The organism is Vagococcus sp. WN89Y (assembly GCF_052220145.1).
In the GTDB taxonomy this organism is placed as follows: Bacteria; Pseudomonadota; Gammaproteobacteria; order Enterobacterales; family Enterobacteriaceae; genus Kosakonia.
Genome location: NZ_JBQPOM010000022.1, coordinates 57,672 through 115,342 on the forward strand (window position 1 = coordinate 57,672; position 57,671 = coordinate 115,342).

54 protein-coding genes and 1 tRNA gene (2 of these 55 cut by a window edge) are annotated in these 57,671 nt (G+C 52.8%); 27 read left to right on the forward strand and 28 right to left on the reverse strand.

Features of this window, described 5'->3' with window-relative positions; all coding sequences use genetic code 11:
- Positions 1–88 carry the start of an erythrose-4-phosphate dehydrogenase gene (gene epd, locus ACTU3N_RS07460; RefSeq protein ID WP_443085502.1) on the reverse strand. Its footprint begins 932 nt before the window's first position, so only the first 88 of its 1,020 coding nucleotides appear in the window; its start codon is at positions 86–88; its stop codon lies beyond the left edge, outside the window.
- A 310-nt stretch (positions 89–398) separates the two neighbouring features.
- A complete protein-coding gene (gene tkt, locus ACTU3N_RS07465; RefSeq protein ID WP_443085503.1) occupies positions 399–2,390 on the reverse strand; it encodes a transketolase in 1,992 nt (663 codons plus the stop codon).
- 271 nt (positions 2,391–2,661) lie between these two features.
- Here tkt and ACTU3N_RS07470 point away from each other — a divergent pair, with 271 nt between their 5' ends.
- Complete coding sequence (locus ACTU3N_RS07470) at positions 2,662–3,420, forward strand: M48 family metallopeptidase (protein ID WP_443085504.1); 759 nt, start codon at positions 2,662–2,664, stop codon at positions 3,418–3,420.
- A 380-nt stretch (positions 3,421–3,800) separates the two neighbouring features.
- Positions 3,801–5,069, forward strand: coding sequence for an OprD family outer membrane porin (locus ACTU3N_RS07475; RefSeq protein ID WP_443085505.1), 1,269 nt, complete (start codon positions 3,801–3,803; stop codon positions 5,067–5,069).
- Positions 5,070–5,115: 46 nt separating this feature from the next.
- Here ACTU3N_RS07475 and speB read toward each other — a convergent pair whose 3' ends face one another.
- The 4 genes from speB to ACTU3N_RS07495 all read right to left on the reverse strand — a co-directional run bounded on the left by speB (position 5,116) and on the right by ACTU3N_RS07495 (position 8,631).
- Complete coding sequence (speB, locus tag ACTU3N_RS07480) at positions 5,116–6,036, reverse strand: agmatinase (protein ID WP_443085506.1); 921 nt, start codon at positions 6,034–6,036, stop codon at positions 5,116–5,118.
- A 190-nt stretch (positions 6,037–6,226) separates the two neighbouring features.
- Positions 6,227–8,125: a biosynthetic arginine decarboxylase gene (gene speA / locus ACTU3N_RS07485; protein ID WP_443085507.1), complete on the reverse strand. Its 1,899-nt coding sequence runs from the start codon at positions 8,123–8,125 to the stop codon at positions 6,227–6,229.
- A gap of 86 nt (positions 8,126–8,211) precedes the next feature.
- Positions 8,212–8,394: an acid stress response protein YqgB gene (gene yqgB, locus ACTU3N_RS07490; protein ID WP_443085508.1), complete on the reverse strand. Its 183-nt coding sequence runs from the start codon at positions 8,392–8,394 to the stop codon at positions 8,212–8,214.
- 90 nt (positions 8,395–8,484) lie between these two features.
- Complete coding sequence (locus ACTU3N_RS07495) at positions 8,485–8,631, reverse strand: hypothetical protein (protein WP_443085509.1); 147 nt, start codon at positions 8,629–8,631, stop codon at positions 8,485–8,487.
- On the opposite strand from ACTU3N_RS07495, the gene ACTU3N_RS07500 reads away from it, so the two are divergent.
- From ACTU3N_RS07500 to ruvX, 9 genes are all read left to right on the forward strand, one after another.
- Entirely contained in the window at positions 8,609–8,899 is a 291-nt protein-coding gene (locus ACTU3N_RS07500; RefSeq protein WP_443085623.1) for a hypothetical protein, read from the forward strand. The genes ACTU3N_RS07495 and ACTU3N_RS07500 overlap by 23 nt on opposite strands.
- Before the next feature lie 189 nt (positions 8,900–9,088).
- Positions 9,089–10,243: a methionine adenosyltransferase gene (gene metK / locus ACTU3N_RS07505; RefSeq protein ID WP_443085510.1), complete on the forward strand. Its 1,155-nt coding sequence runs from the start codon at positions 9,089–9,091 to the stop codon at positions 10,241–10,243.
- Between the two features lie 400 nt (positions 10,244–10,643).
- Positions 10,644–12,038: a sugar porter family MFS transporter gene (locus tag ACTU3N_RS07510; RefSeq protein WP_443085511.1), complete on the forward strand. Its 1,395-nt coding sequence runs from the start codon at positions 10,644–10,646 to the stop codon at positions 12,036–12,038.
- A 73-nt stretch (positions 12,039–12,111) separates the two neighbouring features.
- Positions 12,112–12,618, forward strand: a complete 507-nt coding sequence (locus ACTU3N_RS07515; RefSeq protein ID WP_443085512.1) for a SprT family zinc-dependent metalloprotease — start codon at positions 12,112–12,114, stop codon at positions 12,616–12,618.
- Between the two features lie 87 nt (positions 12,619–12,705).
- Complete coding sequence (endA, locus tag ACTU3N_RS07520) at positions 12,706–13,404, forward strand: deoxyribonuclease I (RefSeq protein ID WP_443085513.1); 699 nt, start codon at positions 12,706–12,708, stop codon at positions 13,402–13,404.
- A gap of 102 nt (positions 13,405–13,506) precedes the next feature.
- On the forward strand, positions 13,507–14,238 hold the full coding sequence (rsmE, locus tag ACTU3N_RS07525) for a 16S rRNA (uracil(1498)-N(3))-methyltransferase (protein WP_443085514.1): 732 nt from the start codon (positions 13,507–13,509) through the stop codon (positions 14,236–14,238).
- A 13-nt stretch (positions 14,239–14,251) separates the two neighbouring features.
- On the forward strand, positions 14,252–15,199 hold the full coding sequence (gene gshB, locus ACTU3N_RS07530; RefSeq protein WP_443085515.1) for a glutathione synthase: 948 nt from the start codon (positions 14,252–14,254) through the stop codon (positions 15,197–15,199).
- 119 nt (positions 15,200–15,318) lie between these two features.
- A complete protein-coding gene (locus tag ACTU3N_RS07535; protein WP_443085516.1) occupies positions 15,319–15,882 on the forward strand; it encodes a YqgE/AlgH family protein in 564 nt (187 codons plus the stop codon).
- The gene (gene ruvX / locus ACTU3N_RS07540; RefSeq protein WP_443085517.1) at positions 15,879–16,298 is read left to right on the forward strand and encodes a Holliday junction resolvase RuvX; all 420 of its coding nucleotides are present in this window, start codon (positions 15,879–15,881) and stop codon (positions 16,296–16,298) included. Before ACTU3N_RS07535 ends, ruvX begins: the two co-directional genes overlap by 4 nt.
- Positions 16,299–16,426: 128 nt before the next feature.
- Here ruvX and ACTU3N_RS07545 read toward each other — a convergent pair whose 3' ends face one another.
- A complete protein-coding gene (locus ACTU3N_RS07545; RefSeq protein WP_443085518.1) occupies positions 16,427–17,119 on the reverse strand; it encodes an IclR family transcriptional regulator domain-containing protein in 693 nt (230 codons plus the stop codon).
- Positions 17,120–17,186: 67 nt separating this feature from the next.
- Here ACTU3N_RS07545 and ACTU3N_RS07550 point away from each other — a divergent pair, with 67 nt between their 5' ends.
- Together ACTU3N_RS07550 and ACTU3N_RS07555 are read left to right on the forward strand one after the other, a co-directional pair.
- Positions 17,187–18,611, forward strand: a complete 1,425-nt coding sequence (locus ACTU3N_RS07550) for an FAD-dependent oxidoreductase (protein WP_443085519.1) — start codon at positions 17,187–17,189, stop codon at positions 18,609–18,611.
- 7 nt (positions 18,612–18,618) lie between these two features.
- A complete protein-coding gene (locus tag ACTU3N_RS07555; RefSeq protein ID WP_443085520.1) occupies positions 18,619–19,449 on the forward strand; it encodes a hypothetical protein in 831 nt (276 codons plus the stop codon).
- Here ACTU3N_RS07555 and ACTU3N_RS07560 read toward each other — a convergent pair.
- Positions 19,446–20,426, reverse strand: coding sequence for a type IV pilus twitching motility protein PilT (locus ACTU3N_RS07560; protein ID WP_443085521.1), 981 nt, complete (start codon positions 20,424–20,426; stop codon positions 19,446–19,448). The two genes, ACTU3N_RS07555 and ACTU3N_RS07560, sit on opposite strands and share 4 nt — an antisense overlap.
- A gap of 17 nt (positions 20,427–20,443) precedes the next feature.
- Here ACTU3N_RS07560 and ACTU3N_RS07565 point away from each other — a divergent pair, with 17 nt between their 5' ends.
- From ACTU3N_RS07565 to hemW, 5 genes are read left to right on the forward strand one after another with little or no spacing between them, the layout of a single operon-like run.
- On the forward strand, positions 20,444–21,148 hold the full coding sequence (locus ACTU3N_RS07565) for a YggS family pyridoxal phosphate-dependent enzyme (RefSeq protein ID WP_443085522.1): 705 nt from the start codon (positions 20,444–20,446) through the stop codon (positions 21,146–21,148).
- An 18-nt stretch (positions 21,149–21,166) separates the two neighbouring features.
- Positions 21,167–21,733, forward strand: coding sequence for a YggT family protein (locus tag ACTU3N_RS07570; protein ID WP_443085523.1), 567 nt, complete (start codon positions 21,167–21,169; stop codon positions 21,731–21,733).
- Positions 21,730–22,020 (forward strand): DUF167 family protein YggU, encoded by a 291-nt coding sequence (yggU, locus tag ACTU3N_RS07575; protein ID WP_443085524.1) that lies wholly within the window; start codon positions 21,730–21,732, stop codon positions 22,018–22,020. The genes ACTU3N_RS07570 and yggU overlap by 4 nt, the downstream gene beginning before the upstream one ends.
- A 7-nt stretch (positions 22,021–22,027) precedes the next feature.
- Positions 22,028–22,621, forward strand: coding sequence for an XTP/dITP diphosphatase (locus ACTU3N_RS07580; RefSeq protein ID WP_443085525.1), 594 nt, complete (start codon positions 22,028–22,030; stop codon positions 22,619–22,621).
- The gene (gene hemW / locus ACTU3N_RS07585) at positions 22,614–23,750 is read left to right on the forward strand and encodes a radical SAM family heme chaperone HemW (RefSeq protein ID WP_443085526.1); all 1,137 of its coding nucleotides are present in this window, start codon (positions 22,614–22,616) and stop codon (positions 23,748–23,750) included. The genes ACTU3N_RS07580 and hemW overlap by 8 nt, the downstream gene beginning before the upstream one ends.
- 43 nt (positions 23,751–23,793) lie before the next feature.
- Here the strand turns inward: hemW and wzz(fepE) are convergent, their stop codons facing one another.
- The 4 genes from wzz(fepE) to trmB form a co-directional block, all read right to left on the reverse strand.
- The gene (gene wzz(fepE) / locus ACTU3N_RS07590) at positions 23,794–24,894 is read right to left on the reverse strand and encodes an LPS O-antigen length regulator Wzz(fepE) (protein WP_443085527.1); all 1,101 of its coding nucleotides are present in this window, start codon (positions 24,892–24,894) and stop codon (positions 23,794–23,796) included.
- Between the two features lie 263 nt (positions 24,895–25,157).
- A complete protein-coding gene (locus tag ACTU3N_RS07595) occupies positions 25,158–25,877 on the reverse strand; it encodes a DUF2884 domain-containing protein (RefSeq protein ID WP_443085528.1) in 720 nt (239 codons plus the stop codon).
- 54 nt (positions 25,878–25,931) lie between these two features.
- Positions 25,932–26,258 carry a YggL family protein gene (locus ACTU3N_RS07600; RefSeq protein WP_443085529.1) on the reverse strand — a complete coding sequence of 109 codons (327 nt, stop codon included), beginning with the start codon at positions 26,256–26,258 and terminating at the stop codon, positions 25,932–25,934.
- A complete protein-coding gene (gene trmB, locus ACTU3N_RS07605) occupies positions 26,258–26,977 on the reverse strand; it encodes a tRNA (guanosine(46)-N7)-methyltransferase TrmB (protein ID WP_443085530.1) in 720 nt (239 codons plus the stop codon). The genes ACTU3N_RS07600 and trmB overlap by 1 nt, the downstream gene beginning before the upstream one ends.
- Before the next feature lie 142 nt (positions 26,978–27,119).
- Between trmB and mutY the strand changes: the two genes are divergently transcribed.
- The 4 genes from mutY to ACTU3N_RS07625 all read left to right on the forward strand — a co-directional run bounded on the left by mutY (position 27,120) and on the right by ACTU3N_RS07625 (position 31,216).
- Complete coding sequence (gene mutY / locus ACTU3N_RS07610; RefSeq protein WP_443085531.1) at positions 27,120–28,184, forward strand: A/G-specific adenine glycosylase; 1,065 nt, start codon at positions 27,120–27,122, stop codon at positions 28,182–28,184.
- A gap of 12 nt (positions 28,185–28,196) precedes the next feature.
- Positions 28,197–28,472: an oxidative damage protection protein gene (locus ACTU3N_RS07615; protein WP_443085532.1), complete on the forward strand. Its 276-nt coding sequence runs from the start codon at positions 28,197–28,199 to the stop codon at positions 28,470–28,472.
- Between the two features lie 123 nt (positions 28,473–28,595).
- On the forward strand, positions 28,596–29,681 hold the full coding sequence (mltC, locus tag ACTU3N_RS07620; protein WP_443085533.1) for a membrane-bound lytic murein transglycosylase MltC: 1,086 nt from the start codon (positions 28,596–28,598) through the stop codon (positions 29,679–29,681).
- A gap of 281 nt (positions 29,682–29,962) precedes the next feature.
- Complete coding sequence (locus ACTU3N_RS07625) at positions 29,963–31,216, forward strand: nucleoside permease (RefSeq protein WP_443085534.1); 1,254 nt, start codon at positions 29,963–29,965, stop codon at positions 31,214–31,216.
- Positions 31,217–31,247: 31 nt separating this feature from the next.
- Here the strand turns inward: ACTU3N_RS07625 and citG are convergent, their stop codons facing one another.
- The 8 genes from citG to ACTU3N_RS07665 are packed head-to-tail and all read right to left on the reverse strand — an operon-like array spanning position 31,248 to position 38,503.
- Positions 31,248–32,081, reverse strand: coding sequence for a triphosphoribosyl-dephospho-CoA synthase CitG (gene citG / locus ACTU3N_RS07630; protein WP_443085535.1), 834 nt, complete (start codon positions 32,079–32,081; stop codon positions 31,248–31,250).
- Complete coding sequence (gene citX, locus ACTU3N_RS07635; protein ID WP_443085536.1) at positions 32,059–32,598, reverse strand: citrate lyase holo-[acyl-carrier protein] synthase; 540 nt, start codon at positions 32,596–32,598, stop codon at positions 32,059–32,061. The genes citG and citX overlap by 23 nt, the downstream gene beginning before the upstream one ends.
- Position 32,599: 1 nt before the next feature.
- The gene (gene citF, locus ACTU3N_RS07640) at positions 32,600–34,117 is read right to left on the reverse strand and encodes a citrate lyase subunit alpha (protein WP_443085537.1); all 1,518 of its coding nucleotides are present in this window, start codon (positions 34,115–34,117) and stop codon (positions 32,600–32,602) included.
- Positions 34,118–34,127: 10 nt separating this feature from the next.
- A complete protein-coding gene (gene citE, locus ACTU3N_RS07645) occupies positions 34,128–35,003 on the reverse strand; it encodes a citrate (pro-3S)-lyase subunit beta (RefSeq protein ID WP_443085538.1) in 876 nt (291 codons plus the stop codon).
- Entirely contained in the window at positions 35,000–35,293 is a 294-nt protein-coding gene (gene citD, locus ACTU3N_RS07650; protein WP_443085539.1) for a citrate lyase acyl carrier protein, read from the reverse strand. Before citD ends, citE begins: the two co-directional genes overlap by 4 nt.
- 17 nt (positions 35,294–35,310) lie before the next feature.
- Positions 35,311–36,333, reverse strand: a complete 1,023-nt coding sequence (gene citC, locus ACTU3N_RS07655; protein WP_443085540.1) for a [citrate (pro-3S)-lyase] ligase — start codon at positions 36,331–36,333, stop codon at positions 35,311–35,313.
- A 6-nt stretch (positions 36,334–36,339) separates the two neighbouring features.
- Positions 36,340–37,203: a fumarylacetoacetate hydrolase family protein gene (locus tag ACTU3N_RS07660; RefSeq protein ID WP_443085541.1), complete on the reverse strand. Its 864-nt coding sequence runs from the start codon at positions 37,201–37,203 to the stop codon at positions 36,340–36,342.
- A gap of 22 nt (positions 37,204–37,225) precedes the next feature.
- Complete coding sequence (locus ACTU3N_RS07665; RefSeq protein WP_443085542.1) at positions 37,226–38,503, reverse strand: 2-hydroxycarboxylate transporter family protein; 1,278 nt, start codon at positions 38,501–38,503, stop codon at positions 37,226–37,228.
- Positions 38,504–38,926: 423 nt separating this feature from the next.
- Between ACTU3N_RS07665 and ACTU3N_RS07670 the strand changes: the two genes are divergently transcribed.
- Positions 38,927–40,564, forward strand: a complete 1,638-nt coding sequence (locus ACTU3N_RS07670; RefSeq protein WP_443085622.1) for an ATP-binding protein — start codon at positions 38,927–38,929, stop codon at positions 40,562–40,564.
- Positions 40,554–41,246: a response regulator gene (locus tag ACTU3N_RS07675; RefSeq protein ID WP_443085543.1), complete on the forward strand. Its 693-nt coding sequence runs from the start codon at positions 40,554–40,556 to the stop codon at positions 41,244–41,246. Before ACTU3N_RS07670 ends, ACTU3N_RS07675 begins: the two co-directional genes overlap by 11 nt.
- A 16-nt stretch (positions 41,247–41,262) precedes the next feature.
- On the opposite strand, the gene ACTU3N_RS07680 is transcribed toward ACTU3N_RS07675, so the two are convergent.
- The gene (locus tag ACTU3N_RS07680; RefSeq protein ID WP_443085544.1) at positions 41,263–43,398 is read right to left on the reverse strand and encodes an ornithine decarboxylase; all 2,136 of its coding nucleotides are present in this window, start codon (positions 43,396–43,398) and stop codon (positions 41,263–41,265) included.
- Positions 43,399–43,789: 391 nt separating this feature from the next.
- On the opposite strand from ACTU3N_RS07680, the gene ACTU3N_RS07685 reads away from it, so the two are divergent.
- Together ACTU3N_RS07685 and ACTU3N_RS07690 are read left to right on the forward strand one after the other, a co-directional pair.
- Positions 43,790–44,506: a DUF554 domain-containing protein gene (locus ACTU3N_RS07685; protein ID WP_443085545.1), complete on the forward strand. Its 717-nt coding sequence runs from the start codon at positions 43,790–43,792 to the stop codon at positions 44,504–44,506.
- A gap of 266 nt (positions 44,507–44,772) precedes the next feature.
- Positions 44,773–44,848 (forward strand) — tRNA-Phe (locus tag ACTU3N_RS07690).
- 205 nt (positions 44,849–45,053) lie between these two features.
- Here ACTU3N_RS07690 and ACTU3N_RS07695 read toward each other — a convergent pair.
- The 4 genes from ACTU3N_RS07695 to ACTU3N_RS07710 all read right to left on the reverse strand — a co-directional run bounded on the left by ACTU3N_RS07695 (position 45,054) and on the right by ACTU3N_RS07710 (position 52,693).
- Positions 45,054–46,133, reverse strand: coding sequence for a tyrosine-type recombinase/integrase (locus ACTU3N_RS07695; RefSeq protein WP_443085546.1), 1,080 nt, complete (start codon positions 46,131–46,133; stop codon positions 45,054–45,056).
- 20 nt (positions 46,134–46,153) lie between these two features.
- Entirely contained in the window at positions 46,154–47,809 is a 1,656-nt protein-coding gene (locus tag ACTU3N_RS07700; RefSeq protein WP_443085547.1) for a TraI domain-containing protein, read from the reverse strand.
- Positions 47,802–49,316 (reverse strand): UvrD-helicase domain-containing protein, encoded by a 1,515-nt coding sequence (locus ACTU3N_RS07705; protein ID WP_443085548.1) that lies wholly within the window; start codon positions 49,314–49,316, stop codon positions 47,802–47,804. Before ACTU3N_RS07705 ends, ACTU3N_RS07700 begins: the two co-directional genes overlap by 8 nt.
- A 125-nt stretch (positions 49,317–49,441) precedes the next feature.
- Complete coding sequence (locus ACTU3N_RS07710; protein ID WP_443085549.1) at positions 49,442–52,693, reverse strand: inverse autotransporter beta domain-containing protein; 3,252 nt, start codon at positions 52,691–52,693, stop codon at positions 49,442–49,444.
- Between the two features lie 179 nt (positions 52,694–52,872).
- On the opposite strand from ACTU3N_RS07710, the gene ACTU3N_RS07715 reads away from it, so the two are divergent.
- Positions 52,873–53,265, forward strand: a complete 393-nt coding sequence (locus ACTU3N_RS07715) for a hypothetical protein (RefSeq protein ID WP_000423942.1) — start codon at positions 52,873–52,875, stop codon at positions 53,263–53,265.
- A 6-nt stretch (positions 53,266–53,271) separates the two neighbouring features.
- On the opposite strand, the gene ACTU3N_RS07720 is transcribed toward ACTU3N_RS07715, so the two are convergent.
- From ACTU3N_RS07720 to ACTU3N_RS07730, 3 genes are all read right to left on the reverse strand, one after another.
- The gene (locus ACTU3N_RS07720) at positions 53,272–53,928 is read right to left on the reverse strand and encodes a hypothetical protein (RefSeq protein WP_443085550.1); all 657 of its coding nucleotides are present in this window, start codon (positions 53,926–53,928) and stop codon (positions 53,272–53,274) included.
- Between the two features lie 449 nt (positions 53,929–54,377).
- Positions 54,378–56,003, reverse strand: coding sequence for a UvrD-helicase domain-containing protein (locus tag ACTU3N_RS07725; RefSeq protein ID WP_443085551.1), 1,626 nt, complete (start codon positions 56,001–56,003; stop codon positions 54,378–54,380).
- Position 56,004: 1 nt separating this feature from the next.
- Positions 56,005–57,671: the 3' portion of an ATP-dependent nuclease gene (locus ACTU3N_RS07730; protein WP_443085552.1), read on the reverse strand. It continues 28 nt past the right edge of the window; 1,667 of the gene's 1,695 nt are visible here — the last part of the coding sequence; the start codon falls outside the window, past its right edge — the gene reads right to left on this strand; it ends in the stop codon at positions 56,005–56,007.

The following is a 57,671-nucleotide window of genomic DNA, read 5'->3' on the forward strand; positions in this document are numbered from 1 at the left end:
TTTCCGCACGACGCCCGGATTCATACAAAGCACGAACCACGTTGCGCCCGATGCGACCGAAACCATTAATCGCTATGCGTACGGTCATAACTCTCCTGCAAAGCTTCTCATCCCTCAGAGGGTGACAGAGTAATCCAGCTACCACCGAAGGGGAATCTTCGCCTGCCTTAACGGCGTCTGATTGGTTAATTGTCGAACATTTAATCGACTGAAACGCTTCAGCCAGAATAAGCGAAACCAGGAATAAAAGGAATGTTTGTCCAGACAGATTCGCCAGTTATCTGACTTGCATCACGTTTTCGCTGGAATAATTTCAGATAGGGATAGATTACCAAGGAATAAACGAAAGGAAAAAGCCGGGCGTGATACCCGGCTTCAATACTGACAAATACTTGCGATCAGAGCACTGATTTTGCCTTCGCCACCACGTTGTCGACGGTGAAACCGAACTCGACAAACAGTTGCTCAGCCGGAGCAGACTCACCAAACGTGGTCATGCCAACCACTGCGCCGTTCAGACCTACGTATTTGTACCAGAAATCCGCGATACCAGCTTCGATAGCCACACGCGCCGTTACCGCTTTCGGCAGAACAGACTCACGGTACGCGGCATCCTGCTTGTCGAACGTGTCGGTAGACGGCATGGAAACCACGCGCGCTTTCACGCCTTCGCCAGAGAGTTTCTCCCACGCAGCGACGGCCAGCTCAACTTCAGAACCGGTCGCAATCAGGATCAGCTGCGGCTGACCATCGCAACCTTTCAGCACGTAAGCGCCACGGGCGATATCCGCCAGCTGCTGCGCGCTGCGCTCCTGCTGCGCCAGGTTCTGGCGAGAGAGGATCAGCGCCGTCGGGCCGTCATGACGCTCAACACCGAACTTCCACGCCACCGCAGACTCAACCTGGTCACAAGGGCGCCAGGTGCTGACGTTTGGCGTCATACGCAGCGAAGCGACCTGCTCAACCGGCTGGTGGGTCGGGCCATCTTCACCCAGACCGATAGAGTCGTGGGTGTAAACCAGCACCTGACGTTGTTTCATCAGCGCCGCCATACGCACCGCGTTACGGGCGTATTCCACAAACATCAGGAAGGTGGAGGTGTAAGGCAGGAAGCCGCCGTGCAGAGAGATACCGTTGGCGATTGCGGTCATACCGAACTCGCGCACGCCGTAGTGGATGTAGTTCCCCGCCGCGTCTTCGTTGATCGGTTTAGACCCCGACCACAGCGTCAGGTTAGACGGCGCAAGGTCGGCGGAGCCGCCGAGGAATTCCGGCAACAGCGGGCCAAAGGCTTCGATAGCATTCTGTGAAGCTTTGCGGCTGGCGATTTTCGCCGGATTAGCCTGAAGCTTAGCGATAAACTCCTGCGCTTTCGCGGAAAAATCTGCCGGCATTTCACCTTTCATACGACGGGTGAATTCAGCGGCCTCCTGCGGATACGCTTTGGCGTAAGTGGCAAACTTCTCATTCCACGCGGACTCTTTTGCCTGCCCGGCTTCTTTTGCGTCCCACTGAGCATAAATTTCAGACGGGATCTCGAACGGCGCATAGTGCCAGCCCAGTTTTTCGCGGGTCAGGGCAATTTCGGCATCACCCAGCGGCGCACCGTGGGAGTCGTGCGTGCCTGCTTTGTTCGGCGAACCGTAGCCAATCACTGTTTTGCACATCAGCAGCGACGGTTTATCAGTAACGCTACGCGCTTCTTCTACCGCACGCTTGATAGCGTCAGCGTCGTGACCATCCACGTCGCGCACCACGTGCCAGCCGTAGGCTTCAAAGCGTTTTGCGCTGTCATCGGTGAACCAGCCGTCAACGTGACCGTCGATGGAGATACCGTTGTCGTCATAGAACGCAACCAGTTTGCCCAGCTTCAGGGTACCGGCAAGGGAGCAGACTTCATGAGAGATGCCTTCCATCATGCAGCCGTCGCCCATAAAGGCATAGGTAAAGTGATCAACGATGTCGTGACCAGGGCGGTTAAACTGCGCCGCCAGCGTTTTCTCGGCAATCGCCATACCTACGGCGTTAGCAATGCCCTGCCCCAGCGGTCCGGTGGTGGTTTCCACGCCCGCGGTGTAGCCAACTTCAGGGTGGCCCGGCGTTTTTGAATGCAGCTGACGGAAGTTTTGCAGTTCGGACATCGGCAGATCGTAGCCGGTGAGGTGCAGCAGGCTGTAAATCAGCATTGAACCGTGGCCGTTAGACAGCACAAAGCGGTCGCGGTTAGCCCAGGCCGGATTTGTCGGGTTGTGGTTCAGAAAGTCACGCCACAGGACTTCGGCGATGTCAGCCATACCCATCGGGGCTCCCGGGTGACCGGATTTGGCTTTCTGTACCGCGTCCATGCTCAGCGCACGAATAGCATTAGCAAGCTCTTTACGTGAGGACATTTTAACTCCAGAAGGACTGTTAGGGCTGTTCCCGTAACGACTTGACGACAGCGCGTTTTGGGCTACGCCAGAAAAAAGTGCCAACAATGTAACCCAAGCGACAAAGCATGTACATGGAGCATCCTTTTGCCGATTCAGAAATCTCTGGAAGCAGCTCGCAAGTTGCGCAATCTTCTCGCCCGCCGTCAGTACTCTTCTTTATAATTAAGCAGTTCGCCGACTCAACTGAGCTGGCACGTAAAATTGACTCAACCATTGCGGAAGATAATTAATGAAGATTCGCCCGGTCTTACTTGCTCTGGGAATGGCGACGCTAATGACAGGTTGCCAGAACATGAACTCCAGCGGTTTTTTGACCTCAGGAGCTGAAGCCTTCCAGGCTTATACGCTAAGCGATGCTCAGGTGAAAACGCTGAGCGATGGCGCCTGTAAAGAGATGGACAGCAAAGCGACCATCGCGCCAGCCAGCAGCGAGTACAGCCAGCGGCTGAGCAAAATCGCCGCCGCGCTTGGCGATAATATCAACGGCCAGCCGGTGAATTACAAAGTTTATGTCGCAAAAGATGTGAACGCTTTCGCTATGGCGAATGGCTGTATCCGTGTCTATAGCGCGCTGATGGATATGATGACCGACAACGAAGTGGAAGCGGTAATAGGCCATGAGATGGGTCACGTGGCGCTTGGTCATGTGAAAAAAGGGATGCAGGTGGCGCTGGGCACCAACGCGCTGCGCGCTGCGGCTGCCTCGGCGGGCGGTATTGTCGGTAGCCTGTCGCAATCGCAGCTTGGCGCGCTGGGTGAACAGCTAGTGAACTCCCAGTTCTCCCAACGCCAGGAGTCCGAGGCGGATGACTACTCCTATGATTTGCTGCGTAAACGCAACATCAACCCTTCCGGGCTTGCCACCAGCTTTGAAAAACTGGCGAAGATGGAAGAAGGCCGCCAGAGCTCGATGTTTGACGATCATCCGGCGTCCGCTGCGCGCGCGCAGCACATTCGCGCACGTATGGCCGAAGACGGTATTCAGTAAAAATAAGGGAGGCAAAATCGCCTCCCTTCGTTTTTCTGGCAAAATAATTTACGCCTGTTAAGCGCATTAATTGCCAAAATAAACGCACGCATTGCTAAGGCTTATTTACACTGCCGACAGTGGAATATATTTCTGAACATTTAACAGCAGTGATTTATTTCAGTGCTTTAAAGTTCCACATATTATCTCGCTTATATATGGAGTCATGTCGGGATAATAAATAGTCCACCCTTTTAGCAGTAAATTGTTTATCCCTATATTTTTAAGGGGTTACTGTCGGGCTTCGTTTATTACACAAGGATTGCTTTCGCTGGCATTTCAGGTAACTATCGCGAACGCAACAAACACATTTGATACCAGACAGACAGAGAAGTTCCCCAGTGAAAAAACAATTAACTTTAATCGCCTTCGGCATTATTGCCGCGACACCTGCTTTTGCCAGCCAGCAATCTACCAGCCAGGGATTTATTGACGACAGCCATTTAGATCTCTTTTTGCGCAACGCGTATATCAATCGTGATTATCGCTCCGGCGCCGATGATAAAGCTGAATGGGGCCAGGGTATCGTCGCTACCTTTACCTCCGGTTATACGCAGGGGCCGGTCGGCTTTGGCGTGGATGGCATCGCCCAATATGGCGTGCGACTGGACGGCGGGCGTGGTCGCAGCGGCGCGGGCGGTATTGATTTCTTTGCCCAGGATAACGATGGCCGGGCCAAATCCGATCTGGCGAAATTCGGCGCGACCGCCAAAATGCGTATCTCTGACACCGTGCTGAGCTACGGTACGCAACGCCCGGCGCTGCCCATCGTGACGGCAGATAGCTCCCGCCTGCTGTATGAGAGCTATACCGGCGCGATGCTGACCTCAAAAGAGATCGCAGGTCTTGAAATTAACGCCGGTTATTTTACCGACGAGCAGCGTAAAAGTAATGACCACCACGACAGCGGCCTGAAAAGCCTGAGCTTCGGCGGTGCGAGCTACCAGTTTAACGATCAATTCAGCGGCGCGCTTTACGCCTCACGCGTGGAAGATGTGTTGAATAAGCAATATCTCGGGCTGAATTTCAAACAGCCGTTCAGCACCGGGCAGCAGCTGGTGCTGGATTTTAATGGCTACAATTCTCGCCTGGATAAAGACTACGCCCGCACGCAGAATACCGGTCGCAGCAACACCATCTGGAGCCTGGCGGCGAGCTATATCTGGGATATTCATACCTTTAAACTGGCCTACCAGCAGAGCAGCGGCAGCACCGGTTACCATTATGGCAGCTACCGCGATCAAGGCCAGGTCGGCGATGGTGGCAACACGATCTGGCTTGCGAACTCCTACTGGTCTGATTTTAACGGTGAAGACGAGCGCTCCTGGCAGGCGTCTTACGGCCTGGATTTCGCCGGTCTCGGTTTACCGGGCCTGAGCTGGATCACCGCTTACGTGCGTGGCGACAATATCAAAACCGCCGCCACCCGTAACGGTAAAGAGCATGAATGGTTTAACCAGCTGCAGTACCAGGTGCAGGATGGCCCGGCAAAAGACCTGCAACTGCGGGTGCGTTACTCGGTACTGCGCGTTTCCGACGATGCCCGCGACTACAATATCGGCGGCAACGAAGTCCGTCTCTACGCCGAATACCCGTTCAACGTGTTCTGAGCCTGTGGCCCTCTCACAAGAGAGGGCTATTTCTTTGCTTGCCTTTTTATTCGCCTTTTTTGGCCGCCTGAATATAGAGCATCTCAAGTGCGAGCGTTGCGCCAGCAAGCGCCGTTATCTGCGCGTGATCGTACGGCGGGGAAACTTCCACCAGATCCATCCCCACAATGTTCAAGTCTTTTAATCCACGCAACAATTTCAGCGCTTTATCGGTACTCAGGCCGCCCGGTACCGGCGTTCCTGTGCCGGGCGCATAGGCCGGATCAAGGCAGTCAATATCAAACGTCAGGTAAACGGGCAGATCGCCGGTGACGGATTTCACCTGCGCGAGGATCTCCGCCACGCTGCGATCGTTGACCTGGCAGGCATCCAGCACGGTAAAACCGTTGTCTTTATCAAACTCGGTACGAATGCCAATTTGCACCGAGTGATGCGGGTCAATCAGCCCTTCTTGCGGCGCGGTATAGAACATCGTCCCGTGGTCAACCTCACAACCGTTGGAATAGGTATCGGTGTGCGCGTCGAAATGCACCAGCGCCATCTTGCCGAAGTGTTTAGCGTGCGCACGCAGCAGGGGTAGCGTCACAAAGTGGTCGCCGCCAAAAGAGAGCATGCGCTTGCCCGCCGCCAGTAACTGCTCGGCGTGCGTTTGTAGCCTTTCGCTCATCTCGCGGGCATCGCCAAAGGCATACACCAGATCGCCACAATCCACGACATTCAACCGCTCGCGCATATCAAACTGCCACGGAAAGCGATGGTGCTCCCACGCAAGGTTGGTTGAAATCTGGCGGATAGCCCCCGGACCGTGGCGCGCTCCCGCCCGCCCGGAGGTAGCCATATCGAAGGGGATACCGGTTATCACCCACTCAGCATCGCTGTCGTAGGGCTGGAAATTAACAGGCAAACGCAGAAAGCCAAAAGCGTTAGATACCAGCGAGTTATCGTATTGATGCCCTAAGGTGCTCATGTTCTGACCTCTCATACGGTTGAGATAAAAAAAATCCCTTCCGCGCCGTTTGACCCGACGAGGAAGGGATTATTTATCTGCTGCTAAGTTCGGCGAATTGTCGCCGTTAATTCTACCGGGTTAGTTAAAGTATAGAGCATCCTGCGGCAAGTGCCGGTTTCGACGCCACTTTTATAGCCCGGCAGTCACCTTATTCATCTTCCAGATAGGTGTAACCATACAGCCCGGCTTCGAACTCTTCGAGGAACTGCTGTTGCAGCGCATCTTCCAGACCGGTCTGTTTGACCTGATCGCGGAACTGCGTCAACAGTTTGTTCGGATCAAGCTGCACGTATTGCAGCATATCCGCCACCGTGTCCCCTTCGTCAGACAGCTCCACTTCAACGCTACCATCAGGGAAAACAAAAACATCCACCGCTTCGGTATCACCGAACAGGTTATGCATGTTGCCGAGGATCTCCTGGTACGCGCCAACCATAAAGAAGCCCAGCATCGGCGGGTTTTCCGGATCGTATTGCGGCATCGGCATGGTGGTCGCAATGCCGTCGCCATCGATATAGTGATCGATAGCGCCGTCCGAGTCACAGGTGATATCCAGCAGCACCGCGCGGCGTTCCGGCACATGGTTTAACCCTTCGAGCGGCAGCACCGGGAACAACTGATCGATACCCCACGCATCCGGCATGGACTGGAACAGCGAGAAGTTAACGTAAAGTTTATCCGCCATCCGCTCCTGCAACTCATCAATGATCGGTCGATGCGCGCGGTTTTGCGGATCGAGCTGCTTTTGCACTTCATGGCACATATTCAGATAGAGCTGCTCGGCCCAGGCGCGCTGTTGCAGATCAAAGGTGCCGGAAGCATAGCCGATGTGAATATCATGCAGATCCATCTGGCTGTCATGCAGCCATTCGCGCAGCGAGCGGCGAGTGCCCGGCTCGTGCATCTCTTGCCAGGTTTCCCACATGCTTTGCAGCGCACGTGGAGCGTCTTCTGCCGGTGCCGTGGCTTTGGTGTATTCGTTACGCTCAACACCGATAATATTCGACACCAGCACCGTATGGTGAGCGGTGACCGCGCGGCCAGACTCGGTTATCACGGTCGGATGCGGCAGACCGTTCTCTTCACAGGCATCGCCAATCGCCCAGATGATATTATTCGCGTACTCATTCAGACCATAGTTTACCGAGCAGTCTGACTGTGAGCGCGTGCCTTCATAGTCAACGCCCAGCCCACCGCCAACGTCGAAGCACTGGATATTCACGCCAAGCTTGTGCAGTTCCACGTAGAAGCGCGCCGATTCGCGCACGCCCGTGGCGATATCGCGGATGTTAGCCATCTGCGAGCCGAGGTGGAAATGCAGCAGTTGCAGGCTCTCCAGGCGGTCAGCATCGCGCAGGATCTCAACCAGTTGTAGCACCTGCGTTGCCGCCAGGCCAAATTTGGATTTTTCGCCGCCGGAGGATTGCCACTTACCGGAGCCCTGGGATGCCAGGCGCGCACGCACACCAAGACGCGGCACCACGTTCAGGCGTTCAGCTTCTTCCAGCACGACGGCGATTTCGGTCATTTTTTCAATCACCAGATAGACCTTATGGCCCATCTTTTCGCCAATCAGCGCCAGACGAATGTATTCACGGTCTTTATAGCCGTTACACACGATCACGGAACGGGTCATGCCTGCATGCGCCAGCACGGCCATCAGCTCTGCTTTGGAGCCTGCTTCCAGGCCCAGCGGTTCGCCGGAGTGGATCAAAGATTCAATCACGCGGCGATGCTGATTGACCTTAATCGGGTAAACCAGAAAGTAGTCGCCGTTGTAACCATAGGACTCCCGCGCACGTTTAAACGCAGCGTTTATCGAACGCAGGCGATGTTGCAGGATCTGCGGAAAGCAGAACAGCGCGGGCAGCCGTTGCCCTTGTGCTTCACGCGCTTTAACCAGCTGCGCCAGATCGACGCGAGCTTCCGGGACGTCCGGGTCCGGACAAACGCTGATATGGCCCAGCTCGTTAACGTCGTAGTAGTTATTACCCCACCAGGTAATATTATAAGTACGAAGCATTTTGCTGGCTTCCTGGGAGCTCATCGCAACCTCCTGCATGGAACGTAGTACACCTTGTTCGCCTGCTGACGAAGGCGAAAATGAAGACATGTCGTCAGACATAGCGAACCTCAACGTATAAAAGTGTATACCCTGTTCCTTTCGTTATGCCCATTAGCGGCAAAGAGAAAGCAAACAGAGACAAAATAGTTGACTACTATCGCAGTGAAACATAGCGATAACAACCCATAAACAGCGTGATTACCTGGCATAGTATGCTGGCCCATCGGCTGCGTGACCGGTTTCTTGTTCATATCATTGTAAAACACGTGCCCGAACCAGAGTATGACAGTTCGGCGAAACCACGAGAAAACCCCTGAATAATCAGGAGAGCCCTTGTTCAGTTATCGCAAGGCCTTACCGGCTCTGGAGTCCTGAGAAGCACCGAAATGGGTAAAACATCGGCAGGTTTGCAGAGTAGATTTGCAGGATGCGGGGAAAAAATACGCGCCAGAACAACGCGATAGTATGCTGACAAAACGACGATTCATTATTTCTTATCACCTCCACGCAAGCCGGTGCGACCTGCGACAAGCCAAAGCCATCAATTCACTGCTTAACCCGGCTGGAAGTGGCGACACAGCCTGTAAGCCGTGCGCTTTTTTTAATGAGCCGCGTGCGGCGTTTTATACCGATAACCAGGTGAAAATGCAAAACAAAAAAGCTCTGTTTGCCGCTTTACCAGGAAAATTTTCCGTCATTATTTGTGACAGAATGTGGCATGTATCAAAAAACGCTGGCTTTGGGGTTAAGAAGTAACCTAAAATAGCCGTCCAGATGTTAATCCGTCTATATGCTACAATTTTGCGCAACAGGCTATGCGGCGCAAAGAAAAGAGCGTCAAAGATTAACACTCAGACTTCTTGTGCTGTCCGCGCGGCGCCAACCGCGAAGGCAACCGGGCACAGAATTCGAGCTAACCGTATTATTCCAGGGTGAAAATTACATATGGCAAAACACCTTTTTACGTCCGAGTCCGTTTCCGAAGGGCATCCTGACAAAATCGCTGACCAGATTTCCGACGCCGTGCTCGATGCAATTCTCGAGCAGGACCCGAAAGCGCGCGTCGCGTGTGAAACCTACGTGAAAACCGGTATGGTGCTGGTCGGTGGTGAAATCACTACCAGCGCGTGGGTGGATATCGAAGAGATAACCCGTAATACCGTGCGCGAAATTGGCTATGTGCATTCCGACATGGGCTTTGACGCCAACTCTTGCGCCGTGCTGAGCGCGATTGGCAAACAATCTCCGGACATCAACCAGGGCGTTGACCGCGCCGATCCGCTTGAACAAGGCGCTGGCGACCAGGGGCTGATGTTTGGCTACGCGACGAACGAAACCGACGTGCTGATGCCTGCGCCGATTACCTACGCGCACCGTCTGGTTGAGCGTCAGGCTGAAGTGCGTAAAAACGGCACGCTGCCGTGGCTGCGCCCGGATGCGAAAAGCCAGGTGACCTTCCAGTATGATGACGGCAAAATCGTCGGCATCGATGCCGTCGTGTTGTCCACTCAGCACGCAGAAGACATTGAGCAGAAAGCGTTGCAGGAAGCGGTGATGGAAGAGATCATCAAGCCAATCCTGCCGGGCGAGTGGCTGAACGCATCGACTAAATTCTTTATCAACCCGACCGGTCGCTTTGTTATCGGCGGCCCGATGGGCGATTGCGGTCTGACCGGCCGTAAAATCATCGTTGATACTTACGGTGGTATGGCGCGTCACGGCGGTGGTGCGTTCTCCGGTAAAGATCCGTCAAAAGTTGACCGTTCTGCTGCCTACGCCGCACGCTACGTGGCGAAAAACATCGTCGCTGCAGGCCTGGCCGACCGTTGTGAGATCCAGGTTTCCTACGCTATCGGCGTGGCAGAGCCGACCTCCATCATGGTCGAAACCTTCGGTACCGGCAAACTGCCGACCGAGCAGCTGACTCTACTGGTGCGCGAGTTCTTCGACCTGCGCCCGTACGGCCTGATCCAGATGCTGGATCTACTGCACCCGTTCTACAAACAAACCGCTGCATACGGTCACTTTGGTCGTGACACTTTCCCGTGGGAAAAAACCGACAAAGCAGACGTGCTGCGCGATGCTGCCGGCCTGAAATAATTCGCTGTCAGATTTTACTTAAGGCCAGCCTTGTGCTGGCCTTTTTACATTTTGCCCACGTTCACGCCGCCTGTTTTTTTCACACCGTCTATACTCATTACACCACATCCGCGCCTCCCTGAAAGCGATTACATCGCTCTGCGCCTTAATTCCCCAGGATTTTTCCGTAAAAAATCTGAACGCAGCATAATTGTTACATACCGTTTCGGTTTAGTCTGAAACTATCACACTCCTCTCTCGTTTCTCTGTCAGTAATTCTATAATATTTATGACTTTTATTTACATTTGCGCGTTACTGTTAGTGTAACCGATTACACTCATGTGATTTCAGTCACATACTTTTACGCACGACTAACCTACTTTTACATTGAAAAAACCAATGACATGAATGGAGGGCATAATGCCTGACAATAAAAAACAAGGGCATTCAAACAAGGCAATGACCTTTTTTGTCTGTTTCCTCGCTGCACTGGCTGGTTTACTTTTTGGTCTGGATATTGGGGTGATTGCCGGGGCGCTGCCCTTTATCACGGAAGATTTCCAGATTAGCTCCCACACCCAGGAGTGGGTCGTTAGCTCCATGATGTTTGGTGCGGCCGTCGGTGCCGTTGGCAGCGGCTGGCTATCCTGGCGTCTTGGGCGTAAAAAGAGCCTGATGATCGGTGCCATTCTGTTTGTTGCAGGGTCGCTGTGTTCAGCCGCTGCGCCGAATGTTGAAGTGCTGATCCTCTCCCGCGTGTTGCTCGGCCTGGCGGTAGGTATCGCCTCTTACACGGCACCGCTGTATTTGTCGGAAATTGCGCCGGAAAAAATTCGCGGCAGCATGATCTCCATGTATCAGCTAATGATAACCATCGGTATCCTCGGCGCTTATCTTTCCGATACTGCGTTTAGCTATAGCGGCGCATGGCGCTGGATGCTGGGTATCATTATTATCCCTGCCATTCTGCTGTTGATTGGTGTGTTCTTTTTGCCGGACAGCCCGCGCTGGTTCGCGGCAAAACGTCGCTTCCACGATGCTGAACGGGTACTTTTGCGCCTGCGCGATACCAGCGCGGAAGCGAAAAACGAGCTGGAAGAGATCCGTGAAAGCCTGAAAGTCAAACAGACCGGCTGGGCGCTGTTTAAAGAGAACAGCAACTTTCGTCGCGCGGTTTTCCTCGGCATATTGTTGCAGGTGATGCAGCAGTTTACCGGGATGAACGTCATCATGTATTACGCGCCGAAAATCTTCGAACTGGCGGGTTACACCAACACCACAGAGCAAATGTGGGGCACCGTGATTGTCGGTCTGACCAACGTGCTGGCAACCTTTATTGCGATAGGGCTGGTTGACCGTTGGGGCCGTAAACCGACGCTGGTGCTGGGCTTTATGGTGATGGCTGCCGGTATGGGCGTTCTGGGTACCATGATGCACCTGGGTATTCACTCTGCCAGCGCGCAGTACTTCGCCGTCGCTATGCTGCTGATGTTTATCATTGGCTTCGCCATGAGCGCCGGTCCGCTGATTTGGGTACTGTGCTCTGAAATCCAGCCGCTGAAAGGGCGTGATTTCGGCATCACCTGTTCCACGGCAACCAACTGGATTGCGAACATGGTGGTCGGTGCTACCTTCCTGACGATGCTCAATACGCTCGGTAACGCCAACACCTTCTGGGTCTATGGCGGTCTGAACGTGCTGTTTATCGTCCTGACGCTGTGGCTGGTGCCGGAAACTAAACACGTTTCGCTGGAGCATATTGAGCGTAATCTGATGCGTGGCCGTCCGCTGCGTGAAATTGGTTCCCATAACTAATCACTCAGGCTTCCTCTGCGGAGGAAGCCTTCCCTCTTGCACTCCCGCCTCGTCCCACCTATTCTCTGCCATTATGAAAACGCCCCGTCTTCCTATCGCTCTTCAGCAAGCGGTGATGCGCTGCCTGCGGGAAAAACTCGCTCTTGCAAACCAAAAGCTGAACCGGAATTACCCGGAACCTAAACTCGTTTATCAACAGCGCGGTACGGCGGCAGGCACGGCATGGCTTGCCGATTACGAAATTCGCCTCAATCCTGTCTTGTTAATGGAAAATCAGCAGGCGTTTATTGCAGAAGTCGTGCCGCATGAGTTAGCGCATCTGCTGGTGTGGAAGCACTTTGGCCGCGTGGCTCCGCACGGCAAAGAGTGGAAATGGATGATGGAAAGCGTGCTTGGTGTACCGGCCCGGCGCACCCATCAGTTCGAACTGGAATCCGTACGGCGCAATACTTTCCCATACCGCTGTAAATGCCAGCAGCATCAGTTAACCGTGCGCAGACACAACCGTGTCGTACGTGGCGAGGCAGTCTATCGCTGTGTTCACTGCGGTGAACCGCTTATTGCTGAGACGCCTAATTGAATCCATTAAGAAATTTTACAATCTAACTGATTGCATCAGGCAATTCCTTCCGCTACGTTGCGGGCTCGTTTTGACAGGGAGCTCGCCATGTTTCGTCTTTTCTCATTACTTTTTACGCTTTTCGCTCTACCTGCCGTGGCGGCAGACGGTATCAACAGCTTCGCGCAGGCGAAAACCGCCGCCGTTAAGGTGCATGCCGACGCGCCGGGGGATTTCTACTGCGGGTGTAAAATCACCTGGCAGGGCAAAAAAGGGATCACTGACCTCGCCTCCTGCGGCTATCAGGTGCGCAAAAACGCCAACCGCGCCGAACGTATTGAGTGGGAGCATGTTGTTCCCGCCTGGCAATTTGGCCACCTGCGCCAGTGCTGGCAGGATGGCGGGCGAAAAAACTGCGCCAAAGATCCGGTCTATCGCAAAATCGAAAGCGATATGCACAACCTGCAACCGGCGGTCGGTGAGGTCAACGGCGATCGCGGCAACTTTATGTATAGCCAGTGGAACGGTGGCGAAGGCCAGTATGGTCAGTGCGGCATGAAAGTGGATTTTAAAGCGAAACTCGCCGAGCCGCCTGCCCGTGCGCGCGGCGCGATTGCCCGCATCTATTTTTATATGCGCGACAAATACCAGCTCAATCTCTCGCGCCAGCAAACACAACTCTTTACCGCGTGGGACAAGCTTTACCCGGTCAGTGACTGGGAGTGCACCCGCGATGCGCGGATAGCTAAAATTCAGGGCAACCATAACCCTTATGTGCAGCGCGCTTGCATGGCGCGAAAGAGCTAACCTACACTAGCGACAACTGTTTATTGACGGGTGCTTCCTCTGTGCTTATCTCTTTATACGAAGAGCCGGGGAAGCGCCGCTCCACGCACGGAATAAAAAACTATGCGCGTTCCTCGCATTTACCACCCTGAACCTATTCAGCCAGGCCATGAAATCGCCCTTAGTGATGAGGCGGCAAACCATGTTGGCCGCGTATTGCGTATGAGTCCGGGCCAGGCTATTCAACTGTTTGATGGTTCCAACCAGGTTTTTGACGCTGAAATTGTGCGTGCGGATAAGAAAAACGTACAGGTTTTCGTCAGCCGTGGCGAAACAGACGATCGTGAATCGCCGCTGCATATTCACTTAGGCCAGGTGATGTCGCGGGGCGAAAAAATGGAATTTACTATCCAGAAATCGATAGAACTGGGGGTAAGCCTCATTACGCCACTTTTTTCTGAGCGTTGCGGCGTTAAACTGGACGCAGAACGCCTGAACAAAAAGCTTCAGCAGTGGCAGAAAATTGCTATCGCTGCCTGCGAACAGTGTGGCCGTAACCGTATCCCGGAAATACGCCCGGCGATGGATTTAGAAGCCTGGTGTGCCGAAGAAGAGGCAGGGATTAAGCTTAATTTACACCCGCGAGCCAGCCAAAGCATCAATACGCTGGCGCTGCCGGTTGAGCGCATACGCTTGCTGATCGGCCCGGAAGGCGGTTTATCCGCCGATGAGATAGCCATGACCGCACGCTATCAGTTCACGGACATTTTGTTAGGGCCACGAGTTTTACGCACTGAAACAACGGCGCTTACCGCCATCACCGCGCTTCAGGTTCGCTTTGGCGACCTGGGTTGAAAGGAGAAGCAGAATGATTAAGCTCGGCATCGTGATGGACCCCATCGCGGACATTAACATCAAAAAAGACACCAGCTTCGCCATGCTGCTGGAGGCACAGCGCCGCGGCTACGAGCTGCACTATATGGAAATGGCGGATCTCTATTTAATTAACGGTGAAGCCCGTGCCCACACCCGTAAACTCTCCGTCGAGCAAAATTACGACCACTGGTACACCTTCGGTAGCGAGCAGGATATCGCGCTAAGCGAACTGGATACGGTGCTGATGCGTAAAGATCCGCCGTTTGATACCGAGTATATCTACGCTACCTATATCCTTGAGCGCGCAGAAGAAAAAGGCACGCTTATCGTCAACAAACCGCAGAGCCTGCGTGACTGTAATGAAAAGCTGTTCACCGCCTGGTTCCCGGACCTGACGCCGGAGACGCTGGTGACGCGTAATAAAGCGCAGCTCAAGGCGTTTCGCGAAAAACACGGCGACATTATCCTTAAGCCGCTGGATGGCATGGGCGGCGCGTCCATTTTCCGTGTTAAAGAGGGCGATCCAAACATGGGGGTGATTACTGAAACCCTGACCATGCTGGGTACGCGTTACTGTATGGCGCAAAACTACCTGCCAGCAATTAAAGATGGCGACAAGCGCGTACTGGTGGTGGATGGCGAGCCGGTTCCGTATTGTCTGGCGCGTATCCCACAGGGCGGCGAAACGCGCGGCAACCTGGCCGCCGGAGGGCGCGGCGAAGCGCGCCCGCTGAGCGAAAGCGACTGGGAAATCGCCCGTAAAGTTGCGCCGGTGCTGAAAGCCAAAGGATTGATTTTTGTCGGCCTTGATATCATTGGCGACCGTTTGACTGAAATTAACGTCACCAGCCCAACCTGCGTGCGCGAGATCGAAGCAGCATTCCCGGTCTCGATTACCGGCATGCTGATGGATGCTATCGAAAAACGCCTGGAAAAATAACCCAGGCCGCGTAAATGCGGGAAGGACCCCGCATTCTGTCAGGATTGGCTAGTGACAGTATTCTGCTTTGACCCCATACTAGACTGTCGCTTTTGAACCAGGAAACAGAACCTCTGACAATGAATTTACAGCATCACTTTCTTATTGCCATGCCTGCTCTTCAGGATCCCCTCTTTCGGCGCTCCGTGGTTTATATTTGCGAGTATAACGATGAGGGCGCGATGGGCCTGATCATCAACAAGCCTCTGGAAAACCTGAAAGTTGACAGCGTGCTGGAAAAGCTAAAAATCGAGCCTGAGGAACGGGACCCGGCGATTCGTCTGGATAAACCCGTGCTGCTCGGCGGCCCGCTGGCGGAGGATCGTGGTTTTATCCTGCATACGCCTCCTGCGGCATTCTCCTCCAGCATTCGCGTTTCTGACAACACGGTTATCACCACCTCGCGTGATGTGCTGGAAACCCTCGGCACCGCCTCTCAACCCGGCGAAGTGCTGGTCGCGCTGGGTTATGCATCCTGGGAGAAGGGGCAGCTGGAGCAGGAGATCCTGGATAACGCCTGGCTGACCGCTCCGGCGGATCTCAATATTCTGTTCAAAACCCCTATCGCCGATCGCTGGCGTGAAGCGGCAAAGCTTATCGGTATTGATATTTTGACAATGCCCGGCGTGGCGGGGCATGCATGATGAGCGGAACATTGCTGGCTTTTGATTTCGGCACGAAAAGCATTGGCGTGGCTATCGGGCAGCGCGTGACCGCGACCGCCCGCCCTCTTGCCGCGCTAAAAGCGCAGGACGGCACACCGGACTGGAACGCAATCGCGAAGCTTTTAAAAGAGTGGCAGCCGGAAGCGGTGATTGTTGGCTTACCGCTCAATATGGACGGGACAGAGCAGCCATTAACCGCCCGCGCCCGTAACTTTGCCAACAAAATACATGGCCGGTTCGGCGTGCAGGTGAAGCTGCACGATGAGCGCCTGAGTACCGTGGAAGCCCGCGCCGGGCTATTTGAGCGCGGCGGTTTCCGTGCGCTTAATAAAGGCAGCGTAGATTCTGCCTCGGCGGTCATTATCCTCGAAAGCTTCTTCGAACAATCCTTCTGAATCCTGCCTGATGATTATTCTGGCCTTGCCGCGCCGGTGCGCGGCTTTCCATCGATCGCCTTCACAGTTTCCCGCTGTGCATTTTGCATTTCCTTGAGTGTTTCTATAAAAGAAACATAATTAAAGCATCACGGTTTTTCCGTCAGGCGTTTGACCAGGCAGTGAAGCTCTTCGAGTCGCGTTTTAATCACCGCGTCGCTCACCTGCCACATTCCGGCAAAGGCCAGAGCGGCAGAGTGAGCGCCAAGCGGCTGCGCCATCGACACTTCACCATCGTCATGGTGCCAGACCACGTGGCCGAGCTCGCGCTGCTGGGCAACATGTGGCCCAAGCTGTTGCCACTGCTCATCGGTAAAACGTTTTTGCAGCGCCTCATCGGTTTCAGCCGCCAACAGCGACATACCGATAACGGACTGCCAGGCGGGAAGCATATGAAAGCCAGCCAGCGCCTGGCTGACCTGGCTGCCGGGTTTGGAGTGATAGATATAGATAACCTGATCCTCCCACAGCACGGCCATGGCTACCACGATATCTTTTGGCGCGTAGCGCTCAAGCAGCGGTAATGCCTGGGAGAAGAGCGCGGAGCCTCGAATCGCCTGGGCCGCCAGCGCGTGAATGCCAGGCCCCGGCAGGTAACGACGCTGAGCATCCTGCTGGGTCAGCCCGATAGAGGCCATGGTCATCAGTAATCGGTTGACGCGCGTGGTGTTGATACCCATAAGGCGTGACAGTTCGCGACAGCCAATCGCGCGACCACTGGAGACCAGATATTGCAGGCAACGAATGCCATCAATCAGGCTTTGGTTTGGTTGTGAAGACATTGCAAGTTCGCTTCTCAGGTTACGCGAAAAATTCAATTTTACCGCCAGTAAAGAAGGAAACAAGGTTATGAAAATCTTTCCGCAAACCGATGCCAGAACTTTCCCGACACAGCATTTGCATGCCGACCTTGCCGTAGCGGGCGGCGGACTGGCGGGGCTGTGTGCATCGCTGGCGGCAGCGCGTGAAGGTTTGCAGGTCGTACTGATTCAGGACCGCCCGGTGCTCGGCGGCAACGCCTCCAGCGAAGTACGCTTGTGGGCCAACGGCGCGACCTCACATATGGGCAATAACAACCGCTGGGCACGCGAGGGCGGCATCATGGGTGAAATCATGGAAGAGAACCTCTGGCGTAATAAAGAGGGCAACCCGGTGATGTTCGACCTGGTTTTGTTAGATCTTGCCAAAAGCCAGCCGGGGCTGACGCTACTGCTCAATACCGCCGTCTATGAGGTGGAAAAAGAGCAGCAATCTATTACCCGGCTACAGGCGTTTAACCCTATCAACGAAACCTTCTACAGCGTGACGGCAGAACAATTTTGCGATGCCACCGGCGATGGCGTGCTCGGTTATCTTGCCGGGGCAGAATACCGCGAAGGCGCGGAGGACGCCGAAGAGCTGGGTGAGAAGATGGCTCCTGGCGATAATTTTGGCCACAAGCTTGGCCATTCAATTTATTTTTATACCCGGCAAACCAACGGGCCGGTGAATTTTGTTCCCCCCTCTTTCGCCCTGAAAGATATCACCGCTATTCCTCGCTATAAACGCCTGACTTCGACCTTAAACGGCTGCGATTTATGGTGGCTGGAATGGGGCGGACGCCTTGATACGGTGCATGAAAGCGAGGAGATAAAGTGGGAGCTGTGGAAAATCGTCTGGGGCGTCTGGGATCATATTAAAAACTCAGGTGAATTCCCCGAAGCGGCAAATATGACGATTGAATGGGTCGGCGCGATCCCCGGCAAGCGGGAGAGCCGACGTTTTATTGGCGACCACTTGCTGTGCCAGCAGGATATCATCGAGCAGCGCGATCACTACGATGCGGTGGCTTATGGCGGCTGGTCGATTGATTTACACCCGGCGGACGGCGTTTACAGCACGCATGACGGCTGCCGCCAGTTTCACAGCAAAGGCACTTACACCATCCCTTTTCGCAGCCTTTATAGCCGCTCGCTGGATAATTTATTTCTGACCGGGCGCTTGATCTCCGCTTCGCATGTTGCTTTCGGCAGCGCCCGCGTTATGTGTACCTGCGGCCTGCTCGGCGAAGTCGTGGGCCGCGCCGCGTCCCTGAGTAAAGCGCAAAACCTTACCCCGCGCCAGCTGGCGCAACGCGAACATGTCGATGCGCTGCAACAAGGGCTACAGGCCAACGGCTGTTATATCCCGCGCCANCCAGTGGCTGCGCGACCCGGCGGCCGGGGCGCAGGTCAGTGCCAGCAGCGAGTTTCAGCTAACGGAGCTTGCGCCAAACGGTCAGTGGCAAGCGCTTAACGAAAGAATGGCGCTGTTGTTGCCAGTGCAGGCGGGCGCCCAACTGCCGCCCATCACCGTGCGCCTGCGCGCTCACACCGCGACGCTTCTGACCGTTTCACTCCAGGGCAGCGCCCGCTCCGGTAACTTCACACCCGATTACCAGTACGACGAGTGCCATCTGGCGCTTTCGGGCGAAGCGGAGCACACCTTCTCTTTCCGCTGGCAGAGCGAGCGCGATCAGTATGTTTTTGTGGTGTTCGATGCGCAGGACGGCGTAGATATTGCGCTAACGGACACCCATCTGCCGGGCATTATGACCGTCTTTAATAGCCTTAACGCGCGAGTTGCCAAACATACGCGCCAGATAGCCGATGCTGACTACGGCGTAGATGAGTTTGATTTCTGGCTGCCCCGCCGCCGCCCTCACCAGGTGATGCCCGCCCTGCGTTTTAGCGAACCGTTAAGCTGCTTCAGCGCGCAAAATGTCCTCAATGGCCGCCTGCGCCCGGAGCAACTCACCAATGCCTGGGTGCCAGCGGCTGACGACCGCGCCGCTGAAATCACCTGGCGCTGGGCCGCGCCTCAGACGCTGAATCAGCTTACGCTGGTGCAGGATAACGACTTTGATAATGCCATGGAGTCGGTGCAAATGGGCCATTACCATGCCGTCACCCCGCACTGCATTACCCACTATCGCCTGTGGGCTGACGACAGGCTGCTGGCAGAGGTACGCGATAACCACCACTCCGTGTGCCAGCACCGCTTCGACCAGCCTGTCGTCGCGCTCAGCATCAGGCTGGAGATCCTCGCAACGGCAGGCGCGTTACCGGCGGTCTACTCGCTGAATGTCAGCTAAAGCCAGCCCTGAAGCACGCGCTGCTGGCGGCTTTGCGTAAAGGTCTGCATCCCCGCCTGCTGCCCGGTCTGTATCACGCCGGGCAACTGGTGCGTTTTCCCTTCGCGGATAAGGTTTGCCGCCGCTGGCGTATTGATTAAAAGCTCAAACAGCGCCACGCGCCCGCCGTGCCTGTCTACCTGCAGTTTTTGCGCCAGCACCGCTTGCAGGCTCCCGGCCAGCTGGCTGCGAACCGGGTCTTTCTCCTGGGCGGGGAAGCTATCTACCAGACGCTCAATTGCCTGCGCCGCGCCACGTGTGTGCAGCGTAGCCAGCACCAGATGCCCGGTCTCTGCCGCCGTCAGCGCCAGACGAATGGTTTCGCTATCGCGCAGCTCTCCCAGTAAAATAACATCCGGGTCTTCGCGCAGCGCCGCACGCAGCCCGGCAGCAAAGGAGGCGCAGTGCAGGCCAATCTCCCGCTGCTGTATCAGGCAGCGCTCGCTGGTGTGAACGAACTCGACGGGATCTTCCAGCGTCAGAATATGCCCGTCGAGCTGCTGGTTAAGCCAGGCAACCATCGCGGCAAGCGTGGTTGACTTACCGCTGCCGGTCGCGCCGGTCACCAGTATCAAGCCATGCTCTTTTTCCAGCAGCCCGCTAATGGCTGAAGGCGCGTCCAGCTCATTGAGCAGCGGGCAGCTTTGCGGTAGTAAACGCAGCGCCAGCGAAACGCCTCCGTGACGGGTAAATGCAGCGGCGCGTACCCGCCGCCCATGCTGTGTGGCGAGCGCAAAATCGACCTGCCCCTGTTCTCGCCACTGGCTTCGCTGCGCCTCGCTAAGCGAGGTATTAATCAGCGCAGAAATGTCAGGCTGTGTAAAAGGTGCGACTTCAAGCCGCCCCCGCTGCCGCCAGCGCGGTAAGCCATTGCTGCACAGGTGTAGATCAGAGACATTATGCTTTACACTAAGCTCCACTATTTCTTCTATATCCATATAGTCATCCTGGAATCATGAACGATATCGCACATAACCTGGCACAGGTCCGGGACAAAATCTCAGCCGCTGCAACACGCTGCGGCCGTGCTCCAGAAGAAGTTACCTTACTTGCAGTGAGCAAAACCAAACCTGCGAGCGACGTCGCAGAAGCTATTGCTGCCGGGCAACGTGCATTCGGTGAAAACTATGTTCAGGAAGGGGTGGATAAAATCCGCTATTTTCAGGAACAAGGGATCGAGGGTATACAATGGCACTTTATTGGGCCGTTGCAGTCCAACAAAAGCCGTCTGGTTGCGGAGCATTTTGACTGGTGCCACACCGTCGATCGTTTACGTATTGCCAGCCGGTTAAGCGAGCAGCGTCCTGCTACGCTTCCTGCGCTGAATGTGCTGATTCAAATCAATATCAGTGATGAGCAGAGCAAATCGGGCATTGCGCTAAGCGAGCTGGACACGCTGGCGCAGCAGGTGGTTGAGTTGCCAGGCATTTGTCTGCGCGGCTTGATGGCTATTCCGGCGCCGGAAGCCGACTACGACAGGCAGTTTGCCGTCGCACGGCAAATGGCTGTAGCATTTGAGGCATTAAAAGCGCGCTATCCGGGTGTGGATACGCTGTCGTTAGGTATGACGGATGATATGGCCGCGGCTATTGCAGCTGGCAGCACGATGGTGCGCATTGGGACGGCCATTTTTGGTGCGCGTAATTATATAAAAAATTAAGGAAAACTGAGGAACGCCATGAAGACGTTGACTTTCCTGCTCTCTACAGTCATTGAACTTTATACAATGGTTTTACTGTTGCGCGTCTGGATGCAGTGGGCACGCTGTGATTTTTACAATCCTTTTTCGCAATTTGTGGTAAAAGCAACGCAGCCTGTTGTTGGCCCACTGCGTCGTGTGCTGCCGTCGCTTGGGCCGATTGATAGCTCATCGTTACTGGTCGCGTTTATTCTTTGCATTATCAAAGCGATAGTGCTGTTTATGGTGGTTACGTTCCAGCCGATTATCTGGGTCTCTGCCCTGCTTATCTTGCTGAAAACTATCGGCCTGATGATTTTCTGGGTCCTGTTGGTGATGGCGGTGATGAGCTGGGTCAGCCAGGGCCGCAGTCCGGTGGAATATGTTTTGATGCAGCTGACTGAGCCGCTGCTGCGCCCGATTCGCAATCTGCTGCCGTCGATGGGCGGTATCGATTTTTCGCCGATGATTCTGGTGCTGCTGCTGTATGTCATCAATATGGGGATTGCTGAACTGCTGCAATCGACCGGTAATATGCTACTGCCGGGGCTGTGGATGGCACTATGAGTGCCATTGCTCTGTGTGAGGACGGGCTGGTGCTGCGGCTCTATATCCAGCCCAAAGCCAGCCGGGATAGCATTATCGGGCTGCATGGCGACGAGCTAAAAGTCGCCATCACCGCCCCGCCAGTGGATGGCCAGGCCAATGCGCACCTGGTTAAATTTCTCGCAAAACAGTTCCGCGTGGCAAAAAGCCAGGTCACAATTGAAAAAGGCGAGCTGGGCCGCCATAAACAAGTAAAAATCTCTCATCCGCAACAGATCCCGACAGAAGTCGCGGCGTTGATAAAATAGGTCTGCTATGCAAAAAGTTGTCCTCGCCACCGGTAATGCCGGTAAAGTGCGCGAGCTTGCCTCGCTATTAAATGATTTTGGCCTCGATGTGATCGCGCAAACCGAGCTGGGTGTCGACTCTGTGGAAGAAACAGGGCTGACGTTTATTGAAAACGCTATTCTTAAAGCGCGCCATGCGGCGAAGATAACCGGCCTGCCAGCGATTGCCGACGACTCCGGCCTGGCTGTCGATGCGCTTGGCGGCGCGCCGGGGATTTACTCTGCGCGTTATGCAGGTGTTGATGCCAGCGACAGGCAGAATCTCGACAAGCTGCTTGAGGCACTAAAAGATGTTCCGGATAGCGAGCGCCAGGCCCAGTTCCATTGTGTACTGGTTTACCTGCGCCATGCAGAAGACCCCACGCCGCTGGTCTGCCACGGTAGCTGGCCGGGCGTGATTGCACGTGAACCTGCAGGGGATGGCGGCTTTGGTTACGACCCTGTTTTTTTCGTCCCATCAGAGGGGAAAACAGCAGCCGAACTCACCCGCGATGAGAAGAGTGCTATCTCCCACCGTGGGCAAGCGTTGAAACTGTTACTGGAAGCGTTGCGTAATGGCTAACTTGCCGCCGTTGAGCCTCTATATTCACATCCCGTGGTGTGTGCAAAAGTGCCCCTATTGCGATTTCAATTCCCATGCGTTGAAAGGGGAAGTGCCGCATGACGACTATGTGCAGCATCTGCTAAGCGATCTGGATGCCGATGTGGCTTTGGCGCAAGGGCGTGAAGTAAAAACTATTTTTATTGGCGGCGGTACGCCGAGCCTGCTTTCTGGCCCGGCGATGCAAACGCTGCTGGATGGCGTGCGCGCACGGCTCCCGCTGGCAAGCGATGCTGAAATCACCATGGAAGCGAATCCCGGCACCGTTGAAGCCGATCGTTTCGTCGACTATCAGCGCGCCGGAGTGAACCGCATCTCCATCGGCGTACAGAGCTTTAGTGAAAGCAAACTTCAGCGGCTTGGGCGCATTCATGGCCCGGAGGAAGCAAAACGCGCCGCACGGCTGGCAAGTGGCCTTGGGCTGCGCAGTTTTAACCTGGATTTAATGCATGGCCTGCCGAATCAATCACTGGAAGAGGCGCTGGACGACCTGCGCCAGGCTATCGCGCTGAACCCGCCGCATTTGTCTTGGTACCAGCTGACTATCGAACCCAATACGCTGTTTGGCTCGCGCCCGCCGGTGCTGCCGGATGATGATGCGTTGTGGGATATTTTCGAGCAGGGGCACCAACTCCTGACGGCGGCGGGTTATGAGCAATATGAAACCTCGGCATACGCCAAACCCGGTTATCAGTGCCAGCATAACCTCAACTACTGGCGCTTTGGCGACTACCTGGGCATTGGTTGCGGCGCACATGGCAAGGTGACGTTCGCGGATGGACGTATTATGCGGACGGCGAAAACCCGCCACCCGCGTGGATATATGCAGGGTCATTATCTTGATAAGCAGCATGATGTTGAAGCGCAGGATAAGCCGTTCGAATTCTTTATGAATCGCTTTCGCTTGCTGGAACCGGCACCACGGGCTGAATTTACCCGTTATACCGGGCTGGATGAACGTATAATTCGCCCGCAGATTGAGCAGGCGCTGGCGCTGAATTATCTCACGGAATGTGATGAGTTCTGGCAGATAACCGGGCACGGTAAACTTTTTCTCAACTCGCTGCTTGAACTGTTTTTGACGGAGTAAAATTCGCCCCTCTTCCAACCGGGAAGAGGGAGCAAAAGAGCGATTACATCATTTTCCGCTGCTGTATGGCATGGCGTATTAATACCGCAGCACAAGCGAAAAGCCCCCCTAACAGCGCAGCCAGAAAGAGGATCAGTACCTTGCCCGGGCCATCGCTTTGTGTTGGTAATGACGGAGAGAGCTGGTATTTAAAAGGCGTAAATTTAACGTCGGCGATATTCCATTTTTCCAGCTCGGCTAATTGATGTTCACGGCTAAGGAAATCCGCATTCAGGCGCGTCACATCCGCAATGGATTTTTCAATCTTCAGTTTTTCAGCAATCCCGTCCGCCCCTAAGGTAATTGAGTAATCCGGATCGTCCTGCAGCGCCTGGCCATTACTATAAATCGGACGTTTGATACCTGCGGCATTCGCCACTTCCAGAGAATAATTCAACCGCTGAATTGTTGCTTCATGCCGGGTTTTCATTCGCTCTCGCTCAATGGCCAAAAAGCCTTTTTCGTAGGCTTTTTTAAGTTCGACCTCGTTACGCAAGGTATCCAGAGTTTCATTCACCACTAACATAGAAACATAGTTGATATAACTGTTTAATATCTCCTGTGCTTCTTCGCCGGTAGGCGCAGTAAAGCTCAGCGTCCATGATTTATAAGGCGATTCCGCCGCATTTTTCGCACTGGAATTATTTACGGCTTTCATCTGCATAGAAAGCAAAACAATGCCGCGACGCAACGCTTCAGGCTCAACATTTGTCGCCAGAAGTTTGCCTGTAACCAACGGGGAATTTTGCAAAAATGCTTCCTGTAGCGACCGGGAATTGAACTTTTTCAGGAACAGATTGAAAACATCATCCCGGGTAAAGGCGGTTTTTACATCCAGAACATTGAGAAGAGTAATGGTCTTTTGCAGATCGACCCACTGAATTTTCTCAGCAGGAGTTATTTCTGCCCGGCTGGTCCATTTTGGGGGTAACAAAACTGCAATAAAATAACCGACGACTGCGAATATCAATACTGTTGATATAATTATTTTTTTACCGAGCCATAAGACGCTAATTAAGTTAAAAATATCAATTTCGTCTGACTGCCGGTTGTATATATCATATAAATTGGAATCATTCTTTGGCTGTATGTGTAGAGTTGACATAAAGGTATTCAGCTAAGTATCACGTCCATTATGAGTCCCCAGATAGTAGCAATAAGTGTAATTTTAACGCAAATTCAGGTTATAACTTCCATGTGCAATAAATGCTTTTTATATAAATCGACCATTTGTTACAACACAAAAATACAACATATGTAAATTATAACTTAAAATAAATTACCGGAAGAAAATAAACAGCGCAGAGAAATTTCTGACGTGATTCAGAAGCCTTCTTGTTAATAAATAAAAGAAGGCTTTTTATATAATTATTTAAGGTTGCCGGTTAGCGCTTTACGGCTCTCTTCCAGAGAAATGACCCGCGTGCAGACATCTTTCCCAAACTGTTTGAAATCCGCTTCCTGGTTTTTCCATTCGTTCTGAATAGCAGTTTGTAAACCACCGAGACCACCCAGCACGCCCTGGAGCGTATTGCTGCCGCCTTTCAGCATGGCTTTGGCCCCCATCTCATTAATACTGTCCTGCAAAATGCCGCCCATCGCCTGGTTGACCAGCTGCTGACCATCGGCACGTACCTGATCGATAGCTTTATAGTGAAAGGTCAGTCCATCGCTGCGATGCTCGATGATACGATTCATCTGCTCTTTCAGCTGCGCATCAAGCTTGGTCAGACGGCTGCGCATTTTGCTGCTCTCGCCCATCTCCTGAACGATGATTTTATCCAGCGCGATACGCCCTTTTTCCACGCGATTACGCGCGCCTTCATCAATCCACGGCAGGGTACTGCGTAACTCAGCCTGGTAGTCTTTAGCTTGCTCACGCTGAGCCGCGCTCAGTGCGGGTTGTTTACCGTTGTACATCACGTTGCCATCGGTGGTGATAACCAGATTGCCGTTCTCACCTTTAACCTGCACAGTCTGTGGGTTAATGACGACATCATCGCGCGGCGTGACGCTACATTGGTAGTCGGCCTGCGCCGCAAATGCCGTAAGCGTAAGGGCTGCCGCCAGCAGCGTTTTGCGCATCATATAAGCTCCTGTAGAGACAAAACGGGCCAGCAAATGCTGACCCGGTATGCTTTATTAGTCCCACCAAACATCGAAAAGTTCGCTGACGCGTACATCTTCCAGTTTGCGCGCTTCAAGCCATTTGCGCACAAGGGCCTGATGTTCTTCAGTGCATTTGCCGATTTCTTGCAGGCAAATCAGCCCGTCCCAGGCCAGATAGCCACCGCCATCAAAGGCCAGTTTGTTCGGCTCAACGACTTCCTGGATAAAATCATCCACGGTTTTATCAATCTGCTCTTCGCTGGTACCTTCAGGAAAACGCCAGGCGACGGAGAAACCCAGCTCCTGGAATTCGTCGATATGCATTTTCTTACGCAAGCGACGGCTGCGGTTTGTTGCCATTATTTCACCCTCTCGAACATTAAGTCCCATACGCCGTGGCCAAGACGATGGCCACGCTGTTCAAATTTCGTAACCGGGCGCGAATCCGGGCGCGGCACGTAGTCATTGCTCTGCGACAGATTTTTATACCCGTCGATAGAAGACATCACTTCCAGCATATGTTGCGCATAGGCTTCCCAGTCGGTCGCCATATGAAACACTCCGCCGAGTTTCAGCTTACTTTTTACCAGCTCAGCAAAAGGTACCTGAACAATACGACGCTTATTATGACGCGCTTTATGCCACGGGTCAGGGAAAAAGAGCTGTACCATGTTTAGCGAGCTTTCCGGGATCATGGTGTGCAGCACTTCGACCGCGTCATGGCACATCACCCGCAAGTTCTCTACCCCTTCTTCATGGGCAGAGGAGAGGCACGCGCCTACGCCTGGTGAGTGCACTTCGATACCGAGAAAGTTCTGCTCCGGACGGGTTTTCGCCATCTCCACCAGCGACGCGCCCATGCCAAAACCAATCTCCAGCGTCACCGGCCCGTCATTGCCAAACAGCGCGTTAAAATCCAGCGGCTGCTCGGTAAATTCAACGCCCATCACCGGCCAGTAATGTTCCAGTGCATGCTGTTGCCCTTTCGTCAGGCGGCCCTGGCGACGGACAAAGCTACGAATTCGGCGCAGTGGGCGACCGTTTTCATCAAATTCCGGTGAAATGACGTCGTTATTCATAAAGTGGTCTGCTCGTGAGAGTGTTCAGGAAACGGGCATTATCCAAAGTTCATCGCATGATGCAAGCACCGGAAAGTTCCGGTTTACAGCGTCGCACCGGTATGCTGCAATCTTGGCCCCTGATTACGTGATTCTGGTGACCATGCAAGCGTCTCAATTTTCAGCCCAGGTTCTGGACTGGTACGACAAATACGGGCGAAAAACACTGCCCTGGCAAATTGAAAAAACGCCTTACAAAGTATGGCTGTCAGAAGTGATGCTGCAACAAACGCAGGTCGCAACGGTTATTCCTTATTTTCAGCGCTTTATGGCGCGTTTTCCGACGGTCACAGATCTTGCCCAGGCGCCACTGGATGAAGTGCTGCACTTATGGACGGGCCTGGGTTACTACGCGCGCGCGCGTAATTTACACAAAGCCGCGCAGCAGGTTGCCACGCTGCACGGCGGGCGCTTTCCCGAAACGTTCGAGGAAGTCGCCGCGCTGCCCGGCGTTGGGCGCTCCACCGCCGGAGCTATCCTCTCGTTATCATTAGATAAACATTTTCCCATTCTTGATGGCAACGTAAAACGCGTGCTCGCGCGCTGTTACGCCGTCGGCGGCTGGCCGGGGAAAAAAGAGGTGGAAAAAAGGTTGTGGGATCTCAGTAGCATGGTGACGCCTGCGCACGGCGTGGCGCGTTTTAACCAGGCAATGATGGATCTGGGCGCAATCATCTGTACCCGCTCAAAGCCTAAGTGTGAGCTGTGCCCGTTGCAAAAGGGTTGCGAAGCGTATGCAACGAACAGCTGGGCGCTTTACCCTGGCAAAAAACCGAAGCAGACTTTGCCCGAGCGCACCGGTTATTTCCTGCTGATACAGCATGGCGGTGAGGTCTGGCTTGAGCAGCGCCCGCCGAGCGGTTTGTGGGGCGGTCTGTACTGTTTCCCGCAGTTTAGCGATGAGGCGGCTTTACGCGCCTGGCTGGCAGAGCGCAACATTAGCAGCGATAATCTCAGCCAACTTGTGGCGTTTCGTCATACCTTTAGCCATTTCCATCTGGATATTGTGCCTATGTGGCTTGGCGTGTCATCGTTCTCGTCTTGCATGGATGAAGGCTCAGGTCTTTGGTATAACTTAGCGCAGCCGCCGTCGGTCGGTCTGGCGGCTCCGGTGGAACGCCTGATACAGCAATTACGCGCCGAAGCGTTAGCGCTTCACGCGCAATAAAGAGGACTATTTATGAGCAGAACCATTTTTTGTACCTTCCTGCAACGTGACGCAGAAGGTCAGGACTTCCAGCTCTATCCGGGCGAACTGGGAAAACGTATTTATAACGAGATTTCCAAAGAGGCGTGGAAGCAGTGGCAGCAGAAGCAAACCATGCTGATTAATGAGAAAAAACTCAATATGATGAATGCAGAGCATCGCCAGTTGCTGGAGCAGGAAATGGTGAATTTCCTGTTTGAAGGCAAAGATGTGCATATCGAAGGCTATACGCCGCAAAATAAAGAGTGATCCGCGCACCCGGCGGCTCGCGCAGGCCGGGTGACAGCGAGACGAAAATCTAAGCCGGAGCAGTCAACCGGCGCATAGCGCGGCATCAACAACGCGCTGAAATAAACATAACTGCATCCCGGAATGATGAAAAAATTTTTAGCGCTAGCGATGATCGCGCCGTTGTTGATTTCTTGTTCCAGTTCGAAAAAATCAGGTGAAACGTTTAACGAAGCCTGGGTCAAGGACACCAACGGTTTTGATATTTTGATGGGCCAGTTCGCTCATAATATTGAGAATTTATGGGGGTTTAACGAAGTTCTGATCGCAGGGCCGAAGGACTACGTTAAATACACCGACCAGTACCAGACGCGAAGCCATATCAACTTCGATGAGGGTACTATCACTATTGAAACCATTTCCGGCACCGACCCGGCCGCACACCTGCGCCAGGCGATTATCAAAACCCTGCTGATGGGCGACGATCCTGGCTCTATCGACCTCTATTCCGACGTCGATGACATTCAAATTTCTAAAGAACCTTTCCTGTATGGTCAGGTGCTGGATAACACCGGCGAACCTATCCGCTGGGAGTGGCGCGCCGTGCGCTTCGCGGATTACCTGCTGCAAACGCGCCTTAAAAGCCGCAGCAACGGCCTGCACCGCATCTATAGCGTGACCATCAACCTGGTGCCGAACCACCTGGATAAACGTGCTCACAAATACTTCGGTATGGTGCGCCAGGCCTCGCGCAAATATGGCGTCGATGAGTCATTGATTCTGGCGATTATGCAGACCGAGTCCTCTTTTAACCCCTACGCGGTCAGCCGTTCCGATGCGCTGGGCCTGATGCAGGTGGTGCAGCACAGCGCCGGTAAAGATGTTTTCCGCGCCCAGGGCAAATCCGGCACGCCGGGGCGCAGTTATCTGTTTGATCCGCAAAGCAACATTGACACCGGGACTGCGTATCTGGCGATGCTAAACAATGTTTATCTGGCCGGTATCAGCAACCCAACCTCGCGGCGTTACGCCGTTATCACCGCGTACAATGGCGGCGCTGGCAGCGTGCTGCGCGTTTTCCATAGCGACAAGGTGCAGGCGGCCAATATCATCAACGCCATGACGCCAGGCGATGTCTACCAGGTACTCACCACCCGGCATCCATCGGCTGAATCCCGCCGCTATTTATACAAAGTTAATACGGCGCAAAAAATCTACCGCCGCAATTAACGCTCTTCTCTCGTGCATCTCACCGACAGAGATGCACGAATTCGCTGCTCAGAAAACGCCCAGTCAGCGTAAAAAAGATAAGCATTGCCTCTGACGCACGCAAACGGTTGCTAAAAAGTGTGATATAAATCACTTTATCATGATCACAATCAGATCATGTTTGCATTTTTATGTCGGTCGTAACAAACTCGCCGCGCCTTAGATGGTAGAATCCTGTCAAATAACAACAGTAATTGTGCCCATTTCAACATCTATCAGTCTCCTTTTGTGAGGAAATTAGCATGAATCTTAAGCTGCAGCTGAAAGTGCTCATCTTTCTGCAGTTCTGTCTGTGGGGAAGCTGGCTGACGACACTCGGCTCATATATGTTCGTCACCCTCAAATTTGACGGTGCATCCATTGGTGCGGTGTATAGCTCTCTCGGTATCGCTTCGCTGCTGATGCCGACCCTGCTTGGCATCATTGCCGACAAATGGCTGAGTGCGAAGTATCTCTACGCCCTTTGCCACCTGGTCGGCGCGGTCACGCTGTTTATCGCGGCGGGCGTAACCACACCGGGCGCGATGTTTGCCATTATCCTGCTCAACTCCCTGGCGTATATGCCAACGCTGAGCCTGGTAAACTCTATCTCCTATTTCCGCCTGAAATCAGCCGGGCATGATATCGTTACCGATTTCCCGCCAATCCGTATCTGGGGCACCATTGGCTTTATCCTGGCTATGTGGGCCGTGAGCTTCTCCGGTTTCGAGCTGAGCCATATGCAGCTCTATATCGGCGCCGCGCTGTCGCTGGCTCTGAGCCTGTTCTCGCTGACCCTGCCGTATATTCCGGTGGCAAAAAACAAAACGAAGCAAGGCTGGGCAGAAATGCTGGGGCTGAATGCGTTTTCGCTGTTTAAAAACAAACGCATGGCCATCTTTTTTATTTTCTCGATGCTACTGGGTGCCGAACTGCAAATTACCAACATGTTCGGCAACACCTTCCTGCACAGCTTCGATGCGAACCCGCTGTTTGCCGATAGCTTTATCGTTACCCACGCTTCGGTCATGATGTCGATTTCGCAGATTTCCGAAACCGCTTTCATCCTGGCTATTCCGTTCTTCCTTAGCCGTTACGGCATCAAGAACGTGATGCTTATCAGTATCTTCGCCTGGGTGTTGCGGTTCGGTCTGTTTGCTTACGGCGACCCGACGCCATTCGGCACCGTGCTGCTGGTACTGTCGATGATTGTGTACGGCTGCGCGTTCGACTTCTTCAACATCTCCGGTTCGGTGTTTGTTGAGAAAGAGGTCAACCCGGAAATCCGCGCCAGTGCGCAGGGTATGCTGCTGATGATGACCAACGGTTTTGGTTGCATCCTCGGCGGTATGGTGAGCGGCAAAGTGGTGGAGATTTACACCACCGCCGGGGTAACCGACTGGAAAACCGTCTGGTTAATTTTCGCTTCGTACTCACTGGTACTGGCTGCTGCCTTCGTAGTGCTGTTTAAATACAAACACGTTCGCGAACCGGCAACGGTAGAGCAGAAAGTTTGACCATCAGCCCGGCCACTGCGCCGGGCTTTTTTTAGGCGGGTAATTCCGCAAGAACCCACGAAACAGCCAGTAAGTCGGCGCTGCCGCCAGGGCTTAACTGCCGGGCGGTTAACACAGCGTCCATTTTGCGCAAGGCCGCTTTGTCCCACCCTGTCGCCAGCAATTTCCGCGCGTAGGATTGCACGAAGCGCAACCCGTGAATGCCACCGCGGGACACCAGGTTACTGTCCTGATTTACCGCCATCAGGCGCAGCAACGCATTATGCAGTTGCCGCTCGCCCTGCTCCTGGTGCCAGAAGGGCAACACCGCCTGGCGCACTGTCGCAAAACCCCGCTCCGCTTCACCACGAACACCAGTCAGCCCGAACAGGTGAAACTGTTTTTCACCCGCCGTGATGGGCTGCGTCTTCGCCGCCAGTTCCCGCTCAACCAACCCGCTGCAGATTTCACTGACCTGCTGGCAGAGCGCATCTGCCGTCACGACCCTGTTCTGCCCCTGTAAGCACCCGGCGGCAAAACTCAGCAAACCGAGGGAAAAAATCCCCCCTTTATGCGTATTCACCCCGCCGGTTGCGGTATACATCTCCTGCTCGCAAGCAATACCTTTTGTTCGCAGCAGGCGCAGCTGTTCGCTCGCCGGCCGCTGTGCATAACGTTTCCCCGCCAGTTCAAACAAGTAAAACCACGGCGTGATTGCCGCAATGCTTTTAATAAACAGGGCATAATCCATATCCCGGTGTGCGCCACTGTTGGCGCGATCGACCAGCCCCGCTTTCGGGGTAAGATCCAGCTCCAGGCGCAATGCCTGTACTGCCAGACCGGGAACATCCGTAACCAGAGGTTTAATCGCGAGCAAACCAGTCATCAATCAATTTCTCCACGCGTGCTACCACTTCTTCAACCGGATGGCGGCGCGAGCGCGCGCAGCCGTGAGCCGGTTCATCACATATCAGGCAGCGGCGGGTGCTGATATCCAGCGAGTGCCGCCCTATCTGCCCATCCCTGGGGCTAAAAACATCTACGTCCCATAGCCTGCCGAGTGGATGCGTCTGTTCCATTTCCACACAGCAGGCTTTAATTTCGACACCCGGATGCGCCACGCACCACAACGCTTCAGCGCCGGTTGGCAGCCACAACACCTGGCGGTCGAGCACCCGCCAGCGATGCCGCCACAGCAGCTGATCGCAGGCCTGGAGCGCTACCCCCATCGTGTTGCGATAACGGATGCTGTCTTTGATGGCACCAGGCGTCACCAGCGTCAGTGAAATCACCGGTTGTTGATAACGCCCAAGCCAGTCAGCCTGGCGCGCCGCGCGGTTTTCTTTTGCCGCCAGTAGCGCTTCAAGGCTGACACCCGCGTTCCGGCTATACGCCGTGGTCATTTCACGCCTCCTTTACCTGGCGAACCACGTCAATCACGCTGCCATCGCGATAGCGAATCACGCCGACGATACGATCGGTAAAGGCAATCGGTTTTGGCTCGCCCGTCAGAGAGACCGCGCGCTGGCGAAGCGTGTCGATAGCGACAACGTTCAACCCCGCCGCCTGCAAACGTTCGCGTATCTCCGGGCGCGCCGGGTTCACGGCGATACCATGATCGGTTACCAGCACATCGATACTTTCTCCTGGCGTCACGCGCGTCGTCACCCGTTTCACCACGGTCGGAATACGGCTACGCAACAGCGGCGCAACCACAATGGTCAGGTTCGCGGCCGCCGCAACATCGCAATGGCCGCCGGATGCGCCACGCATCACGCCATCCGACCCGGTAATCACGTTGATGTTAAAATCGACGTCTATCTCCAGCGCGCTGAGAATGACCACGTCCAGTTGATCGCAGCTGGCCGCTTTTCCGCCAGGGTTGGCGTACACGTTGGTGGAGATCTCCACATGGTTTGGATTACGCCGCAGCGAGGCCGCAGCAATGCTATCAAAGCACTGAGTATCGAGCAGTTTTTCGATAAGACCTTTCTCATGCAGATCCACCAGGCTACCGGTGATACCGCCCAGGGCAAAGCGTGCTTTGATGCCGTGGCGCGCCATTTTTTCTTCCATAAAACGCGTGGCCGCCGTTGCCGCCGCGCCGGAGCCGGTCTGCATGGAGAACCCCTCGCGGAAATAGCCGGAGTGTTCAATCACCTCCGCCGCATAACGGGCAATCATCAGCTCGCGCGGGTTACTGGTGACACGCGCCGCGCCGACGCTGATTTTGTCCGGATCGCCCACGCTCTCTACCTGCACAATCAGATCCACCTGATCCTGACCGAGACTGGCGGGCATATTCGGAAACGCCACCAGCTCTTCAGCCAGCAGCACCACTTTTTTGGCGAAGCAGGCATCCACCATCGCATAACCCAGCGAGCCGCAGGCAGATTTCCCCTGCGTGCCGTTGGCATTGCCGAACTCATCGCTGCACGGCACGCCGAGAAAGGCGACATCTATCGTCAACTCACCGTCCTGTAAAAGTTTCACCCGCCCGCCATGCGAGTGGATTTGTACCGGTTCTTGCATCAAGCCGTGAGAGATAGCATCCGCCAGCTTGCCGCGCATCCCGGAGGTATAAATGCGCGAAATCACTCCACTCTGAATGTGCGCAATCAGCGCATCATTGCAGGTCATCAGCGAACTGGAGGCGAGCGTCAGGTTTTTAAAACCAAGACGCGCAAGCGTGGCGACCACATGGTTAATCACACGATCGCCTTCGCGAAAAGCGTGGTGAAAAGAGATAGTCATACCATCTTGCAGGCCGCTGCGGGCGATGGCGTCCTCAAGCGACGCGCACAGCTTACGCGTATGTTTGGTGTCGATATTCGCCAGCCACGGCGTGGCGGCATAAGCGCCGTCGAAAGGTTTTAACGCACGCATTTGGGGGAAGTTAACGAGAAGCTCTGTTTGATTCATTGTTCTGTCCTTAATGATGCACGCCGGACGCAGCCGCACGTTCGAGCACCCTCTGCGCATGATTAATAATGGGGGCATCGATCATTTTGCCATTGAGCGAGACAACGCCCAGACCGTTGCGCTCCCCCTCTTCTGCCGCATCGATAACACGCCGGGCGTGTTCCACTTCCTGCTGCGTGGGCGCATAGGCGTTATGCAGCAAGTCGATTTGCCGGGGATTGATAAGCGACTTGCCGTTGAAACCCATCTTGCGAACCAGCTCGACTTCGCGCAGAAACCCGGCTTCGTCATTCACGTCTGACCACACCACGTCGAAAGCGTCGATACCAGCCGCGCGGGCGGCGTGCAGTACGGCGCAGCGGGCATAAAACAGCTCGGTACCGTCGCCACGCTCGGTTTGCATATCCATCACATAGTCAAAGGCTGCCAGCGCAATACCGATTAACCGCGGCGAGCTGCGGGCAATCGCCACCGCATTAATCACCCCGATGGCAGATTCAATCGCCGCCATAATCCGGGTGGAACCTGGCTCACGGCCGCACGCTTGTTCGATACGTTCCAGATGATGCTCCAGCGTGTAAATATCATCCGGAGTATCCGTTTTGGGTAAACGAATAACATCCACACCGGCGCGTACCGCCGCTTCCAGATCCAGCAATCCAAACGGCGTATTCAGCGGATTGATACGTACTACGGTTTCAATATCCTGATACATCGGGTGCTGTAAGGCATGAAACACCAGCAGGCGCGCCGTGTCTTTTTCCCGCAGCGCAACGGCATCTTCCAGATCGAACATGATTGAATCCGGGCGATAAATAAATGCAGTAGAGAGCATGGCCGCGTTTGCGCCCGGCAGAAACAGCATGCTACGACGAAGTTTTTTCACTGAAGTTTCTCCCAGTCGATGGCGCTGTTTTCGCTTGCCCGCAGCAGTGCGCTTTGCAGGCGGGCGCAGATCACGCAGTCCAGCGCACCTTTGTCTTCAATAATGATTAGCCCCTGCCGGACATCCATCGCGCGCAGCGTGGCATTGACCTGCGAGCGGATCTGGTCGCCAAATTGCTTCATCACTTCGCTGTGGATAATGACCTCCAGCTCACCGTCAGTGGGCGCGATTTTTACCATCAGGTCGCTGGACTCCAGAGTTCCCGCCAGCGCCTCCCTTACAATTTTCATAATGATTTTCCTGATTTTTAAACAGTTTCCGCGCTGTAATGCCCTTCCAGCCAGGCGAAAGTGCTGCCCGGCACGATGTCCCGAATCCGCGACATCTGCTGTGTTTGCAGTAAACGACGCACCTCCGATGCCGAGATAGCGTGGCCTGCGGCTTTAATACGCGGGATTTCGACCACCTCCACCGCTCCGTCGAGCAGACGATGCAGGGTCTGGTTGTACTGGCGCGTCACCGCACAAAACGGCTCGCTACCGATAAAGCGGTGCGTCACCCCCAGCGCCGGGGCGATATGGTCACGGAAAATAAGCGCGTCTATCTCGCTCCACGCCTGCTGCACTTTGCCCGTCTCTTTCAGGAAATAGGCCGGAAAAGTGGCGCGCGAAATGATGTACGGCGACCCTTCGTAGACCGTGACATTGGGCAGATGAGCGACGCCGGCCTGCACCATCTTCAGCCGGGAGGCGAAAGGAAAGAACGACGCGTCTTCACGCACAACAAACAGATGCAGCCAGTCGCAAGCGCGCGCGGCCTGCTCCACCAGGTAGCGATGCCCAAGCGTAAACGGGTTAGCGTTCATCACGATTGCGCCGATGCGCGCTCCGGACCGGCGGCTGGCCTGCAAGTGGCGGCAGTAGCGCTGAAGGCCCGACGGGGTGTTTTCCATCAGCACTGCGTTGCTCCCGCTCTGCGCAATCGGCCAGAAACCACTGCGCTGAAACCGCGCCGTATTGCATGGCCGGGTGCATAAAAACAGATGAAAATGCCCGCGCGCGAGCGCCAGATGTTCCACTTCGGCCAGTAACCGGGCGCTAAGGTTCTCTCCACGTAGTCGGGCATCTACCGCCACACATTTAATGACATTGGCAGCCAGGCCCGCGCAGCCCACCAGCGTCTCGCCGCGCCAGGCTTCGACAAATGTCGTGATATCGCTATCCATGCCCAGGCCGCTATCCGCGAGCAGCATGCGGATTGCCGCCTGCCGCTGTGGGTTTGTGCTGACTTCCGCCACGCGAAAATCGATGGTAGTGGGTGCTTGCATCATACGGCCTTAGTGCGCCGCCATCAGCGTATGAGCTGGCGCGTCTATAATCACATTGCTCAGATGACCGATGTTTTCGATTTCTACTTCGATGCGATCGCCTGCCTGCATAAACAGAGGCGGGTTGCGTTTTTTACCCACACCGCCCGGCGATCCGGTGATGATCACATCGCCTGGCGTCAGGCAGGTAAAGGTACTGATGTACTCGATCAGTTCCGAAACCTTATGGATCATGCTGGCGGTGGTATCTTCCTGCACCATGCGGCCATTAAGCCAGGTGCGGATCGCTAACTGATGCGGGTCAGGGATTTCATCTGCCGTGGTCATCCACGGACCGAATGCGCCGGTCTGCCGCCAGTTTTTCCCGGCGGTAAACCAGCTGTGCTGCCAGTCACGCGCGGAGCCGTCCATATAGCAGCTGTAGCCAGCCACGTGGCTGAGCGCGACCTCGCGCGCGATATTTTCTCCCCCTTTACCGATGATCACCGCCAGCTCGCCTTCGTAGTCGAACTCGCTGGAGTGGCGCGGTTTAAGCACTGGCGCGTTGTGGCCCGTTTGTGAATCCGCAAAGCGCACAAACAGCGTCGGCGCAGGATTGTGCTCCCCGAACTCTTTGCGTTTGTCGGCATAGTTCATCCCTACGCAGAGAATTTTCCCTGGGTTATCAATCACCGGCAGGAAATTGAGCGCCGCAAAGTCCATATCCGCCGTTTCGCCGCTGAACTGTTGTGCTTCGTGCAACGCATCCGCTGCGAGCAGCGCTTTCAGGTCGCCGTAGCGATCGCCCAGCCTACGCCGCAAATCAATCACACCATCCGCTTTTACAATGCCGTAGCTGCGGCACCCTTGATGAACAAAGCTTGCGAGTTTCATATCAGTTCCTGTAATTCATAAATCAAACGAGGAAGTTGCCGAGCACCAGCAGCGACACCGAGACGTTTATCGCGCCGCCGATGCGGGTCGCAATCTGAGCGAACGGCATCAGGCTCATACGGTTGCCCGCGGTCAGGATGGCCACGTCCCCGGTTCCGCCCTGCCCGCTCTGGCAGCAGGAAACGATGGCAACATCAATCGGGTGCATACCAATCTTTTTCCCGACGAAGAAACCCGTGGCAACCAGAGCAGAAACGGTGCTGACAATCACCAGCAAATTACTGAGCGTGAAGGCATTCATCAGTTCTTCCCACGGGGTAATAGCGACACCGACGGCGAAGAGGATGGGGTAGGTAACGGAGGTCTGGAAGAATTTGTACACCACTTGTGAGCCTTCCAGCAGACGCGGAGAGACACCGTGCACGAGTTTGATAAACACAGCCACAAACAGCATGCCGACCGGCGCGGGCAGGCCAATCAGTTTATGGCCGAGCATGCCAATCATATACAGCAGTACCGCCAGCAGCGCGCCTGCCGCGATGGTGGTCACATCGGTTTTGCCGGAGAAAGCGGGCGCGGCTGAAGCCTGCTCGTCACCGTTGCTGCGGTTGGGCATCAGCTGGCCTTCGCCGGTCAGGTGTGGATAGCGTTTGCCTAACTGGTTCAGGCTGCCGGAGATAACGATCGCCGTCAGGCCACCGAGCATCACCATCGGCAGCACGCGACCCAGCGCGACGCCCTGATCCATGTGCAACAAGGTGGCATAACCAATCGATAGCGGAATGGCCCCTTCGCCGACGCCGCCTGCCATGATCGGCAGAATAATAAAGAAGAAAATCTGAAACGGCTCCATACCGAGCGCCAGACCAACGCCCATGCCGACCAGCATCCCGACGATTTCGCCACACAGCATCGGGAAGAAAATGCGTAAAAAACCCTGTATCAGCGTGGTGCGGTTCATACTCATGATGCTGCCGACAATGATGCAGCAGATGTAGAGATAGAGGATGTTGGTGGATTTGTAGAATTTTGTGGTGGACTCAACGACCACATCCGGCAGCAGGCCATAGTAGACCAGCGCCGAGGGAATAAAGGTCGCGCAGATAGCCGCCGCCCCGAGTTTACCCACTAGCGGTAAACGCTTACCGAACTCGCCGCAGGCAAAGCCAAAGAAGGCCAGCGTCGCGACCATCACCACAATATCGCTGGGCAATTTTCCGCCCAGGCAATCGACTGCAATTAATGCTCCCGCTAATAAGAAAAGGGGTAGCGGAATAATCCCCACCTTCCATGTGTCCATAATGTGCCACCACTTATCCTTGAGTGATGTTTTTTGAATCTTCAGCGATTCAGAGGTAACAGAAAAAGAATCGTCAGTTGTGCTCATAATTAAGCCCCTTGGTTATTTTTCACATGCAGAGTAAAGGGCTAAACGGATGCGTTATGTGAGGCTCGGCATAATAAGAGGAGAGTTTTAATGGCACCTATGGTTTTTATGGTTTATTTTCACCAATGTGATTTAGCACTTATTTTCAGGTGTGGTTTTTATGGTTTCTATTAAATAGAAAAACAAGTTTTCAACATTTCCAGAAATTTTATTTTTCCTCAGCTATTCACGCTTTCAATGCGGCCTGTGCAAAGGATCACAAGTTTCCAGTAAATTGGTCACGTTAATGTAAAAAGATGATACATTGACAGTTTGTTGATTGCCGCGCGTACTATGATGAAAGTATCTTTTCAGATCAAACTTTTTATTTCTCTGGTGCTTTTCTTTTCTGGCTTATTTGTATTATTAGGCATCTATTATTACAAAGATGTTGGTCGCCAGCTATATCAGGAAATGAGCGCAAGAGCCAAAATACAGGCGGAAGAAATAGCGATTATTCCGAATTTACGCCTTGCGGTAGCGAAAAATGATATTACCCAGCTGACGCAATTTATGCGCGAAGTCGCTTTGCACAGCGATGCCAGCTTTATTGTTATAGGTGATAGTAAAGGCATTCATCTATTTCATTCCGTGCATGCGGACCAGGTCGGTAAAACGCTGGTCGGTGGGGATAATGCAGATGTTCTGCGGGGCAAAAGTACAACGACCATCCGCAAAGGAGGGCTTGGGATCTCACTGCGCAGTAAAGCGCCCATTTTTGATGACCATGGCCGCGTGATAGGCATTGTCTCGGTGGGCTATCTGACCAGCTATCTCGATACCATTACGCTTGGTAAAGTCATCAATATTTTTATCGCCGCCGTCTTTCTGCTCGCCGCCCTGTTTGTCTTTTCCTGGTTTTTTACCCGCAGCATTAAAAAACAGATTTTCTCTCTGGAGCCGCGCGAAATTGGCCTGCTGGTTCGCCAACAAAAAGCGATGATGGAATCCATTTACGAAGGGGTGATTGCGATTGATAGCAGCCTGCGCATCGAAGTGATTAACCAGGCCGCGCGTAAGCTGCTGGAGTTAAGCCTGCCTACGCGGGCACTGCGCGGGAAGCTTATCAGCGAGGTCATTGCGCCGACGCCTTTTTTCGCCCACCCGCTGATCCTCAAACAGGATACTCATGATGAGATTTGCCGCTTCAACCAGCTGACGGTCATTGCCAGCCGTGTGCGCATTATGCTGGAGGGCAAACTGCAAGGCTGGGTGATCACCTTTCGCGATCGTAACGAAATAGACAGTCTTAGCGCCCAGCTAAGCCAGGTCAAACGCTATGCCGATAACCTGCGTATTATGCGCCATGAGCAGCTCAACCGCATGGCAACCCTGTCCGGCTTACTGCATCTGGGGCGTTATGACGAAGCGGTGCATTACATTCAGGCACAATCGGAGCATGCCCAGGAGCTGCTGGATTTTATCTCCTCGCGTTTTCGTTCGCCGACGCTTTGCGGCTTGTTGCTGGGTAAAACGGCCCGCGCGCGGGAAAAAGGTGTCGATCTGGCGTTCGATCCGGCGTGCCGCATGGAAAACGCCTGTCGCCTGCTGGGCGAGCCGGAGCTGATTTCGATTATCGGTAATTTGCTGGATAACGCTATCGAAGCAACGCAGCGCGCGCCATTGCCTCACGATCCGGTCGAAGTGCTGATATTGCTTAATGAACGGGAGCTTATCATTGAAGTGGCGGACCGCGGCGTGGGCATCGATCCGGCGATTCGCAAGCATATTTTTAAACGCGGCGTAACCACCAAACGCAGCGGCGGTCACGGCATTGGTCTGTATCTGATTGCCAGCTACGTGACTCAGGCGGGTGGCTCCATTGATGTTGCCGTTAACGAACCCCGCGGTACGATTTTTTCACTCTTCATCCCTGAAACGGGAGACGTACCGCGCCCTGTATATGGACTGGAAGATCAGAACTATGCAACATAACGTGATAGATGTGCTGATAGTGGAAGATGAAAACGTACTTGCGCTGCTCCATGCAGAGCTCATCAGCAAGCATCCGCGCTTAAGGTTGGCTGGTATTGCGTCTTCGCTTGCCGAAGCTCAGACGCTACTTAATCAAACGCAGCCGCAGCTCATTTTACTCGATAACTATCTCCCGGATGGCAAAGGCATCACGCTTATCAACGATCCGTTCATGGCGCAGGCGAATTGCTCGGTGATTTTTATCACCGCCGCCAGCGATATGGACACCTGTAGCCAGGCCATCCGTAACGGCGCGTTTGATTACATCCTCAAGCCTGTCTCCTGGAAACGCCTGAGCCAGTCGCTGGAACGATTTGTGCAGTTTGCCGAGCAACAGCGCGTGTGGAAGATTGTCGATCAGCAAAACGTGGATTCACTGTATCAATTACAGGCAAAAAATTACCGGCTGGATAATGGCAGCAAAGGTATTGAAGAGAACACGCTGGCGCGGGTACAAAAGCTGTTTGCCGATGACGATGCGCGCTGTTTTTCCGTGGATGAGGTCGTTAGCAAGACCGGGCTTAGTAAAACCACCACCCGGCGTTATCTGGAGCACTGTGTTGAAGCGGGTTTTTTGACGGTTGAGATGCAGTACGGCAAGATAGGCCACCCGCGACGGCTGTACCGGCGGGCAGCGGCATAAGAGCAGAAAAGAGGCGCTACTTCAGCACATAACCATACAAGCGTTTAATACCGTCGGCATCGGTTTCAGAATAGACGCCCTGCAACTCTGGCGAGAAGCCCGGCAGCAGGTTGACGCCCTCTTCCAGCGCCAGGAAATAGCGCTGCACCGCCCCGCCCCAGACTTCGCCTGGTACCACGCACAGCACGCCTGGCGGATAAGGTAACGCGCCCTCTGCGGCAATGCGCCCCCCGGCCTCGCTAATGCGCACCAGTTCTACATTGCCGCGAATAAACTCACTGTTCGCATCTTGCGGGTTCATCGCAACCACCGGCAGGCTCTCTTTGCGGAACATCGCTTTTTGCAGATCTTTTACCGCATAACTGACGTACAGGGTGTGCATCTCCTGGCATAATTCGCGCAGCGTATAATCGCGATAGCGCACCGGATATTTGTTGTAGATGGTCGGCAGCACGTCGGCAAGCGGCGTGTCGTCTTCGATATGCTGCTCAAAGCGCGCAAGCATCGCCACCAGTTGCGCCATCTTCTGGTCACTCTCTGCTGGCGTCAGCAGGAACAGGATCGAGTTGAGATCGCACTTCTCCGGCACGATACCGTTCTCGCGCAGGAAGTGAGCAAGAATCGTCGCCGGGATGCCAAATTCTGTGTAATCGCCCGTTTGGGCATCGATGCCCGGCGTGGTCAGAAGCAGCTTGCACGGATCGACAAAGTATTGCTCCCGCGCATAGCCCGAAAAACCGTGCCATTTATCGCCAGGTTCAAAGCTGAAGAAACGCCGCTCGCGTGCGATCATGTCGGTCGGATGATCCTGCCACGGGCGACCGGCAATCTCCGGCGGCACGAAAGGTTTGATCATTTTGCAGTTAGCAATGATGGCTTTGCGCGCTTCAATGCCCAGCGCCACGCACTCGGCCCACAGTCTGCGACCGCTCTCGCCCTGATGGATTTTTGCATTCACATCCAGCGCGGCAAACAACGGGTAGAACGGGCTGGTGGAAGCATGGAGCATAAATGCATTATTCAGCCGCTTATGCGGGCAAAAACGCGCCTGCCCGCGCAGATGGTTATCTTTCTTATGAATTTGCGAAGTCTGGGAGAACCCCGCCTGCTGTTTATGCACCGACTGGGTGACAAAAATGCCCGGATCGTTTTCATTCAGATCAAGCAACAGCGGCGAGCAGTCGGCCATCATCGGGATAAATTGCTCGTAGCCTACCCATGCAGAATCAAACAGAATGTAATCGCACAAGTGGCCTATCTTGTCGATCACCTGCCGCGCGTTATAGATGGTGCCATCGTAAGTACCGAGCTGGATCACCGCCAGGCGAAACGGGCGCGCCAGGGTGGACTTTTCCGGCGCTACTTCATGGATCAACTCACGTAAGTACGCGTCGTCGAAACAGCTGGCATCAATGCCGCCAATAAACCCAAACGGATTGCGCGCCGCTTCCAGATAAATCGGTGTCGCTCCGGCCTGGATCAATGCGCCGTGATGGTTAGATTTATGGTTGTTGCGATCGAATAGCACCAGATCGCCACGGGTCAGCAGTGCGTTAGTCACCACTTTATTCGCCGCAGAGGTGCCGTTGAGCACAAAATAGGTTTTGTCTGCATTAAATACTTTTGCCGCAAATTTTTGCGCGTGCTTGGCGGAGCCTTCATGGATAAGCAAATCGCCAAGTTTCACGTCGGCGTTACACATGTCGGCGCGAAAAACGTTCTCGCCAAAGAAGTCATAAAACTGCCGACCCGCCGGGTGTTTTTTGAAAAATTCACCGTGCTGATGGCCCGGGCAGGCAAAGGTGCTGTTTTTCATTTCTACATACTGGCGCAGCGTGTCGAAAAACGGCGGCAGCAGGTTCTCTTCATAGTCACAGGCTGCGGCTTCCAGCTCCAGCCACTCCTGGTCTTTACCACTGATAACCGCCGTCACACCTTGCGGCGCGTCAACAGGTTCGCGATGGAATAAAAACACCGGCACATTAAACCCGGTGTTTTTGAGCAGCGTAAGAATGCCGCTGCGACTCTCCGCCAGGGTAATGACGACTGCCGCCACGTCCGTAAAATCAGTACTGTCCAGCGTCACCTTTTCTCGGTGCGTGGACAGCGTGGAGACCAGCTCATGGCTGGCGGCAATTTTCATTGATTTCATAAGCACGAATACCCGTTTCAGGGGAGTAGAAAGCCCCGGACGAAGCAGCAACCTCGCCCAACGAATGTGTCTGACTGGAACCGGCTCTGGCCGCCAGACATCAGTAAAAGCAGACCGTGTCCGATCTTACTGTTGCCCTGCGCTGAGCGTGCGTTAACCTCACCGCATGATGGGTAAGTTAAGTGGCAGAATGAGGGGCGCGCGCGCAAATAAGGAGCCGTAATATGATGCGCGGCAATCGGCTGAAATGTGTTTCATCAGGCGGCTCCCTGGATGGGTGAAAATTCACGCAATCATGGCACCTTTCCCCTGCTGGCGCAACCAACTGGCAATGGCTGCGCATAAAAATGTTATTCTGTGCCGTATCTTATTCAGTAAGGGAGAGAACCCAGTGGTAACTGGCCCGTTTATTAATGCCGCAGCGGTTTTGCTGGGCGGTACGCTCGGTGCGCTGCTCAGCCACCGCCTGCCGGAGCGCGTGCGTTCTTCTATGCCGTCGATTTTTGGTCTCGCTTCGCTTGGTATTGGCATCCTGCTGGTGATTAAGTGCGTGAATCTGCCAGTGATGGTGCTGGCGACGCTGCTGGGTACGTTGATTGGCGAGCTTTGTTATGTTGAGCGGGGGATCGGCGGCGGGGTTAACGCGCTGCGTAATTTGCTGACAAAACGCAAAGCTGAGACCGTAAATAGCGCGCATGAATCGTTTTTACAAAGCATGGTGGCAATTATTATTCTTTTTTGTGCCAGCGGCACCGGTATTTTCGGCGCCATGCGCGAAGGGATGACGGGCGACTCCAGCATTCTTATTGCCAAAGCGTTTCTCGATTTCTTTACCGCCACGATTTTTGCGACCACGCTCGGTTTTGCGGTGGCAACGATTTGTGTCCCAATGCTGATAATCCAGCTAACGCTTGCCGCCTGCGCGACGCTGATTCTGCCGCTCACCACTCCTGCCATGATGGGCGATTTCACTGCCGTTGGCGGTGTTTTGCTACTGGCAACCGGCCTGCGCATCTGCGGGATAAAGATGTTCGCCGTGGCGAATATGCTGCCTGCTCTGTTGATTGCTATGCCTATTTCTGCCCTGTGGAGCACATTTTTTGCCTGACTGGCGCGTACGTATTCACGAAGCCTCGACACCAGCGGGGCTTTTTTCTGTCCTGGATAGTGTTCCCACACGTTAGAAAAACAGATGAGTTATCTGCAATCATAAACAAAGCTTTGATGCTGTAGTGAGCCAGCGTCAGTGTTGAAACATTCAGGCTGACATTTAGACAAAATCAACACTTTTTGCCGAAAAAACACGCGCATGAGCGATTCTCTGAAGATTTTCCATTGACGAAGCCACGCTAATCCAGTTTAATACGCCCCGTTGCCCGGATAGCTCAGTCGGTAGAGCAGGGGATTGAAAATCCCCGTGTCCTTGGTTCGATTCCGAGTCCGGGCACCACCGCATCAAAGCACGTTGGTTAAGGGATGAGATCCTTAACGGGCGTTTAATACAGGATTCGGTCATTATGGAATCTCCATCAGCGTAGTTTGGTTACACTGGTTGAATTCAGAATCGTATCCTCAAACAGGGTGTCTGTTCCAGCAGACGCCCTGTTCTCGTTGCTGTATATTCTTACAACCTGAAATATCCCTGTCAAGTTGTGTTAATTTTCCGTCTCTTCTTCCCTGTTCTCTCCCGCTTTACAAACCTCACTGACCGTTCGTGTGTCGGTATACAGACCCAGCGCCGTCTCCAGCGTTCCGGCTGCGGATGCAGCACTGACATCCACATACTCCATGGTCGTCGCAATACTCTGATGCCCCAGCATGGATTTAACCAGATGCATGTTTCGTTCCGGTGACTCCATCAGAATCGTCGCCAGCGTGTGCCTGAAACGGTGGGCAGAAACCAGAAAACCACACTCCCGTGACAGACGCCTGAAAAATCCCTTGACCGCCTGATGGGCACGCGCCGGACAATACACATAATCATCAGGCTCAATACAGTCTGTAAACCGGCAGACATCAAACAAAAAATCATCAGGACCGGCTCCCAGACGTCGGGCCCGTGACAGGAGAAGTTCCAGGGGGGCTTTCAGTGGCGCCACGATCGGCACACACCACTCGCGGTGTGTTTTACTTCCCTCCAGTTGCAGTTCAATCACCCCTTCTCCGGGGCGAACATCCTTCAGCCTGATATGCTGCAGCTGATTAAAGCGCATCCCGGTATAACGCAACACATCCAGAACCGTCAGCCAGTATCTTGCCGGATACAGGGCATTACGTCGCCGGTCGCAGGGTACCCTCTGCTGTGTTTCATATTCAGCAAACTTCTGAACAACCAGATAAACCTGGATCATCTGATCTTTGTTCAGCGTCTTCTTCTTTTTCGCCTCCTTTGCCACCGATGCCTCACATAACGGGTTTTCTGTCTGAGGCAGCAGCCCTTTTTTGATCCCGAAACCAAAAATCGCCCGGAGATGCGCCACCTTGTTATTCCACGTGTATGTTGAAAGTGACTGCGTTTTCAGAACCTGACGTCGCCAGCGCTGAATATCACGCTGGGTCACATCCGCCGGAAATCCCCCCTCTCCCATAAAATCAACAAATCCCCGGACAACCTTGCGGTAACTCCATTCCGTATCCGGACGCAGGTTTCTCGAGAAAAAATACTCATCAAGCAGTTCATCCCAGGTCAGTTTCCCGGCCTTCTTTGATCCCATAAAAGCTCCATAACAAATCATTCCTTCCCCGCAGCATTCCGTCACGGAAATGTGATAAACGGGCTGTCTCCGGGGAGTCCTTTTCCGCTGAACAGACTGCGGCTTTTCACCAGATAACCGCTGACAGGTTGATAACGCCCTGTTCGTTCCGCCGAATCATACAGTCTGGCCTGAACAAAACGCTCCCCGGAACGAACCCGATGAAGCCCCGCACGCTCAAATACGGACTGAACATAACGGCGATCATGATTGCTCCCCGTCTGTTTCAGATACAGGTAAAACACATCCGGCACACGCAGAAAAGCATATCCGGCAATCAGATGAACTCTGGCATCAGGCTGATTCACCGGGATCTCTCCCGAATCCAGTCCATGTCTGAGCCATTCAACAAATTCACCACTACTGCCTGAAGCCCTGACATTTTCCGTACTGTTCCGGTCCTGTGAGTGCTCTGGTGATTTTTTTATCTCCTGAGCCGGCTCACTGATACATAAAACAGAGCCAAAAATCCCCGTGTCTTGCGCAGGATCACTTTCCGCACCAGCCTGTTCACTGTTTGCACAACCTGATTCATCAGAAACTGTCTCTTTATTTTCAACAGGTTCTGCCACATCAACCTCCGAGAGCTCTGTGTCATCACTGACTGCTGAAAACAGACTCAGCAGCATATCGGTATCATCATGGAGGCCCTGCTCCTCCGGAACCTTTTCCTCCGTGTCTGTTGCAGACTGCAACGTATCCGGGACTACTGCTTCGGCCTCACCACTTCCTGAAACAGAGGGCTGCAGCGTAAATCCTTTCTCCTCCGTAGCGGTTGCCGGCGTCTCTGGCACACTGGCCTCTGTTGATGTTTCTGGCTGGCTCTCAGATGGCACATTGCCTTCAGACTGCACAGTGGTTTCTGAAGGCAAAGGTGCCGTTACGGGTTCCGTTACTGGCGACGCAAGAAGCGGACTCTCCACCTCTTCTGCCGCTGTTTTCAGAACTGAACGAATCAATGCCATCTCCGGATGCTGATGCCAGACTGCACCCGCCAGATTCTGTAATGCCCCCGGCACAGTGGCCAGCCAGGCTGTCGCCCCCTCCGGCAACAGCTGCCCGGCCATCACCGCTGCCAGTTGCTGAGCCTCTGAACCCTGCAGACGTTGCTGCCGGTAGCGGAAACGAAATGCTTCATCCGGTGATGACATCCCCGGCTGCCATAACTTTCCGCTGACCAGTTCCCCCTCCAGGTGAGCAAGAAGTGGCAGGTGATAAAACAGAGCTGACCAGAACACCACGGCATTCCATACACCGGACTGTGCAGCCTGCTCTTCCGGTGTGGCACCGGGCGGAAACATATATCCTCTGGCCAGACGAACGGCATAGGTAGTGAACTGCAGCGTCAGGTCGCCAAAACCGTTGGCATCTGCCCACCGGGAGTCTCTGGCAGCGGGAACGTTCTGCGCTGCCATCAGGAGTTTTTGTACCGGCGCCAGACAGAACTGCTGATACACGTCGGATGGCATACTGCTGTTTTCCCATAACTGCTTCAGACACTGTTTCCTGCGTGGTGTGGACGTCAGCTCCTCTGCAGTCCGGGGTATATAAAAACCTTCCGGCAGATGTTCCGGCTGGCGTGCGGTTTCCGGGGTGGTTGTCTCAGTACTGCTGGTATTGCTGTTACCGGGAAGCAGTTTTTTCAGGCGATTAAGCATTTTCACCCCCCTGCCCGTATACGGCATCGTTTTCCCCGTTTTCTGACGGTGATGTCTCTGTTGCTTTCTGGCTTTGTTCATCTCTGCCAGCCTCTTCCGCCAGCTGGCGCATCAGACTGCTCAGTACCAGGGTTTTACGGGCACGGGTGACCGCAACGTACAACAGGTTAGTTTCGTCCCTCCGTTCATCTTCCGGCATCAGCGGGTCGGTGATATCCGCAAAATCCTCATCCAGTATCACCACCGGCCATTCCAGTCCCTTACTGCGGTGAGCCGTTGACACGGTAATATCCGCATCCTTCTCACACGTGACGGTATGCTCCCGCAGAAGCTTCAGTTTCACCGGTAACGGGAAACAGATATCCAGCAGGCGAATGGCCTGATTCATCTCCACATCCCGGGTGGATTTGGCTATCCGGCAGTATTCATCAAAATCGCGGTAATCCCGCCGCAGAACATCAGACTGCATTTTTTCCGGCATATCGGCAGAAAACCAGTACAGGTCCTCCAGTGCCTCAGTCCGGTAACCTTCAATACCGCCCACCCAGTACACCTTCCTGCCGCTCAGACTGGCCATCAGTGCCGTGCATATCACACCCGCCACCGTCCGGCTCAGTACCGTCTGGTGCCCTTCCGGTTTATCCGCTCCGGTGCGACCCATCAGTATTTCATCTTCCCCGCCACTGCCGGTCACCTGTCGTGTCTCACCGGCACGCTGCAAAAGCAGATTCGCCATCCGGGCCACTGACGGGCCAAAACGGAAACTCTGCGTCAGCCACAGACGGTCTGCATCGTTCAGGGACGGAAGAGAAAGCGCATTATCTGCACCACGAAAGCGGTAAATCTGCTGGTAACGGTCGCCCACCAGTATCACCCTGCAGGGCTGACTGAGCACCAGTGTAGACGTCACCGGATTGGCGTCCTGTGCCTCATCAAACAGAATGGTGTCCCAGCGCCGGGACAGGTCCGGGGATGACAGCTGGAACAGCTTCAGGTAGGTATCATGCGTGACAGGAAATGTGCCGTCAGGGCGACTCATTTCATGCCATAGCACCTGCACCGCCTGCAGGATGGCTGAAACATCCGTGCCGGCACGGGTATCCTCATCCGGCAGGTGCTGCAGCCCCGGCTCCGTGTCAGCACTGCACAGAAACTGATTCAGACTGCTGAGTGCCAGACGAACCAGCAGCCAGTGACGGGTGTTCAGCTTTCTGGCCACATCCGTGATACGCAGGCTGGCAACCAGGCGATTCCGGTAATGTCTGCCGAAGCGCGACCAGGCCAGTTGGTGGGAGGTTTTGCACTCCACATTAAACGGAAATTTACGCTCTGCTTCATCGCGTACAGAACGGTTATAAGCCAGATACAGCATTCTGCTGTCAGGGTTTGCCAGTGCATACTGAACCAGGGTACTGGTCTTTCCTGTCCCGGCAAAGGCGTTCACAACCAGCTTCTGCCCCTGCCAGTGGATAATGGCAGACTGTTCATCGGTGGGTGTCAGTGACATACAGGCCCCTGTAAAGAAAAAATGGTGCGCACACTCTGCATCACTGCAAAACGTGCACACCATCATTAACTCTTTACCGGTGTCGCGAAATTATTCCGTCCGGTACATATCAGCTATATGACTGATTAGCGGCAGGCGTAATAACCACTCGGCCCGGACAGCACACCAACGGTGCCTTGCGGGAGATAGAATGCCCGATAGTAGGTTCTGCCATTCTGTACCACGGTGGTGCTGCTGAACAGCCAGTTGCTGGCCAGTGATGTCCAGCCCGGATATTTCTGGAGCTCTCCCCACTCACTGATAATTCCGTTCAACTGACCTTCTGTTGCAACGCCTGCATTAAGCGCCTTACAGGTATGGATAGCTGAACCCGGAATATCAATGTTGAGGTAACCACTTTCCGTCGCACTCTGCGCAAACCAGTTGCTGCCCATGTTCAGGGTTACCGTCTGTCCGTCCGTATCCGTGCCGCTCAGGGTGACACCTGCCGGATTGCTTTTCACGGTCATGATATTACCGTTGATACTTACGGCCGGTGAGGATGCCGTCCAGGTGACTGGGCCGGCGGCATTCTCCGTATCGATACGGAATTTCGCGCCTGGCCAGGTGCTGTTGGGGACACGTTTGCCAAAATTTTTGCCGTCTGCGCCAGTGGCATCGATGCCGGTGACGCTGCTGACTGTCAGGGCAGGCATGACCGTGATGACGGGGGCTGTGTACTGCCGGCCATACGCATCAGCGGTAATAGTGGCCGTTCCTGGCATGATACTTTCCCACGTCGTGGTGGTACGCCCCTGTGCATCTGTGGTGCCCTGTGTCTGCCAGAGATTACCGCTGTCAGCATGCCAGTCCACGCGTTCGCCACTGACCGGGTTGCCTGCGGCATCCGTCAGCGTCAGGGTGACCGTCTGTCTGGTTCCCGGATAAACACGCTCTTTTTCAACCGTGATGACACCACGGACGGTACGGGTGAAGGTGACAGACTGTGCGCTGATTTGTTTACCGTCCACGGTGGCATTAACCACGGCCTGTCCGGCCTGCGTGCTGGTCAGCGTCACAGTGGCTTCGCCCTGTGTACTGGTTGTGCCCTGCAGGGTCGAAAGTGTGCCCAGGTCGGTGCTCCACTGCACGGCCTTATCCTTCACGGGCTGACCTGCCGCGTCACGCACGTTCAGGGTGTACGTGATGACGTCATTTCCGTCTGCCACAGCAGTGGTTCTGCCGGCCTGCAGGGTGAGATACAACTGCTGCGTGAAGCTGATGCGGGGCGCACTTACTGTGGTGGTCGTACCGTTCAGGGAAAGCGATACCTGTGCATTACCAGCCTGTGTACTGGTCAGGGTGGCAGAAGCGGCACCGGCGGCATTTGTCACTGCATCCTGCTGTGTGAACTGTCCGTTGTCCGTGTGCCAGGTGACAGCCTGCCCGGCGACAGGAACACCGGCGGCATCCCGGATGACAGCAGTCAGAATGATGCTGTCCTGTCCGTCGGCAACGGCGGAGGTTTTGTTCACCACAATAGCGGTATCCGGACGGTTTTCAAACGTCACCGGGGCGGCACTGATGGTGGTGCCGTCCACAGAGGCATTCACCACCGCCTGTCCGGCACGGGTGCTGGTCAGTTGCACAGACAACTGACCGTTCTGGTCGGTGGTGCCCTGCGTCCGGCTCAGTTGCCCGGTTGTGGTGGTGAATGTGACGTTTTTCCCGGAAAGGGGCTTACCGTCAGTGGTTTTCAGCGTCAGGGTGTAACTGACCGCCTCCTGACCATCTGCCAGTGCCTGAGTACGGTCAGGCAGCAGTTCTCCCTGCATGGCGGCAACGAAGGTCACATCAGCCGCTTTTGCCGTCTGGTTACGGGTGGTGGCCGCAACCCGGATAATACCGGCGGTCTGACTGGTCAGGGTGGCTGTGGCCATACCGTCAGCGTTCGTGGTGTTCTCACCATTCAGCGTGCCGCCGTTGTGTTCCCAGCGTACAGCCTGTCCGCTGACCGGTTTTCCGTCACTGCCCGTGACGGTCAGGGTGTACCGCACACTGTCTGCACCGTCTGCAGTGGCCGTGGTTTTATCCGTGCTGACCGCCAGCCACTGCTGTACTGCCGGGGACACCAGAATACGGGTACGGGCAATATCAGAGAGGTTGCCACGGGTATCCCGCGCCCTGCCGGAGAGCGTGACACTCTGACGGTCGGATGACCAGGCGGGTAACTGCAGTGTAATCTGGTTGCCAGTGTTGCTGATAATCTTCCCGCCAGCCTGACGCAGTTCTGCATCGTCAAGCTCGATACGGGACAGCCCGTATTTTGCGTTTACCTGTGGCGTCAGGGTGACGGTCGTCAGCTCTGCACCGTACACATCCGGTGGCAGCTGCAGGGTAATCAGCGTCTGTTTGCGGTATTCCAGCACAACATCATTGTTACGGTTCACCAGTTCCAGGCGGTTAGCGGCCAGTGAACGTTGCGCGCCCACCCGGCTGCTGTCCAGCTGATGCGCCAGCGGTTCACCGATACGGTATGTCAGGCCGAGGTTCAGGCGGGTGTCGTCAGCCCCGTTTTTGCCCCGGCGGTAATCGACGCCGGTGGTCAGCAGCGGAAACGGCGTCCAGGTGACACCGGCTGTGATGGCGTGAGGATTTTTCTGGCGTTCAGACTCACCGAACAGCGCCACTTCATTCCCGTAATACTGCTCGTAAACCAGCTTACCGCCCAGTTGCGGGTACGCAGGCAGCCAGCCTTCGGCACGGATATCCCAGCCGTCAGCCGGACGTTCGTCATAATCGGTAACGGTCGGGGACTGCCGCCAGTCAGACAGGCGTTTGTACCCATTGGCGGACAGCTTCAGGTAATCACGCCAGGCTTCCACGCCAATCCCGTAGCGGCGGTTGGTGTTGCGCCAGTCCACGTCATAAAACACGTTGTACCCCAGCATCCAGCCGTTATCCGTGAAGTAACGGTGGCCCAGACCGGCATTGGTGGTGAATCGCCCGTCGTTATCCCGCATCCCGAGCTGGGTGAACAGCACGTTCTTCGGGGTGTTGTAAAACGGCAGCAGGACGTCAAGCGACGAACCTTTCAGAGAGAAGTCACTGTCCACACTCAGCTGCGTTTTCGCCGTACCAGACTGATTCAGCCACTGCGTAACCGCATCTGCTGCCTGCCCAGAAGCCTGGCTGGTCAGCAACTGGCGGGCTGCATCACCACTGTTACTGCCCTGCAGCACACGTCCGGCCTCCACCGCCGTCTGTGCCACAGACTGCCCGTCAGCCTGAAAGACGCCGGCAAATGCCGGGGTAACCTGAAAAAAGAACTGCAATCCGGCCAGCCCATAAACTGCGACACGTCTTACCTGTGAAGAAGATGGATTTGTCTTTACCATCAATATTCTCCTGCTTCAGCAAATGAAGCAGGGAATATCGTCAGAAAGCAACAGACCGTGAACAAATAACTCTTTTTTGTATTCCGTAAATTTCTCAGAAGGGAAAAAGAATTAATTGTCGTCAACACTTTCAACAGGTCGCATCATCAACAGATGACAACAACCGGAAGGACACCGCGATGGAGTTGACAGCAGACCTGCTGAAAAGCCTTAACAACATCAGACAAAATGCCACCATATATGTTCACGCATACCACTATACTGATGATGAAAAATGCGTTATGGCACCACGCTCATCCCTGCCCTCACTGAAGTTAACCGTGCTGCAGTCAGAAAGAATTATCAATCTGCTTCTGAGTGGTTCCGGTTATATCAGGCATGACGGGTATGTTCAGGGATATGGAGAAAAAACTGTGGCAACTTTCACAATACAGGGGGAGGGACGCTATCGTTTCAGAGCAGACTTATCACAAAATGGGGAAAGTAATATAGCCAGCAATGCACTAAATCACTGGCTACATCGTATCCATAAAACAGATATCATTGTTCTGTCTGTTGTTCTAATGCAATAGATTTATTTATATAATTTTATTAATTAACTCTGCAAAAGATTTTGGTATCCGGCTCTGATCACTGGTCCACATCAGTATGTAGTTATGTTTTTTCAAGATATCAATAAAGTGTTGGACATCATTTGCCGGGCTGTTTGTACAGGTAAACAATTTTCGTAGCGTTTTTTCCCTGGGACGTTGATCTTCGGGGAGTTTCTTGATGCCTATTAATATAGTTTTATGAGCATCATCAATAACCCCAGTTAATGAGTTACATACTTTCGGCCATACAGTTCTGATAGTTTCTATTTTTCTTTTAAAGGAAAGCGTCTGCGGAATCGCGTCGTTTAATTCGTTCAGAAAGTTATTAAATGAAAAATGGCTGCCACCAGGTGTCAACTGTAATTCATCTGACAAAATTTGCTGCTGCGAGGGCGTTATATACACGTTAAAAACACCGTTTTTTCGACTTCCATACAGTTTTAGTCGCAATAAAACATTAACATTACGGAGATAAATAAACAAACTGTCTCCAGATATATTTTTATCTTCTGGTGCAAAAAAGATCATAAATACAAAACAACCTCGACCAATACATGTCTCAAAAGCAATTGTAGGTTCTTTATTTACCCATGCATATGAATATATTGAGCGCAATCTTGAAAAGTTAAAACAGATACTCATACAATCACCTAAACAAACCATATTATCACTTATAACGGGAAACCCATTGATAACATCAATCCACTGAACCTTGAGATTCCTTAATAAGTTTACTCACCCAAATTCATACCTCCTCTACGTGTAATCCATATTACATAGGTAGGTTCAATCTCTTTTTATAAAAATACGCATCACCTATACAGATAGCGTCACTGAATATTTAATTCCGTCACTTGATACGCATGATTGTCCATGAGAAGTGATTAAACTAATCTTTATTGATTCACAACAAGGTTCACGTTGATAATGATAAAAAATCAATTCATGAGACATATCCCCCGCTCCAGTGCCAAAGGTAAATGATACAGTGGTATATTTAAATTGATTTCTAACATTCTCAAAATATAATATTGAATAGTTAAAATAAATGATTTTTTGAATTACTCATTACTTGTATATATTTACACATATTAATTATATAGACCATTCAATTGTGGTAATTTAAAAAAATATGATTCATCTGATTTTTTAAATTCTCCACTTGAATTTTCTCTAAGAGAAGAATTAATAAGCACGATACAATTCTCAGCTCTAGTTATGCCAACGTAATGAAGGTTAAGCTCTTGTTGAAGGGTAGGATATAGAGGTGTGTATTTATCTTCGCTGCCGGGTTTTCTATATGGGAAAGACCATTCATCTAAATCTAGATGAAATACTACTTTGAATTCTAATCCTTTAGATTTATGAAGAGTCATTACTTGTAACTCATTATCATCTAATGGCTTGAACTGCTTGACTAAAACCTCGTTAGAAATTGTTTTTATCACAGCCTCATCAGTATGTTCTGTCGAATTTATCCCTAAAATATCGGCGATATCATGAAACTTATGTATTAAATCTTCATATTTTAATTCGGTTTTAATTTCTTTTATTTTCTTCCTCAAGAAGAACTTAATATTATCATTAATTATAACCCCATCAAAAACCTTGTTAATAAGCTCTTGAACTGTATTTATTGATCCATATTTATACGCTAAAAGATCTTTGTACAGATCTGAACACTCAGTACCAATTTTATCTAGTGGTGTATCAATATAAAGCCTGAAGTTTAAGTTTAATCCAGAACAAAATCGTGTTAACGATTTTTCTTTTCTTGCTAAAATTGCTATTTGATTTGCCTTTTCTAATTCCCATTCACCACTTTCTAACCAATCTGAAATCCAAGAGGAAATCGTAACTGCATTATCTTTAAGATTTCCACTAAGTCGTCTCCTAAATACTCTTATATCATCTGTTGGTAACAGATTATAACTTGGGTTAAGTAATCTTGAGGCGTAATTGCTTATTGAAGGGTGGCACCTGTGATTGAAGTTTATCTCAAAATGTTTAAAAACTTCTGTTTTACTGACTAACTCTAAAAGAAGTTTCGAATTTCCTCCCCTAAACTCATATATTGATTGCCAAACATCACCAACAGCAATGGAGTACAAACCAAGTTCGTTTATTTTTAGAAATAGTTGATGCTGGGATAAAGATGAATCTTGATATTCATCTATAAATATATGACTGTATCTCGCTTTAATATATCGTTTTGCCGCAGATGATTCATTTAATATTTTCAGTGCTAAGGCGGAGAATGAGCCCATCCACAATATTCCATTATCGTATAATTTCTTATATCCAGAATCTTCATTGATATTAATGATTGATGGCGTGCCAGAAAAATTGTTTTCTATGAAATAGCTATATGGAGGATCCAATCTCTTTAGCACTTTACATTCTGTTGGCGTACCTCCCCATAACCTTGAAAGAAATGGAATAATTAGTTCCTTTAAACAAAAGCTATCAATTGTACCAAAAAAACTATGTTTTACATCGTGTCCTTCAGACTTGCATCTACGTTCCAGTTCTGAACTTGCTTTCCTTGTGAATGTAATTGCAATAACTCCTTTATGGTCAGGGAGAGAGGCGGTAATATTTCTAATTTTTTCCTTTATAACCGTAGTCTTACCACTCCCCGGGCATGCTGTTATTACCATACTGCCAGTGTAATCAATAGCCAATGTTTGCTGATGCGTTGGTGAAAAGACGCTCATTTCATGAGCCTTTAATCAGTTTTACAAGATGGTTTAATGGTTTTACTAAATTACCTGCATTTAGTTTGTGAAGGTCTTTTCTTATTATTTTAAGAAGTTCACGCATTCTTAATGCTTTTTTCTTCTGTAAATACTTTATTGCACTTTGGTTACTTTTCTTATCTAAAGCATTTAATACTGGTGTATTTAACTCTTCTACCAAGTCAGTTTCCAAATCGATTTTTGATAAATATACTCCATGTTCATTTATTATTTTAGAAACTTTCAGCCATTCACCATTGGTTACGGTATCCATAGGTGCTATTTCAACATCACTATGCTCAAAGTTATCGATACCTACTATACTTAAACATCGATTTATACCAGCATATTGCCACTTATCTTTTATTTTTGATATATCGTTATCGGTTCTCATTACCCATGGAATTTCTAACGCATTAAGTATAGCCACGTATATTTTAAATGCTATCCCATCAACTGAAACTATTGAAATATTCCAATAATCCAAGTCGATATTTAAACTTTTTGCCAAAGATTGGTAAAATAAAATTTCTGATGGTCCCTCGACTAAGAATACACCATTTGAAAAAAATGACTCTGCTGGTAATATACTCATCCGGTAGCTCATTCCTTCCCAACCATCTGTAATATATCTTGAACATCCTTCGCTAGCAGCTACAGTATGCCCGGCCCGGTCAAGCAATCTTATTACTGAGCCAGGTTCAAAATTTACAGCTATTTGGGGGGAATGGGATGAAATGATCGTTTGCCCCGGAAGTTCAGTTGTCAAATAATCGGCCAATTTTCTTTGTTGGTGAGGGTGTAAATGTGCTTCAGGTTCTTCGATAACATAAAAGATAACTTCGTTATCAATATCATGTTCTCTGATACTCTTCGCTTTCCATAGAGCTAATAATATTTGATTATTTCTACCGTCTCCCCCAAGCATGACGCTGGAGCCATTCGAATTGGCTCCAAGTTGTAGGCTATCAATAAACTCATTTATACCAATTACCCCAGTATCAAGTTGTACAGAATATTCTGAGTAATGATGTGCAAGTTTTTTTATCTCGTCATTGACATCCTTTGTGGCTCTTTCAACGTATATAAGTTGCGATATCTTATCATTTATTACTTGTAAATCTGAACTTATCTCTCTCAACAAATCATCATCTTCTACTCTTTCACCTGGAGTCAAAGATTGTTGTGCTATTTTTAGTAATTGTCTTTTTTCCTTACGGATAAACTTTTCTAAATCTCGTTGTGATTGAATATATTTTAAATTAACGAATTTAAGATAGTACCGAGAGTTTATTTCTTGTAATGATTCTAAGGAACTTCCAATGAATAGTTTATAGCTGAGATCTGATTTTATAGCAGAATATTTAATGAATGATTCACCTGAATCACTGACATTTCCTTTAAGAATTGAAAGCACTGCATCTTCATTAATATCTTTAAAATGGACTATAATCTCAATTTCTTCACATGGCGTTCCATTTTCCAAATGGAAATCAAGTTCATCTGGTTCAATTTCAGATTCTGAAAGGCTTTTATCTAATAATATCCTTAAAGAATGCAGCATATTACTTTTGCCTATATCATTGGAACCGATGATGAGGGTATTATAATTAAAATTGATGAATGCATCTTTAAAGTTTCTAAAAC

Bases quoted from the DNA above. Each gene is read 5' to 3' on its own strand.
- ACTU3N_RS07665 (WP_443085542.1), bottom strand. From the start codon at position 38,503: ATGGACACATGGAAGGTGGGGATTATTCCGCTACCCCTTTTCTTATTA.
- ACTU3N_RS07715 (WP_000423942.1), top strand. From the start codon at position 52,873: ATGGAGTTGACAGCAGACCTGCTGAAAAGCCTTAACAACATCAGACAA.
- rsmE (WP_443085514.1), top strand. From the start codon at position 13,507: ATGCGCGTTCCTCGCATTTACCACCCTGAACCTATTCAGCCAGGCCAT.
- endA (WP_443085513.1), top strand. From the start codon at position 12,706: ATGTTTCGTCTTTTCTCATTACTTTTTACGCTTTTCGCTCTACCTGCC.
- ACTU3N_RS07700 (WP_443085547.1), bottom strand. From the start codon at position 47,809: ATGCTTAATCGCCTGAAAAAACTGCTTCCCGGTAACAGCAATACCAGC.
- ACTU3N_RS07545 (WP_443085518.1), bottom strand. From the start codon at position 17,119: ATGTCTTCACAACCAAACCAAAGCCTGATTGATGGCATTCGTTGCCTG.
- ACTU3N_RS07560 (WP_443085521.1), bottom strand. From the start codon at position 20,426: ATGGATATAGAAGAAATAGTGGAGCTTAGTGTAAAGCATAATGTCTCT.
- yqgB (WP_443085508.1), bottom strand. From the start codon at position 8,394: ATGAACAAGAAACCGGTCACGCAGCCGATGGGCCAGCATACTATGCCA.
- ACTU3N_RS07705 (WP_443085548.1), bottom strand. From the start codon at position 49,316: ATGTCACTGACACCCACCGATGAACAGTCTGCCATTATCCACTGGCAG.
- ACTU3N_RS07470 (WP_443085504.1), top strand. From the start codon at position 2,662: ATGAAGATTCGCCCGGTCTTACTTGCTCTGGGAATGGCGACGCTAATG.
- tkt (WP_443085503.1), bottom strand. From the start codon at position 2,390: ATGTCCTCACGTAAAGAGCTTGCTAATGCTATTCGTGCGCTGAGCATG.
- ACTU3N_RS07580 (WP_443085525.1), top strand. From the start codon at position 22,028: ATGCAAAAAGTTGTCCTCGCCACCGGTAATGCCGGTAAAGTGCGCGAG.
- hemW (WP_443085526.1), top strand. From the start codon at position 22,614: ATGGCTAACTTGCCGCCGTTGAGCCTCTATATTCACATCCCGTGGTGT.
- ACTU3N_RS07725 (WP_443085551.1), bottom strand. From the start codon at position 56,003: ATGAGCGTCTTTTCACCAACGCATCAGCAAACATTGGCTATTGATTAC.
- ACTU3N_RS07570 (WP_443085523.1), top strand. From the start codon at position 21,167: ATGAAGACGTTGACTTTCCTGCTCTCTACAGTCATTGAACTTTATACA.
- metK (WP_443085510.1), top strand. From the start codon at position 9,089: ATGGCAAAACACCTTTTTACGTCCGAGTCCGTTTCCGAAGGGCATCCT.
- ACTU3N_RS07625 (WP_443085534.1), top strand. From the start codon at position 29,963: ATGAATCTTAAGCTGCAGCTGAAAGTGCTCATCTTTCTGCAGTTCTGT.
- ruvX (WP_443085517.1), top strand. From the start codon at position 15,879: ATGATGAGCGGAACATTGCTGGCTTTTGATTTCGGCACGAAAAGCATT.
- ACTU3N_RS07615 (WP_443085532.1), top strand. From the start codon at position 28,197: ATGAGCAGAACCATTTTTTGTACCTTCCTGCAACGTGACGCAGAAGGT.
- yggU (WP_443085524.1), top strand. From the start codon at position 21,730: ATGAGTGCCATTGCTCTGTGTGAGGACGGGCTGGTGCTGCGGCTCTAT.
- ACTU3N_RS07565 (WP_443085522.1), top strand. From the start codon at position 20,444: ATGAACGATATCGCACATAACCTGGCACAGGTCCGGGACAAAATCTCA.
- citC (WP_443085540.1), bottom strand. From the start codon at position 36,333: ATGATGCAAGCACCCACTACCATCGATTTTCGCGTGGCGGAAGTCAGC.
- ACTU3N_RS07600 (WP_443085529.1), bottom strand. From the start codon at position 26,258: ATGGCAACAAACCGCAGCCGTCGCTTGCGTAAGAAAATGCATATCGAC.
- ACTU3N_RS07510 (WP_443085511.1), top strand. From the start codon at position 10,644: ATGCCTGACAATAAAAAACAAGGGCATTCAAACAAGGCAATGACCTTT.
- ACTU3N_RS07660 (WP_443085541.1), bottom strand. From the start codon at position 37,203: ATGAAACTCGCAAGCTTTGTTCATCAAGGGTGCCGCAGCTACGGCATT.
- ACTU3N_RS07695 (WP_443085546.1), bottom strand. From the start codon at position 46,133: ATGATTTGTTATGGAGCTTTTATGGGATCAAAGAAGGCCGGGAAACTG.
- ACTU3N_RS07515 (WP_443085512.1), top strand. From the start codon at position 12,112: ATGAAAACGCCCCGTCTTCCTATCGCTCTTCAGCAAGCGGTGATGCGC.
- ACTU3N_RS07500 (WP_443085623.1), top strand. From the start codon at position 8,609: ATGCTGACAAAACGACGATTCATTATTTCTTATCACCTCCACGCAAGC.
- citG (WP_443085535.1), bottom strand. From the start codon at position 32,081: ATGACTGGTTTGCTCGCGATTAAACCTCTGGTTACGGATGTTCCCGGT.
- ACTU3N_RS07675 (WP_443085543.1), top strand. From the start codon at position 40,554: ATGCAACATAACGTGATAGATGTGCTGATAGTGGAAGATGAAAACGTA.
- ACTU3N_RS07535 (WP_443085516.1), top strand. From the start codon at position 15,319: ATGAATTTACAGCATCACTTTCTTATTGCCATGCCTGCTCTTCAGGAT.
- ACTU3N_RS07495 (WP_443085509.1), bottom strand. From the start codon at position 8,631: ATGAATCGTCGTTTTGTCAGCATACTATCGCGTTGTTCTGGCGCGTAT.
- ACTU3N_RS07555 (WP_443085520.1), top strand. From the start codon at position 18,619: ATGGCGCTGTTGTTGCCAGTGCAGGCGGGCGCCCAACTGCCGCCCATC.
- ACTU3N_RS07595 (WP_443085528.1), bottom strand. From the start codon at position 25,877: ATGATGCGCAAAACGCTGCTGGCGGCAGCCCTTACGCTTACGGCATTT.
- gshB (WP_443085515.1), top strand. From the start codon at position 14,252: ATGATTAAGCTCGGCATCGTGATGGACCCCATCGCGGACATTAACATC.
- ACTU3N_RS07720 (WP_443085550.1), bottom strand. From the start codon at position 53,928: ATGAGTATCTGTTTTAACTTTTCAAGATTGCGCTCAATATATTCATAT.
- citX (WP_443085536.1), bottom strand. From the start codon at position 32,598: ATGACCACGGCGTATAGCCGGAACGCGGGTGTCAGCCTTGAAGCGCTA.
- mltC (WP_443085533.1), top strand. From the start codon at position 28,596: ATGATGAAAAAATTTTTAGCGCTAGCGATGATCGCGCCGTTGTTGATT.
- speB (WP_443085506.1), bottom strand. From the start codon at position 6,036: ATGAGCACCTTAGGGCATCAATACGATAACTCGCTGGTATCTAACGCT.
- citF (WP_443085537.1), bottom strand. From the start codon at position 34,117: ATGAATCAAACAGAGCTTCTCGTTAACTTCCCCCAAATGCGTGCGTTA.
- trmB (WP_443085530.1), bottom strand. From the start codon at position 26,977: ATGAATAACGACGTCATTTCACCGGAATTTGATGAAAACGGTCGCCCA.
- speA (WP_443085507.1), bottom strand. From the start codon at position 8,125: ATGAGCTCCCAGGAAGCCAGCAAAATGCTTCGTACTTATAATATTACC.
- mutY (WP_443085531.1), top strand. From the start codon at position 27,120: ATGCAAGCGTCTCAATTTTCAGCCCAGGTTCTGGACTGGTACGACAAA.
- ACTU3N_RS07670 (WP_443085622.1), top strand. From the start codon at position 38,927: ATGAAAGTATCTTTTCAGATCAAACTTTTTATTTCTCTGGTGCTTTTC.
- ACTU3N_RS07680 (WP_443085544.1), bottom strand. From the start codon at position 43,398: ATGAAATCAATGAAAATTGCCGCCAGCCATGAGCTGGTCTCCACGCTG.
- ACTU3N_RS07710 (WP_443085549.1), bottom strand. From the start codon at position 52,693: ATGGTAAAGACAAATCCATCTTCTTCACAGGTAAGACGTGTCGCAGTT.
- citD (WP_443085539.1), bottom strand. From the start codon at position 35,293: ATGAAAATTGTAAGGGAGGCGCTGGCGGGAACTCTGGAGTCCAGCGAC.